Annotated in this window: 55 protein-coding genes, 2 pseudogenes and 1 other annotated feature (1 of these 58 running past the window's edge); of the genes and pseudogenes, 47 read left to right on the top strand and 10 right to left on the bottom strand. The window is 34.3% G+C overall.

Going from position 1 to position 57671, the window contains the following annotated elements; all coding sequences use genetic code 11:
* The 7 genes from KBI38_00750 to KBI38_00720 all read left to right on the top strand — a co-directional run.
* Window positions 1-759: the 3' portion of an ArsB/NhaD family transporter gene (locus KBI38_00750; GenBank protein ID MBP8628596.1), read on the top strand. 528 nt of this gene lie to the left of the window's left edge; 759 of the gene's 1287 nt are visible here — the last part of the coding sequence; the start codon falls outside the window, past its left edge; the stop codon is at window positions 757-759.
* 18 nt (window positions 760-777) lie between these two features.
* Window positions 778-1110, top strand: coding sequence for an alkylphosphonate utilization protein (locus KBI38_00745; protein ID MBP8628595.1), 333 nt, complete (start codon window positions 778-780; stop codon window positions 1108-1110).
* A gap of 128 nt (window positions 1111-1238) precedes the next feature.
* Entirely contained in the window at window positions 1239-1841 is a 603-nt protein-coding gene (locus KBI38_00740; GenBank protein ID MBP8628594.1) for a DedA family protein, read from the top strand.
* A gap of 66 nt (window positions 1842-1907) precedes the next feature.
* Window positions 1908-4472 (top strand): ATP-dependent chaperone ClpB, encoded by a 2565-nt coding sequence (clpB, locus tag KBI38_00735; protein ID MBP8628593.1) that lies wholly within the window; start codon window positions 1908-1910, stop codon window positions 4470-4472.
* Window positions 4473-4634: 162 nt separating this feature from the next.
* On the top strand, window positions 4635-5915 hold the full coding sequence (locus KBI38_00730) for an S-layer homology domain-containing protein (GenBank protein ID MBP8628592.1): 1281 nt from the start codon (window positions 4635-4637) through the stop codon (window positions 5913-5915).
* A gap of 282 nt (window positions 5916-6197) precedes the next feature.
* Entirely contained in the window at window positions 6198-7349 is a 1152-nt protein-coding gene (locus KBI38_00725) for a glycerophosphodiester phosphodiesterase (GenBank protein ID MBP8628591.1), read from the top strand.
* Between the two features lie 23 nt (window positions 7350-7372).
* Entirely contained in the window at window positions 7373-8752 is a 1380-nt protein-coding gene (locus KBI38_00720) for an MFS transporter (GenBank protein ID MBP8628590.1), read from the top strand.
* 76 nt (window positions 8753-8828) lie between these two features.
* On the opposite strand, the gene KBI38_00715 is transcribed toward KBI38_00720, so the two are convergent.
* From KBI38_00715 to phnD, 3 genes are read right to left on the bottom strand one after another with little or no spacing between them, the layout of a single operon-like run.
* On the bottom strand, window positions 8829-9482 hold the full coding sequence (locus tag KBI38_00715) for a response regulator transcription factor (protein MBP8628589.1): 654 nt from the start codon (window positions 9480-9482) through the stop codon (window positions 8829-8831).
* Window position 9483: 1 nt separating this feature from the next.
* Window positions 9484-10905 (bottom strand): HAMP domain-containing protein, encoded by a 1422-nt coding sequence (locus KBI38_00710; GenBank protein MBP8628588.1) that lies wholly within the window; start codon window positions 10903-10905, stop codon window positions 9484-9486.
* Window positions 10902-11819, bottom strand: a complete 918-nt coding sequence (gene phnD / locus KBI38_00705; protein ID MBP8628587.1) for a phosphate/phosphite/phosphonate ABC transporter substrate-binding protein — start codon at window positions 11817-11819, stop codon at window positions 10902-10904. The genes KBI38_00710 and phnD overlap by 4 nt, the downstream gene beginning before the upstream one ends.
* A 194-nt stretch (window positions 11820-12013) precedes the next feature.
* Window positions 12014-12270 (top strand) — a binding site (T-box leader).
* A gap of 131 nt (window positions 12271-12401) precedes the next feature.
* On the opposite strand from phnD, the gene trpD reads away from it, so the two are divergent.
* The 8 genes from trpD (at window position 12402) to KBI38_00665 (ending at window position 20572) form a co-directional block, all read left to right on the top strand.
* Complete coding sequence (gene trpD, locus KBI38_00700; protein ID MBP8628586.1) at window positions 12402-13403, top strand: anthranilate phosphoribosyltransferase; 1002 nt, start codon at window positions 12402-12404, stop codon at window positions 13401-13403.
* A gap of 15 nt (window positions 13404-13418) precedes the next feature.
* Window positions 13419-14033 carry a phosphoribosylanthranilate isomerase gene (locus KBI38_00695; GenBank protein MBP8628585.1) on the top strand — a complete coding sequence of 205 codons (615 nt, stop codon included), beginning with the start codon at window positions 13419-13421 and terminating at the stop codon, window positions 14031-14033.
* A gap of 4 nt (window positions 14034-14037) precedes the next feature.
* The gene (gene trpC, locus KBI38_00690; protein ID MBP8628584.1) at window positions 14038-14799 is read left to right on the top strand and encodes an indole-3-glycerol phosphate synthase TrpC; all 762 of its coding nucleotides are present in this window, start codon (window positions 14038-14040) and stop codon (window positions 14797-14799) included.
* 22 nt (window positions 14800-14821) lie between these two features.
* A complete protein-coding gene (gene trpB, locus KBI38_00685) occupies window positions 14822-16006 on the top strand; it encodes a tryptophan synthase subunit beta (GenBank protein MBP8628583.1) in 1185 nt (394 codons plus the stop codon).
* Window positions 16006-16800 carry a tryptophan synthase subunit alpha gene (gene trpA / locus KBI38_00680; protein MBP8628582.1) on the top strand — a complete coding sequence of 265 codons (795 nt, stop codon included), beginning with the start codon at window positions 16006-16008 and terminating at the stop codon, window positions 16798-16800. The genes trpB and trpA overlap by 1 nt, the downstream gene beginning before the upstream one ends.
* The gene (trpE, locus tag KBI38_00675) at window positions 16800-18290 is read left to right on the top strand and encodes an anthranilate synthase component I (GenBank protein MBP8628581.1); all 1491 of its coding nucleotides are present in this window, start codon (window positions 16800-16802) and stop codon (window positions 18288-18290) included. The genes trpA and trpE overlap by 1 nt, the downstream gene beginning before the upstream one ends.
* Entirely contained in the window at window positions 18274-18843 is a 570-nt protein-coding gene (locus tag KBI38_00670) for an aminodeoxychorismate/anthranilate synthase component II (GenBank protein ID MBP8628580.1), read from the top strand. The genes trpE and KBI38_00670 overlap by 17 nt, the downstream gene beginning before the upstream one ends.
* A gap of 121 nt (window positions 18844-18964) precedes the next feature.
* Window positions 18965-20572 (top strand): peptide chain release factor 3, encoded by a 1608-nt coding sequence (locus tag KBI38_00665; protein ID MBP8628579.1) that lies wholly within the window; start codon window positions 18965-18967, stop codon window positions 20570-20572.
* A 28-nt stretch (window positions 20573-20600) separates the two neighbouring features.
* On the opposite strand, the gene KBI38_00660 is transcribed toward KBI38_00665, so the two are convergent.
* Window positions 20601-21359 carry a DUF4931 domain-containing protein gene (locus KBI38_00660; protein ID MBP8628578.1) on the bottom strand — a complete coding sequence of 253 codons (759 nt, stop codon included), beginning with the start codon at window positions 21357-21359 and terminating at the stop codon, window positions 20601-20603.
* Between the two features lie 135 nt (window positions 21360-21494).
* Here KBI38_00660 and KBI38_00655 point away from each other — a divergent pair, with 135 nt between their 5' ends.
* Together KBI38_00655 and KBI38_00650 are read left to right on the top strand one after the other, a co-directional pair.
* On the top strand, window positions 21495-23126 hold the full coding sequence (locus tag KBI38_00655) for a polysaccharide biosynthesis protein (protein ID MBP8628577.1): 1632 nt from the start codon (window positions 21495-21497) through the stop codon (window positions 23124-23126).
* 9 nt (window positions 23127-23135) lie between these two features.
* Complete coding sequence (locus tag KBI38_00650) at window positions 23136-24020, top strand: YegS/Rv2252/BmrU family lipid kinase (GenBank protein ID MBP8628576.1); 885 nt, start codon at window positions 23136-23138, stop codon at window positions 24018-24020.
* Between the two features lie 45 nt (window positions 24021-24065).
* Here KBI38_00650 and KBI38_00645 read toward each other — a convergent pair whose 3' ends face one another.
* A complete protein-coding gene (locus KBI38_00645; protein MBP8628575.1) occupies window positions 24066-25286 on the bottom strand; it encodes an ATP-binding protein in 1221 nt (406 codons plus the stop codon).
* A gap of 65 nt (window positions 25287-25351) precedes the next feature.
* Between KBI38_00645 and KBI38_00640 the strand changes: the two genes are divergently transcribed.
* Window positions 25352-26053, top strand: a complete 702-nt coding sequence (locus KBI38_00640) for an ATP-binding cassette domain-containing protein (GenBank protein ID MBP8628574.1) — start codon at window positions 25352-25354, stop codon at window positions 26051-26053.
* The gene (fetB, locus tag KBI38_00635) at window positions 26050-26799 is read left to right on the top strand and encodes an iron export ABC transporter permease subunit FetB (protein ID MBP8628573.1); all 750 of its coding nucleotides are present in this window, start codon (window positions 26050-26052) and stop codon (window positions 26797-26799) included. The genes KBI38_00640 and fetB overlap by 4 nt, the downstream gene beginning before the upstream one ends.
* 37 nt (window positions 26800-26836) lie before the next feature.
* On the opposite strand, the gene KBI38_00630 is transcribed toward fetB, so the two are convergent.
* Entirely contained in the window at window positions 26837-28069 is a 1233-nt protein-coding gene (locus KBI38_00630; protein ID MBP8628572.1) for an LL-diaminopimelate aminotransferase, read from the bottom strand.
* A gap of 263 nt (window positions 28070-28332) precedes the next feature.
* Here KBI38_00630 and KBI38_00625 point away from each other — a divergent pair, with 263 nt between their 5' ends.
* From KBI38_00625 to glpK, 3 genes are all read left to right on the top strand, one after another.
* On the top strand, window positions 28333-28905 hold the full coding sequence (locus KBI38_00625; GenBank protein MBP8628571.1) for a glycerol-3-phosphate responsive antiterminator: 573 nt from the start codon (window positions 28333-28335) through the stop codon (window positions 28903-28905).
* A 577-nt stretch (window positions 28906-29482) separates the two neighbouring features.
* Window positions 29483-30211 carry an aquaporin family protein gene (locus KBI38_00620; GenBank protein MBP8628570.1) on the top strand — a complete coding sequence of 243 codons (729 nt, stop codon included), beginning with the start codon at window positions 29483-29485 and terminating at the stop codon, window positions 30209-30211.
* 128 nt (window positions 30212-30339) lie between these two features.
* Complete coding sequence (gene glpK / locus KBI38_00615; GenBank protein MBP8628569.1) at window positions 30340-31836, top strand: glycerol kinase GlpK; 1497 nt, start codon at window positions 30340-30342, stop codon at window positions 31834-31836.
* 136 nt (window positions 31837-31972) lie between these two features.
* On the opposite strand, the gene KBI38_00610 is transcribed toward glpK, so the two are convergent.
* The gene (locus KBI38_00610) at window positions 31973-33196 is read right to left on the bottom strand and encodes an ISL3 family transposase (protein MBP8628568.1); all 1224 of its coding nucleotides are present in this window, start codon (window positions 33194-33196) and stop codon (window positions 31973-31975) included.
* A gap of 412 nt (window positions 33197-33608) precedes the next feature.
* Between KBI38_00610 and KBI38_00605 the strand changes: the two genes are divergently transcribed.
* Together KBI38_00605 and KBI38_00600 are read left to right on the top strand one after the other, a co-directional pair.
* Window positions 33609-34454 (top strand): sensor domain-containing diguanylate cyclase, encoded by an 846-nt coding sequence (locus tag KBI38_00605; GenBank protein ID MBP8628567.1) that lies wholly within the window; start codon window positions 33609-33611, stop codon window positions 34452-34454.
* Window positions 34455-34549: 95 nt separating this feature from the next.
* Complete coding sequence (locus KBI38_00600) at window positions 34550-35545, top strand: DUF3089 domain-containing protein (protein MBP8628566.1); 996 nt, start codon at window positions 34550-34552, stop codon at window positions 35543-35545.
* A gap of 135 nt (window positions 35546-35680) precedes the next feature.
* Here the strand turns inward: KBI38_00600 and KBI38_00595 are convergent.
* Window positions 35681-36976 (bottom strand): annotated as a pseudogene (locus KBI38_00595) (ammonium transporter).
* 179 nt (window positions 36977-37155) lie between these two features.
* Window positions 37156-37521 (bottom strand): annotated as a pseudogene (locus tag KBI38_00590) (P-II family nitrogen regulator).
* A gap of 242 nt (window positions 37522-37763) precedes the next feature.
* On the opposite strand from KBI38_00590, the gene KBI38_00585 reads away from it, so the two are divergent.
* The 4 genes from KBI38_00585 to KBI38_00570 all read left to right on the top strand — a co-directional run bounded on the left by KBI38_00585 (window position 37764) and on the right by KBI38_00570 (window position 40493).
* Entirely contained in the window at window positions 37764-38603 is an 840-nt protein-coding gene (locus tag KBI38_00585) for a pirin family protein (protein MBP8628565.1), read from the top strand.
* Between the two features lie 84 nt (window positions 38604-38687).
* Window positions 38688-38837, top strand: a complete 150-nt coding sequence (locus KBI38_00580) for a hypothetical protein (protein MBP8628564.1) — start codon at window positions 38688-38690, stop codon at window positions 38835-38837.
* Window positions 38838-39067: 230 nt separating this feature from the next.
* Entirely contained in the window at window positions 39068-39232 is a 165-nt protein-coding gene (locus KBI38_00575) for a hypothetical protein (GenBank protein ID MBP8628563.1), read from the top strand.
* Window positions 39219-40493, top strand: a complete 1275-nt coding sequence (locus KBI38_00570) for a DNA polymerase (GenBank protein ID MBP8628562.1) — start codon at window positions 39219-39221, stop codon at window positions 40491-40493. Before KBI38_00575 ends, KBI38_00570 begins: the two co-directional genes overlap by 14 nt.
* 1 nt (window position 40494) lies before the next feature.
* Here KBI38_00570 and KBI38_00565 read toward each other — a convergent pair whose 3' ends face one another.
* On the bottom strand, window positions 40495-40827 hold the full coding sequence (locus tag KBI38_00565) for a helix-turn-helix transcriptional regulator (GenBank protein ID MBP8628561.1): 333 nt from the start codon (window positions 40825-40827) through the stop codon (window positions 40495-40497).
* A 114-nt stretch (window positions 40828-40941) separates the two neighbouring features.
* Here KBI38_00565 and KBI38_00560 point away from each other — a divergent pair, with 114 nt between their 5' ends.
* The 19 genes from KBI38_00560 to KBI38_00470 form a co-directional block, all read left to right on the top strand.
* Complete coding sequence (locus KBI38_00560; GenBank protein MBP8628560.1) at window positions 40942-41448, top strand: nitroreductase family protein; 507 nt, start codon at window positions 40942-40944, stop codon at window positions 41446-41448.
* Window positions 41449-41689: 241 nt separating this feature from the next.
* The gene (locus KBI38_00555) at window positions 41690-42655 is read left to right on the top strand and encodes a DUF1858 domain-containing protein (GenBank protein MBP8628559.1); all 966 of its coding nucleotides are present in this window, start codon (window positions 41690-41692) and stop codon (window positions 42653-42655) included.
* Entirely contained in the window at window positions 42655-43311 is a 657-nt protein-coding gene (locus KBI38_00550) for a hypothetical protein (protein ID MBP8628558.1), read from the top strand. Before KBI38_00555 ends, KBI38_00550 begins: the two co-directional genes overlap by 1 nt.
* A gap of 31 nt (window positions 43312-43342) precedes the next feature.
* Window positions 43343-43690 carry a CGGC domain-containing protein gene (locus KBI38_00545; GenBank protein MBP8628557.1) on the top strand — a complete coding sequence of 116 codons (348 nt, stop codon included), beginning with the start codon at window positions 43343-43345 and terminating at the stop codon, window positions 43688-43690.
* A 185-nt stretch (window positions 43691-43875) separates the two neighbouring features.
* A complete protein-coding gene (locus KBI38_00540) occupies window positions 43876-44439 on the top strand; it encodes a hypothetical protein (GenBank protein ID MBP8628556.1) in 564 nt (187 codons plus the stop codon).
* 165 nt (window positions 44440-44604) lie between these two features.
* The gene (locus KBI38_00535; protein ID MBP8628555.1) at window positions 44605-46215 is read left to right on the top strand and encodes a mechanosensitive ion channel family protein; all 1611 of its coding nucleotides are present in this window, start codon (window positions 44605-44607) and stop codon (window positions 46213-46215) included.
* Between the two features lie 226 nt (window positions 46216-46441).
* Window positions 46442-46675 carry a ferrous iron transport protein A gene (locus KBI38_00530; protein MBP8628554.1) on the top strand — a complete coding sequence of 78 codons (234 nt, stop codon included), beginning with the start codon at window positions 46442-46444 and terminating at the stop codon, window positions 46673-46675.
* Between the two features lie 22 nt (window positions 46676-46697).
* A complete protein-coding gene (gene feoB / locus KBI38_00525) occupies window positions 46698-49034 on the top strand; it encodes a ferrous iron transport protein B (GenBank protein MBP8628553.1) in 2337 nt (778 codons plus the stop codon).
* A 21-nt stretch (window positions 49035-49055) separates the two neighbouring features.
* Window positions 49056-50105, top strand: coding sequence for a diguanylate cyclase (locus KBI38_00520; GenBank protein MBP8628552.1), 1050 nt, complete (start codon window positions 49056-49058; stop codon window positions 50103-50105).
* A 131-nt stretch (window positions 50106-50236) separates the two neighbouring features.
* Window positions 50237-50392 (top strand): hypothetical protein, encoded by a 156-nt coding sequence (locus KBI38_00515; GenBank protein MBP8628551.1) that lies wholly within the window; start codon window positions 50237-50239, stop codon window positions 50390-50392.
* 5 nt (window positions 50393-50397) lie between these two features.
* Window positions 50398-50640, top strand: a complete 243-nt coding sequence (locus KBI38_00510) for a hypothetical protein (protein ID MBP8628550.1) — start codon at window positions 50398-50400, stop codon at window positions 50638-50640.
* A gap of 37 nt (window positions 50641-50677) precedes the next feature.
* Window positions 50678-51271: a TetR/AcrR family transcriptional regulator gene (locus KBI38_00505; GenBank protein MBP8628549.1), complete on the top strand. Its 594-nt coding sequence runs from the start codon at window positions 50678-50680 to the stop codon at window positions 51269-51271.
* 51 nt (window positions 51272-51322) lie between these two features.
* Window positions 51323-52162 (top strand): nitroreductase family protein, encoded by an 840-nt coding sequence (locus tag KBI38_00500; protein MBP8628548.1) that lies wholly within the window; start codon window positions 51323-51325, stop codon window positions 52160-52162.
* An 18-nt stretch (window positions 52163-52180) separates the two neighbouring features.
* Window positions 52181-52654 (top strand): glutathione peroxidase, encoded by a 474-nt coding sequence (locus KBI38_00495; GenBank protein MBP8628547.1) that lies wholly within the window; start codon window positions 52181-52183, stop codon window positions 52652-52654.
* Window positions 52655-52741: 87 nt separating this feature from the next.
* Window positions 52742-54073 carry an MATE family efflux transporter gene (locus tag KBI38_00490; GenBank protein ID MBP8628546.1) on the top strand — a complete coding sequence of 444 codons (1332 nt, stop codon included), beginning with the start codon at window positions 52742-52744 and terminating at the stop codon, window positions 54071-54073.
* A 10-nt stretch (window positions 54074-54083) separates the two neighbouring features.
* Window positions 54084-54395 (top strand): N-acetyltransferase, encoded by a 312-nt coding sequence (locus tag KBI38_00485; GenBank protein ID MBP8628545.1) that lies wholly within the window; start codon window positions 54084-54086, stop codon window positions 54393-54395.
* Window positions 54379-55305 carry a cysteine synthase A gene (gene cysK / locus KBI38_00480; protein ID MBP8628544.1) on the top strand — a complete coding sequence of 309 codons (927 nt, stop codon included), beginning with the start codon at window positions 54379-54381 and terminating at the stop codon, window positions 55303-55305. The genes KBI38_00485 and cysK overlap by 17 nt, the downstream gene beginning before the upstream one ends.
* A 301-nt stretch (window positions 55306-55606) precedes the next feature.
* Entirely contained in the window at window positions 55607-57154 is a 1548-nt protein-coding gene (locus tag KBI38_00475) for a type I restriction-modification system subunit M (GenBank protein MBP8628543.1), read from the top strand.
* Window positions 57151-57671 (top strand): restriction endonuclease subunit S (locus KBI38_00470; GenBank protein ID MBP8628542.1); only part of this gene is annotated, 521 nt, incomplete at its 3' end. The genes KBI38_00475 and KBI38_00470, both read left to right, overlap by 4 nt.

The following is a 57671-nucleotide window of genomic DNA, read 5'->3' as shown; positions in this document are numbered from 1 at the left end:
TTAGGGCTTGTTTGTGCCGTAATTTTACTGGTAACTTTATTGATAATAGCCTTTATTTACCGTAAAAAATTGGTTACTAGACCTGAACTAAAATATGAAATAATGTTGATGGATGAACAAGCTGAATTAAAAGATACGGGCTTGCTAAAAAAATCATTGTCAGTATTGGCGATAACAATATCATTCTTTGTTTTGCATAGCCAGTTGCACTTGGAGTCAGCAACAGTAGCACTAACAGGAGCTTGTTTATTGTTAATGTTAACTTTTCACAGTAATGAAAAAATGTTAGAAAAAATGTTTAGTAAAGTAGAATGGTTAGCAATTTTCTTTTTTGTTGGATTATTTATTTTAGTTGGAGCGTTAGTTGATACCGGCGTTATTGAACAACTGGCGACAACAGCCATGAGTTTAACACAAGGAAATTTGGCGGCTAGTTCAATGCTTGTTTTGTGGCTTAGTGCCATTGCTTCGGCCTTTATTGATAATATTCCGTTTGTTGCTACGATGATTCCGTTGATAAAGGAAATGGGGCAACTAGGAATGACTAATTTAGAGCCGCTATGGTGGAGTTTATCGTTAGGAGCATGCTTGGGTGGTAATGGTACTTTGGTGGGAGCTAGTGCGAATGTGGTAGTTGCCAGTTTGGCAGCACAGCAGGGGCATAAATTATCCTTCTTAAAATTTATGTATATCGCTTTTCCGCTAATGATTTTATCAATTATTATTTCGAGTATGTTTATATATTTAAAATTTTTATGATAAAAGGTGGAAAATTTAATGGAGAAATTACCTAATTGTCCGAAATGTAATTCGGAATACACTTATGAAGATAGAGGCTTATTGATTTGCCCGGAATGTGCTCATGAGTGGAAAGAGGGCGAGGCCTCTGAGGATGTAAAAGTTTTTAAAGATTCTAATGGCAATATTTTAAATGATGGTGATTCAGTTACTGTTATCAAGGATTTAAAAGTAAAAGGAAGTTCTAACCCGATAAAAATGGGAACTAAAGTTAAAAACATCAGATTAGTAGATGGCGATCATGATATTGATTGCAATATTGATGGATTTGGTGCAATGAAACTTAAATCGGAGTTTGTTAAAAAAATATAATGAGTAACAGAGAGTGAATACTTATTTTGCTCTCTGTTTATTTATTGATAATAAGGTTGACATGATATGCTAAAAAGGTTTATTATCAGTTAATAGTAGATGTTATAAATGACTGAAAGGTGGACGTTATGGATCAAATAATTCAGCTATTAGAAAGTTGGGGCTTAATCGGTCTAATAGTTGCTAGTTTTGCAGAATCTATTTTTTCGCCGATATTACCGGATTTTCTGTTAATACCAATGGCGCTAGCTAATCCGAAGAATGCAATATTTTATGGACTAGTAGCAACTGTCACTTCCGTAGTCGGTGGTATTTTAGGCTATTGGTTAGGGATTAAATATGGCTTGCCGTTAGTTAAAAAGATGGTACCGCAAAAATACTTAAAAATTATTGATGACTTTACGCAACATAATGCAGGGTGGGCGGTATTTTTAGCAGCAATGTCACCAATTCCTTATAAATTTGTTAGCATTACTTCCGGGGCATTAAGAATTCCCTTAGGGATATTTTTATTCGCATCATTTTGTGGCAGAGCTAAAAGATTCTTATTAGAAGGTATTTTAATATATTATTTTGGTGAAGCGGCAAAAGGGATGATCAAGAGTATGATGGATAATCTTTTGATTGGCTCGGGAATCTTAGTAGTGTTAATTGTTATTGGTTATTGGTTTTATCATCAAAAAAAAAGCAAAGAAAAATTATGCGCAAAAGAAATTGAACAGGCTGAATAAGCCTGTTTTTCTTTTTTCCAAAAAGAGTTATAATATTAGTGTAAGCTGAATTTAGGAGGGATTGTTATGTCAGAAGAAAAATATACGCAAAAAGCGAGAGAAGCACTACAAAATGCACAGCAAATTACAGCTTTAAATTATCAACAAGAGATAAATACAGCGCATTTATTATTAGCGTTAGCCAAAGAACCGGAAGGTATTTTGGAGATTATTTTTCAAGATTTAAACACTGACCTTAATTTGCTAAAAATAAAATTGGAACAAATAATTAAAAGACAACCGGCAGTGACGGGATATGATAGCCAATTTAGGATGAGTACAGCATTATATCGAGTACTGGCTCTGGCAGAAAATATAGCTAAAGAAATGAATGATCAATATATCAGTACTGAGCATTTATTAATGGCGATTGTGGAAGATGGCGATGTTGAGGTATTGAAATTATGTCAAGAATTTAATTTCAGTAAAAATAAAATCAGACAAATTATTAATGAGAAGCGCAAAGGAAATGTGAAAACCGCTAATCCGGAAGAAGATTTAGTGGCCTTAGAAAAATATGGACGAGACTTAACGCAGCAAGCTCAAAAGGGAAAGCTGGATCCGGTAATTGGACGTGATGAGGAAATCAGACGAACTATTGAGATTCTAAGTCGTCGGACTAAAAACAATCCGGTGTTGATTGGTGAACCTGGAGTTGGAAAAACTGCAATCGTAGAGGGGATTGCTCGTCGTATTGTTGCCGGCGATGTACCGGAATCACTGAAAAATAAAACGTTATATTCCTTAGATTTAGGTTCAATGATTGCCGGTGCTAAATATCGCGGTGAGTTTGAAGAACGCTTAAAGAATGTATTAAATGAGATTGCAAAATCAGAAGGGCAGATACTACTATTTATTGATGAACTTCACACAGTAGTAGGGGCCGGAGCGGCAGAGGGAGCGATGGATGCCGGTAATATTTTAAAGCCTATGCTAGCTCGTGGTGAGTTAAGATGTATTGGGGCGACAACCCTTAATGAATATCGAAAACATATTGAAAAAGACACCGCTTTAGAGCGTAGATTTCAACCGGTATTGGTGAAGCAACCGACGGTAGAAGACACTATTTCTATTTTACGGGGCTTAAAAGAACGTTATGAAATTCACCATGGCGTTAGAATTAGAGATTCAGCATTAGTATCAGCGGCGGTGCTGTCAGATCGCTATATTGCGGATCGGTTTTTACCTGATAAGGCGATTGACTTAGTGGATGAAGCAGCAGCTAAGCTTAGAACTGAAATAGAATCAATGCCGAGCAGTTTAGATGAAGTATCGCGTAAAATTATGCAATTAGAAATAGAAGAACAAGCTTTGAAAAAAGAAACTGATAAATTATCACAAGAAAAATTAGTGAATATAGTTCAACAACTAACCAAGTTAAGAGAGCAATATAAAGTTTTACAGGATAAGTGGGAAAGTGAAAAACAAGGAGTTTTAAGACTTAGAGGGCTGAAAAAAGAAATTGATGCAGTGAAAAGTGAAATGGAAGTTGCCGAACGTAACTATGATTTATCGAAGTTAGCCGAATTGAAATATGGCAAATTATTGGAGCTAGAGAAACAATTGGCGCATGAAGAAGAAGTAATTGCTAGTAAAGAGTCGCAAATGCTAAAGGAAGAAGTCGGAGAAGAAGATATTGCAAAAGTAGTTAGTCGTTGGACTGGTATTCCGGTTAGCAAAATGATGGAAGGTGAACGGGAAAAACTATTAAAATTAGCAGAAATTTTACATAACAGAGTAGTCGGACAAGATAAAGCCGTAAAGGTTGTTAGTGAGGCTATTATTAGAGCTAGAGCCGGCATTAAGGATCCGAATAAACCAATTGGTTCATTTATCTTTTTAGGACCGACCGGTGTTGGAAAAACTGAATTAGCGAAAGCCTTGGCAGAAATATTATTTGACGATGAGCGTAATATTGTTCGACTAGATATGAGTGAGTATATGGAAAAACATTCAGTAGCTAGATTAATTGGCGCTCCCCCTGGCTATGTAGGTTATGACGAAGGTGGGCAATTAACCGAAGCGGTTAGGCGCAGACCATATAGTGTAGTTTTGCTGGATGAAATTGAAAAAGCACATCATGATATTTTTAATATTTTGCTCCAAATCTTAGATGACGGACACTTAACAGACAGTAAAGGTCATAAAGTTAACTTTAAAAATTGTATTATTATTATGACTTCTAATTTAGGCTCAAGTGAAATCTTGCAAAAGGATTTTGTAACAGCTGAAAAAGAAGTTTTACATATACTAAAAGCTTACTTTAGACCGGAATTTTTAAATCGTATTGATGATATTATTGTCTTTAATGCTTTGGAACCAGAACAAGTTAAAAATATCGCGAAATTGTTATTAGAGAAGTTTAATAAAAGATTACAACAACAAGTTAACTTAACGATAACTTGGTCGGAGGAAGTGCTAGATTTCTTAAGTGTACAGGGCTATGATGCCGCTTACGGAGCAAGACCTTTAAAACGTCTGATGACTAATCTTTTGGAAACGGAACTAAGTAAAAAAATAATTGCCGGTGAGGCACAGCCGGGTAGTATTATTGAATTTGCGGTTAAAAACGATAAAATCATCATAAAATAAACTATAAGACAGTGATAATTTAGTAGCTAAAACTACTGAAATATCACTGTCTTATTAACGTAAAATTAATATTTGATAACCAAATCATAACATTGCCTTAACAAAAATATTTCACCATTATGGTAAATTTTAAATATAACTAAACATAATGGAGGATTAAGTATGAGCAAGAAACTTACAGGGGTCATAACAGCAGCATTAATAGTAGGGGCAATGGGAACAACTTTTGCGGCGAGTAACCCTTTTAGTGATGTACCTAGTGGACATTGGTCTTATCAGGCAGTGACAAAGCTGGCGCAAGCAGGGGTTATTGAGGGCTATGGTGATGGAACTTTTAAAGGTGATAAAAGCATCACTAGATATGAAATGGCACAAATGGTAGCAAAAGCGATGGCTAAAACTAATCTTAACAGTGCTGATAAATCAACCATTGATCAACTGGCCATAGAATATAAGACAGAACTAAATAATCTGGGGGTTAGAGTAGCAGACCTCGAAAGCAAAGTGGATAATGTAAAATGGGGCGGTAAAGCTAGGCTGAGATTAGATCAAGAAGATCATAACTATCATAGCGTTAGCAAGACTGATACAAGCGTCAGTACCAGTTATTCTTACTTAGATTTATGGGCTACTGCTAAAATTAATGATAATTGGGTGGCAAAAGCTGAATTTGAAAGTGAGTTTAAATTAAAAGAAGATAGTGGAGACACTAAGCAAGGTAATACAAGTAAGGTCTATGTGGAAGGCCCGTTGGGGCAGGTTAAAACTAAAGTCGGTAAATTTGGTGCACTATCAAAAGGTGGTTTTATTATTGATCGTGAGGTCTCAGGGGCACAATTTAAATTCGGTAAAGTTCTAGAAACAACACTTACTACCGGCAGAATGTATAATTTAGATAGATGGGGTAGTGGGTTTAGCGATAAAACATTTGATTATAATGGAATTGAAGCCAAATATAAGTATGATAAAAATACAACGGCTAATATTGGTTATCACAATTTAAAAGGAGAAAAGTTCCAATCAATATTTAATAATAATGCTGATAATTTAAGTATTTTTGAGGTTGGAGTATTAAGTAAGTTGAATAATGATTGGACGTTAGATTTAAATTACTTTAAAGCCAATCAAGATAAAATCAGCGGTATAGCAGTTAAAGATACTGGTTACTTTACTCAATTGACATATAAAGGCGCTGATATAAAGAAAGAAGGTAGTTATGATATCTTCATAAATTATCGTCAAATGCCAAAAGTAACGCAAATCAGAAATACCTTTGGGGGTTATGCTACTGATACTAAAGGCTGGGGCATTGGTTTTGATTATATTCCATCAAAAAATATTAAATGGCAGACTTTTTACTTTGATGGTAAAGATTTAGATACTAATGCTACTAGTGGTCAAAAAACTAAATTTTTAAGAACTCAAGTGGAAATGTTTTTCTAATAAATAATAATAAAAGTAAGTAGCGTTGTAAGATTTTTATAAAGTGTAAGTTGAGTTTAACTTAATATAAAACCTACAATGTTTAATGAAAACTAATAAAAGGTGGAGTTTTAGGGATGAATTGTCCTTAAAATTCCACCTTTTATTGCTGTAAGAATAAAATAAAAGAATTTATTCTTACATTAAAATAAGAATTCATCTGATTTTTTTTAAGTCATACTGATGTGATAATAATGGTAATTACAAATTAAAATTGAAATTAGAGAAGAGGAGATTTTAGTGATGATTAGTAAAAAAATGATTTTAAAAAAATTGGTTTTAGCTGGGTTAACTGCAGCGGTAATTGGTACAGGTTTTAATTATGTAACCATGCCGGAAGCAGCAGCGAAAGTAAAAATGGATAGCTTTGATTTCCAGTCTCATCGTGGTGGACGCGATGCCAGACCGGAAAATACATTGTATTCTTATGCTTATGCGATGGAAATTGGTGCAACCACAATCGAATGTGATATGCAAATGACAAAAGATGGCGTTATTGTAATGAGTCATAATCCGATTTTAAACCCTGATATTACTAAAGATAGTAAGGGTAATTATGTTGAAGGCAAAAAATATGATATTAGATTAATGAACTATAGCGAATTGCAAGAATTTACAGTTGGTAGCATTAAGCCGGGAACAGAATATTATGAAGGTCATGGTAAAACGCAGCTAACTTATGCTGATGCTAAGATTCCGACTTTAGAAGAAGTATTTCAGTTAATAAAAGAATATGGTAATGATAAAGTTATCGTTAATGCAGAAACAAAATCTTATGTTGATCCTATTGATAAACAAGGTTTTGCCAATAATGTTGATCCGGTAAAATTTGTTACTGAGTTTAATAGATTGGTGAAAAAATATAATATGCAAGATCGCGTGACCTTACAATCGTTTGATTGGAGAACTATCACGTCAATCAAAAAAATCAACCCTGAAATAACAACGGTAGCATTATGGTGTCAACAACCTTCATGGGGACGTGATTCTGAATGTTTACAACCTTATGAAAAAGGAAAATCACCATGGTTAGGTGGACTAGATATTGATGATTACAAAGGAAATCCGGTGCAAGCTGCGAAGGCAATAGGAGCAGATGTTATTTCACCTTATTTCCCTGAACTTAGCAAAGAAATGATTGAAGAAGCACATTCTTTAGGAATGAAGGTTGTGCCATGGACTGTTAATACAGAAAGTGATATGGAAATGTTAATAGATATGGGTGTTGACGGTATTATTACCGATAAACCATGGATTTTACGTCCGGCACTTGAAAAACGTGGCATCAAGTTGCCAGAACCAACAGTTAATATTAACAGTAAATATCATACTGGTATTGCTTTTAATAATGTTAAAACAGAAAAATTAGCTGGTGGTATGGATGCTGCTTATTAATACTAAGGTATGGGAGGATTATTATGTTTAAGGCAATTGCAAACTTTTTCAAACGTGGTGAGGATAAAGCGTTAATCTCAGCTGATGAAAATGTTGTAAAAAAAGAATTTAAAAAACATCGTTGGTCGGTGTTTATGTCAATCACGTTAGGTTACGCTTTCTTTTATGTTTGTCGTTTGAATTTTTCCGTCGTAAAAAAACCATTATTGAATGATGGAATTTTAAATGCTCAACAATTAGGTGATATGGGGGCGTTGTTCTTTATCACTTATGCTGTTGGTAAATTTGTTAATAGTTTTATTGCGGATAGGGTTAACAATAAGAGATTTTTATCCATGGGCTTATTTTTATCAGCTATCTGTACTTTTGCCATGGGCTTTACAAAAGAATTTATTGTATTATTTGCCTTATGGGGGCTAAATGGTTGGTTCCAATCTTATGGAGCAGGTCCTTGTATTGTTTCTTTAAATCAGTGGTTTTCTGGTAAGGAACGTGGAACGTATTATGGTGTTTGGTTTACTAGTCATAATATCGGTGCAGCGATAACTTATATGGTAACTGCAGCGCTAGTTATGAAATATAGCTGGCAAATGGGCTTTATTGTTCCAGGGGCAATATGTTTAGTAGCATCGGGCTTTATGTACTACTTTATGCACGATCGTCCGCAAGCTTGTGGTTTGCCGACGCCGGAAGAATATGATGGTTTGAAAGTTCAACCGAAAGAAGATAAAAATGTTAATAAAGCACAATGGGGCGTTATTAAGAAACCGGTAGTATGGATTTTAGGATTATCAAGTGCTTGTTGTTATGTTACTCGTTATGCGATTGAAAGTTGGGGCGTTGTATTCTTAACTGAAGCCAAAGCTTACTCGACGATGGATGCAGCCCTTTTATTATCAGTAATGCAAGGTGCAGGTATCTTTGGAGCGTTATTATGTGGTCTTATTTCTGATAAATTTTTTAATCATAGACGTAATGTTCCAGCTTTAATTTTCGGAGTATTATTTGCCTTATCAACAGCGGCAATTGTTTGGACTGGTCCGGGCATGAGAACGCTTGATTATGGCGCGATGGCTGTTTATGGCTTTACAATGGGAGCACTAGTATGTTACCTTGGCGGCTTGATGGCAGTAGATCTTTGTCCGAAAAATGCTACAGGTGCAGCAATGGGTATGATTGGAATGTTTAGTTATATCGGTGCAGCTTTGCAAGAACGTGTTAGTGGTTATTTCATTAATGCGCATAAAATGGTTGTTGATGGTAAAACAGTATATGACTTTGCTGCAGCCAGTGATTTCTGGGTAGGTGCCGCAGTATTATCTTGCGTATTAGCATTACTAGTATGGAATGCTAAACCGGATGATGTCGGTTGTGTTGGCGAAGAATGTAATATTACAAAATAAAAACCCTATTAAATATAGTTAGATATAAAAAAAGATTAATTAGGCTGATAGCAACTAGGCCTAATTAATCTTTTTTTTATTTGCTTGTTTTTAAGATGCCGTTTTGTAGAGCGTAATCCACCAGTTCATTTTTTTTAGAGATATTAAGTTTAGTGAAGATTCTGGTTTTGTAGGTATCAATTGTTTTTAAACTCAAACAAAGCTGTTGCCCTATTTCAGAGAGTGAATAACCGTGAACCATTAATTTCATTACCTCTAATTCTCTGTTGGAAAAGAGGGCGTAAGGGTCGTTAGTTTCAGTGGTGTTAAGTAATGAATTTACCATTAATAAGGCGTTTTTGCTGTTTAAATAAATATTACCTTGAGCGACGGTATTAATGGCAGTTAGTAGTTCGGTATCTAACGCGCTTTTTTCAACATAGCCACTGGCACCGGCGGACATTGCTGATTTTATATATTGCTCTTCAGAGTGCATTGTAAAAACTAAAATTTTGAAATTAACATTACTATCTTTTAATTCTTTAATTATTTCCAAACCATGTTTATCGGGAATTGATAAATCAAGTAATAAAATATCGGTAGGTGTTTGTTGCAAAATGGTTTTCAATTCGCTGTAACTACTCGCTTCCCCGACAATAGAGATGTTTTGTTCACTTTCTAATAATAGCTTTAAACCGTTTCTTAAGACAATATGATCATCAACTAAGATTATTTTAATGTTTTTCATAATATTAGCACTCCATTTTCAAAGGTATTGATATTTTTATAATTGTTCCCTGACCGATTGTGGATTCGATTTCAAAAGAACCGTTTAATAATTCCACTCGCTCTTGCATACCGTATAAGCCTAAATGATTGGCATCGCGGGCATTGGCTAAGGTGGTTTTGGAAAAACCACAGCCATTATCACTAATGATCAATATGAGGTTTTCAATACCGATATCAACTGAAATATTAATACTAGTGGCGTGGGCATGCTTTAAGATGTTGGTAGTGGCTTCTTGTAAAATGCGATATAATGCCAGCGAAATATTATCAGACAGTAGATATTTTCGTTTTGGGTAGTCAAAACTGATTTCGATATTATGATGTTCTGCTAGCGAGGTTAAATGTTTTTCAATAGTAGTGAAGACTCCAAAGCGATCTAGCGCTGGCGGTCTTAGGTTAACGGCTAATTGGCGTAGTTCCTCTAGCACATTGACAATAACTTCGCGGACGGCGGTTACTAATTTTAATTGGCTATCATCAGTTAACTTAGCTGATAGTACACGAAGGTAGGCGAGAATTGATGTTATTGATTGACCGGCACCGTCGTGTAGTTCCCGAGAAATTGCTTTACGCTCATCTTCTTGGGCGGTAAAGAGCTTGTTAATTAGAACGTTTCTATTTACTTCTTTTAAGCGTAGGGCTTTTAAGAGTCTATTATTATCTTCTTTGTTTTCTTGCAATTTTTGCGCCATTTCATTAAAACTTTTAGCGAGTTTCCCTATTTCATCTTCTCCAACATAATTTGATTTAACGATATAATTATTATTCTTAATTTCCGAAGCAATTATTGCTAATTCTTTAATCGGCTTAATGAGATATGCTGTTAAAAAGCTGATAATAACAACAGCGATAATACAAATTAATATAGCTAAGGAGGTGAAATCGGACATAGTGTTAGATAACATATTATACATAATGTTATTGGACATACCGACTCTAACAATGCCGATATTGCCATTTTCAATTGGTGTGTTTATTTCGTAAATTGAACCTTCATTACTATTAAAATGAGTGATACTATAGTTTTTGACGGCACTATTATCAATATTTGGACTTAAGCCTAATGGAAAATCGTTATTAAAGGTATGTAAGATTATTTGACCGGCGTAATCGCAGATTATAATATAGCGAACATCTTCATTTTTTTCTTTGATTTTATTAATATTTTCTAAAATTTTATAATAATTGTCTTGAATAATATCATCAGCAGTTAAAGTGGCAATATAGCTACCAATTTCGGAGCCCCGTAACTCTACTTGTCTAATCATAATATCTCGAATTAGCCCTTGAAATAAAAAAGCCATAATTGATATTAAAACGATAATGGTTGTAATAACAAAAATATTTAACTTATTACCTAAACTTAAATGTTGCCACCAATTCATATATTATCACCAACTTGCTGGTAATTTTTTATTAAAGGCAGATAAGCTTCGGGGTTTGGCTCAATAAAGCGATCTATTAGCAGTCCGTTTAATGTTTCCATATTAGCACTATCTTCATGCATATTAAGCAAGCTTGTTTTTAAAGAAGTCTTAATTTCCGGTGGTAAACTTTTCCTAATAACCACCGGTCCGGTAGGATAAGGTCCAATACTACTAATAACTTTGATGTTTGCAGTAATCCAAGGGGTATATTTTTGGGAATGTTCTAAAATCATACTGTCAATACTGGCTGCATCCACTACTTTATTGGCAACAGCCCAAATTGACTTGTCATGACCGTAAGTATAGATGTAGCGACTAAAAAATGTTTCCGGTTTATTGTGGCTTTGATGTAATTCGTTTAAAATCGCAATATGTCCGGAGTAACTAAGGGGGTCGGTAAAGGCGAAAGTTTTACCTTGCAAATCAGCTAAAGTTGAAATGCTACTATCTTTGTGAACGATTACTTGGGAAAAATAAGTAGCTGTTTTTTTGTAAGCAACCATTGCCAATAATTCTATTTCATTTAAACCACGATAAGAGGAATAAGCACCAGTTGACATAAAGGCGATATCAGCCTCGCCGTTTGACATTAGGATATTTAATTCTTCATAAGTTTTGCGTTGGATTAAGAGGGTAGGACGATTGGTTTTTTCGGAGATGTATTTTGCAATGTTGCGATAATTGCTGATTGTTACATTAGGTGATAAGACAGTAGCAACGGCTATTTTTAAGGGTTTGGTATCGTTATTATTGGTGGTGTTTTTGGTAATAGGTGTTGTTTTAGAAAAATCAATAAAGGAAATTGGTGGATTGTTTTGACAACCGGTACAAAACAATAAAAATATGAAACTTAAAAATATTATTTTTTTCAAGTTATAACTCCTTTTATTTGCATGATTTATAGTTAAAAGATAATATCTTTTAAAGTATTAAAAAATATATTATTAATATTTTAACATTATAATGATAATAATTACATTATCTTGGCAAAAAAATCAATAAAAAAAGATTGACATTACATTTTTTAACGCTATAATAAATATTAATTAACAAATTAATAACAACTTACAAAACTGTGAGCAGGAAAAGTACATATGTATACTTTTAGACAGCGAGTCGGTGACTGGTTTACCAGAGGTGTGATGACCGATTAAAAGAATGTATGGAATGGTCCTGTGAGTGCTTACCGAAAGTGTTAACAAGTAGGCTAAGACGGTTGCCACCGTTATTGGGCTAGGGTATCGGATTATGTCCCGTACCTGAAGAGAGAAAAGGCATATGCTTTTTAAAGTAGGGTGGTAACACGAACATTTCGTCCCTTGGTGGGGTGAAGTGTTTTTTTATTTTAAAAAGGATTGTTCTTAAACTAGGGTGGTACAGCGAGTCATTTCGCCCCTTTCATTGGGGTGAAATGACTCTTTTTATTGCTTGATTATATTGAGGAGGAAAAAACAATGCTAAAAAAGTATCTTCATAAAATTATTGCAGGTGAAAATCTTAATAAAGCCGAGGCGGTCGAGGCGATGACAATTATTATGTCCGGTGAAGCGACAACGGCACAGATTGGTTCTTTTTTAACAGCTTTAAAATTAAAAGGCGAAGCTAACGAGGAAATTGTTGGGTTCGTTGAAGTAATGCGTAGTAATGCTAAAAAAGTTCAACATAATAAAGATATTATTATTGACACTTGTGGTACGGGTGGAGATACAAAAGGAACCTTCAACGTTTCGACTACGGTTGCATTTGTATTGGCCGCCGCGGGATTAGCAGTTGCCAAACATGGTAATCGTAGTGTTTCTAGTGCTTGTGGTAGTGCAGACGTGCTTAGTGCGCTTGGCGTTAATGTTAGTATGACACCGGAAAAGGTATCTGAAGCTATTGATAAAATCAACATTGGTTTTTTATTTGCTCCGGAATATAATCAGGCTATGAAACATGTGGCAGTGCCACGACGTGAATTAGGATTTAGAACTATTTTTAATTTATTAGGTCCACTGGCTAATCCGGCAGGGGTTAAATATCAGATGATTGGCATATATGATATTAGTTTAACAGAAAAAATAGGTAGAGTTTTAGCTGATTTAGGAGTAAACAGAGCAATGGTCTTTCATAGCTATGATGGACTTGATGAAATATCTTCTATTGCTCCAACGAAAATTACCGAAGTAATTGACGGTGAAATTAATACGTTCTTATTTGATCCAAAAGAATATGGTTTTGGTGAAGGTGAGGAAAAAGAGTATGTTGGTGGTGGCGCGACTGAAAATGCTACAATTTTAGAAAATATTCTTAAAGGTGAAACTGGTGCAAAACGTGATATCGTTATTATCAATGCTGGGGTGGCTTTTTATATCACAGGTTTTGCCAAAACTATACAAGATGGAATTAAGTTAGCAACAGAAACTATTGATAAAGGGTTAGCCTTTGAGAAATTAAATGAACTTAGAAATTTCTAAGAGGGGGATAAGCTTATTTTAGTAAAAATTTGTGGAGTTAAAAATTTAGAAATAGCACAAAGCGTAGTTAATAGTGGCGCTGATATGATTGGTTATATTTTTGCTAACAGTAAGCGCTATGTTGAACCGAAAATTGTCGCTGACATAAATAAAAATATTACAGGCATTGCCAAAGTAGGAGTGTTTGTTAATGAAAAAATAACAGTAGTTAATGAGATTGCAGAATTGTGCAAATTGGATTATGTTCAGCTACATGGTAGTGAGGATGTAGCGTATTGTAAAGCAATAAATTGTAAAATTATTAAAGCTTTTCGTTATAATGAAGAATTTTCGGTGGAACTTGTTAATAAATATCAAAAGGCAGAGTACATTTTAGTGGATAGTTATCAAGAAGGTGCTCATGGTGGAACCGGAAAAAGTTTTTATTGGCAAGAAGCTAAAAATACATTAGAACAAATAAAAAAGCCACTATTAATAGCGGGGGGGCTTAATATCAATAATGTTAGTAAATGTATTGAGGTGTTAAAGCCTGCTGGGGTTGATCTATCAGGCGGAGTTGAAACTGATGGACATAAAGATAGTGCGAAAATAAAAGATATATTAAGTTTAATTAAGGCGATAAAGGAGTAGTGCGATGTTAAATAGTATTGTTGAAAAGAAAAAAGCTGTTATTGCCAAAGATAAACAACAAGAAAGTTTAGAACAATTACAGCAACAACTAACAAAAGGTGATTTTTCGTTCAGTAAAGCCCTGAAAGAAAACGAGTGGTCCTTAATTGCCGAGTGTAAGTTGGCATCGCCATCTAAAGGCATATTATGTGATAACTATACAACAGCTGAACTGGCAAAAATTTATGCAGAAAATGGTGCTACTGTCTTATCGGTACATACTGATAATCATTTTAAAGGCGAGTTAAAAGATTTAAGGACTATTAGCAGTTTGGTTAGTATTCCGGTATTACGGAAAGAATTTATTATTGATGAATATCAAATTTATCAAGCGAGGGCTTATGGAGCGGCGGCTATTTTATTAATAGCAGCAATTCTTACAAAAGAACAATTACAGCATTTTTTAGATATAGCAAAATCATTAGGACTAGATTGTTTGGTAGAAGTACATGATGAAGCTGAATTGGAAATGGTATTACAAACAAATGCTGAAATTATTGGTATCAATAATCGCAACTTAAAAATATTTAAAACAGATATTAATAATACTGTGACCTTAATGAAAAAATGCCCGCCTGATAAGATTGTTATCAGTGAGAGTGGTCTTAATAATAGAAATGATATTGAAAAAGTTAAAGCTTGTGGGGTAAGAGGAGTTTTAATTGGTGAAGGTTTAGTTAAAGCTACTGATATCCCTAGTGCAGTGAAAGAATTTTTATTACAATAAATTATAATTGGAGGAAAAAATAATGCCTGATAAAAATGGACGTTTTGGAGATTTTGGTGGGAGATTTGTACCGGAAACTGTTATGCCGGTGTTGTTTGAATTAGAAGAAAGTTATGAAAAATTTAAAAATGACCCTGAATTTATCGCAGAAGTGAAAAAATATCTAAAAGAATACGCCGGTAGACCAACTAAACTATATTATGCGGAAAGATTAACAAAGCATTATGGTAAAGGTAAAATTTATTTAAAACGTGAAGATTTATTGCATACTGGTGCGCATAAAATAAATAATGCTTTGGCGCAAGCTATTTTAGCAATGAAAATGGGTAAAAAGCGTGTAGTAGCAGAAACAGGAGCGGGTCAGCATGGTGTTGCTTGTGCTACGGTAGCAGCCTTATTTGGCTTAGAGTGTCACGTGTTTATGGGAGAAGAAGATGTTAGACGTCAAGCGTTAAACGTCTTTAGAATGAGATTATTAGGAGCGAAAGTTATTCCTGTTACCAGTGGAACTGCGACATTAAAAGATGCTACCAGTGAAGCGATTAGATACTGGGCTGCGAACATTACTGACACTTACTATATTATTGGTTCAGTCGTAGGGCCACATCCTTATCCGATGATAGTGCGTGATTTCCAAAGAATTATAGGTGATGAATTAAAAGAGCAAGCTAAAGAAATTGGCACTGCTAAATTAAGTCATATTGTTGCTTGCCTAGGTGGTGGCAGTAATGCGATGGGGATATTTTACCCGTTTAAAGATGATGCTGATGTTATTAAAATCGGCATAGAAGCAGCTGGAAGAGGTAATTTACCGGGTGATAATGCGGAATCTTTAACAAAAGGCCGACCGGGAGTATTACATGGTGCTTATAGCTATTTATTACAAGATGATGATGGTCAAATTATAGAAGCTTACTCAATTTCAGCCGGGCTTGATTATCCAGGCGTTGGGCCGGAACATGCTTACTTTAAAGATAGTGGTAAGGTTCTTTATCATTCCATCAATGACCAAGAAGCTTTAGCGGCATTTCAGCTGCTAGCTAAATTAGAAGGTATTATTCCGGCAGTAGAAAGTTCACATGCTTTGGCATACTTGGAAAAATTAATGCCACAGACCAATGAAGATCAAGCTGTTGTTGTTTGCTTATCAGGTCGTGGCGATAAAGACGTGCAAATGGTATCAGAAACATTAAAGGAGAATTTATAATGAATAGATTACAAAGTAAATTAACAGAGCTTAAAAATACCAATAAAAAAGGTTTATTTATTTATCTGACGGCCGGTGTTAATGACTTTGCGATGACGCTAGAGGCTATTAAAATTGCGGAAAAAGAAGGCGTTGATGTTATTGAAATAGGCATTCCTTTCTCCGATCCGATTGCTGATGGGCCGGTTATTCAGCAAGCAGCACAAATTGCAATCAAAAACGGTGCTAGTATCACTAATGTGTTGGAGTTTGTTAAAAAAGTTAGAACTGTAACTCAAATACCATTAGTTTGTATGGGGTATATTAATAATGTCCTTACTTATGGAGTGGAGAAATTTGTACTAGCTGCGAAAAGTGCAGGCTTAGATGGTGCTATTATTCCTGATTTACCATATGAAGAAGCTAGCAATATGTTGGCGATTTGTAAAAAAAATGATTTTTCTTTAATTAATTTTGTGACACCTAATACTACGGCGCAGCGAATAAATGAAACGTGTAAAAATGCGGATGGCTTTATATATTGCGTATCTGTAAATGGTGTGACCGGAGTTAGGGAAATTGATTATACGCCGATTAATGAAGTTGTAAAAATTGTTAAACAACAAACACAAACTCCGGTAGCAATTGGGTTTGGGATTGGAACACCGGCAGCGGCTAAAGCAGCCAGCAGTGTAGCTGATAATATTATTGTTGGTAGTGCCGTAATGCAAAAACTGATGGCTGAAGGGTTAACTGCTTATGGTGAATTGATAAAAACTATTCGTCAAGCTTTGGATGAGGGGAGCCAAGTTTAATGAAAATACAAACTAGCCTGCAAGAATTTTGCCAATATGCAACAGAAGCTAATATTATTGCTGTGGTAGCGGAGTTTTCCAGTGATATGGATACTCCGGTCTCGCTTTATTATAAATTAGTCGGTGATGATTTAGGCTTTATCTTAGAGAGTGCCGATAAAAATAAATATTTTGGAAGATATTCTTTTTTAGGAACTAAACCTTTGGCTAGTGCAACAGCTTTTAAAAGCTATGTAGAAGTAACCGAACAGAATAATAGTTTTAAAATTGTTGGAAATCCTGTTAATGCGATGAAAGAATATATCAGCAAGTTTAAAACAGTTAATATGCCGGAATTACCGCCATTGATGAGTGGTGGAGTTATTGGTTACTTTGCTTATGATTCTATTGGTACATGGGAAAGAGTAAGAGGTTTTGATATTCCGGAAGATTTAGTATTAGGACAGTTTTTACTGTGCAAAATCTTGGTAGTGGTAGACCATTTAAAGCATACTTCTAAATTGGTTTGTTTGGCGCAAATACAAGATGGTGTTGATGTAACGGCTACCTATAATGAAGCCGTGGCAGAAATAAATAATGTTTATGAACTTTTAAAACAAGATTTTGTAAAAAGTAAAAATGCTAAACAGGCTAATAATGAAGATTTATTTATAAATGAAATTACCCAATCCAAAGATGAGTATCTTAAAAATGTGGAAATTGCCAAAGAACATATTGCTGCCGGTGATATTTTCCAAGTGGTATTGGCGAAACAATTTAGATGCAAAATAAGTAAAGAACCATTTGCTTTTTATCGTCGGTTGCGTCAAGTTAATCCATCGCCATATATGTTTTATATTAACTTTGGCAAACGTAAACTAGTGGGGGCATCACCGGAAATGTTAGTTAAAATTGCTGATGATACAGTTTACACTTATCCGATTGCCGGAACTAGACCAAGAGGTGCTAATGATGCTGAAGATGCTGATTTAACTAAAGACTTATTAAATGATCCAAAAGAGTGTGCAGAACATGCAATGTTGGTAGATTTAGGGCGTAATGATGTCGGTAAAATCAGTGTGCCGGGTAGTGTTAGAGTTACTAAACTGATGGATATAGAGTTATTTTCACATGTTATTCATATGGTTTCAGAAGTTGCTGGTAAAATTAATCCCACTTATCAGCCCTTAGATGTTTTGGCATCGTGCTTTCCGGCGGGAACTTTAAGTGGAGCACCGAAAGTCAGAGCGATGGAAATAATAAATAATTTAGAAGGTGTTCATCGCGGTCCGTATGGCGGAGCCGTAGGTTATTTTGATTTTTGCGGTAATATGGATATGTGTATTACGATTAGAACGATAACGATTGATGAAGATGTAGCCATTGTTCAAACCGGTGCCGGCATTGTGGCAGATTCGGTGCCGGAGAATGAATATAATGAAGTGTTACAAAAAGCGAAAGTGATGTTCCAAGTTATAAAGGAGGTAGAAGCGGATGATTTTACTAATTGATAATTATGATTCTTTTACCTACAATGTCTTTCAGCTTATTGCCAATTTAGGTAAAGAAGTTAAAGTAGTACGCAATGATTGCATTACAATTGAAGAAATTGATCAAGGCAATTATGGGGCGATTATAATTTCGCCGGGGCCGGGAACACCGGATGAATCGGGTATTTGCAAAGAGGTCGTAAAAAGATATGCCGGTCAAATACCGATTTTTGGTATTTGTTTAGGACATCAGACGATCGGGGAGGTTTTTGGTGGTAAGGTTATTAGAGCACCTTATCCGATCCATGGCAAAAAAGAACTTGTGACACATTATCATAGCGCTAGTTATAAGAATGTAAAGACGCAATTTGTCGCCGGTCGTTATCATTCTTTGATTGTCGAAGAGGAAAGTTTACCAGATTGTTTGGAAATAACAGCTAGATCGAGTGATAATTTAATTATGGGACTTAGGCATAAAGACTATAAAATTGAAGGGGTACAATTTCATCCCGAATCTATTTTAACGCCGGAAGGTGCAGAAATATTAAAAGAATTTTTAAAAGATATTAATTAAAAGTAACAGGTAGCGAAAAATATTTTTTGCTACCTGTTTTTAAATAAATATGCTTTTACATTACAATATTCTTTGTGCTAAAATAAAAAGGTTATGAATAGAAGTATTTTGGAGGAAGTCAATGTCGGAAGAATTAAAAAATGCGATAGAAAAAAGACGAACTTTTGCAATTATATCTCATCCGGATGCCGGTAAAACTACCTTAACGGAGAAATTGCTGTTATATGGTGGAGCGATTCATTTAGCAGGATCGGTAAAATCCAGAAAAACACAAAAGCATGCAGTATCAGACTGGATGGAAATTGAAAAACAAAGAGGTATCTCGGTAACATCGAGTGTACTGCAATTTGATTATGATGGTTTTAGAATAAATATATTGGATACACCTGGACATCAGGACTTTAGTGAAGATACTTATCGCACCTTAATGGCTGTTGATAGTGCGGTAATGATTATTGACGTTGCTAAAGGGGTTGAAGCGCAGACTAAGAAATTGTTCAAAGTTTGTAAACAACGTGGTATTCCTATTTTTACGTTTGTTAATAAATTAGATCGTTATGGTAAAAATCCAATTGATTTAATGGAAGAAATCGAAAAAGTATTAGAAATAGACGCTTATCCAATGAACTGGCCAATTGGTGTTGATGGTAACTATCAAGGCGTGTACAATCGCAATAAAGGACAAATTGAGCTATTTAATGAAGATGGTTCACATGGACAAAATATTTTGTCATCAGTAGTGGGCAGTGTTGATGACCCGGCTTTTGCTGAGATGTTAGGACAAGAAGTTCATCAGGCTTTATGTGAAGATATTGAACTCTTAGATATGGCTGGAGAAAGTTTTGATTTGGAAAAGGTCGCTAAGGGTGAATTAACGCCAATGTTTTTTGGTAGTGCGATGACCAATTTTGGAGTGCAAAACTTCTTGGAAGAATATTTGAGATTGGCGCCGCCACCGGCACCGCGTAAGGCTTCGACCGGGATTATAAATCCTGCTGATGAAAACTTTTCAGCGTTTGTGTTTAAAATTCAAGCCAATATGAATCCGGCACATCGTGATCGTCTAGCGTTTATTAGAATTTGTTCTGGTAAATTTACTAGAGGAATGATGGTAAATCATAATAAATCGGATAAGCCTATTAAATTGGCACAACCGCAACAATTTTTAGCGCAAGATCGAACAATTATTGATGAAGCGTTTCCAGGTGATATTGTAGGGTTATTTGATCCGGGGATTTTTGGTATTGGTGATACTTTATGTGCAACTGGGCAAAAATTTGATTTTGCTGATTTTCCGGTATTTCCACCGGAACAGTTTGCCAGAGTGCAAGCCAAAGACACGATGAAACGAAAACAATTTGTTAAAGGTATTACTGAGCTTACGCAAGAAGGGGCAGTGCAATTATTTCAACAAGCTGGAGCTGGAACGGAGGCTTATATTGTCGGAACCGTTGGTAGCTTGCAGTTTGAAGTGTTGGAATACCGTTTGAAAAATGAATATGGTGTTGATATTTTAATGCAAATGCAACCATATGAAGTAGCAAGGTGGTTGGTTGGTGATAACATAACGCCGGAAACTTTAAAAGGTGCTGAACGTGGAATGTTTGTGTATGATGTTAAAGAGCGTCCGGTCTTATTAGTAACAAATGAGTGGGCGTTAGGTTGGATTGCTGATAATAACCCTGATATTAAAATGTTAGTAGTACCGGAAGGTCTAAGCGAGAAATAAAAAAAGTCAGCTCATGAGCTGACTTTTTTTATAAATATAAAGAACGAAAGGTACTTATTAATTCTTCAACATGATTTGAAACCTGTGGAATGGAATAACCAATATATAGTGGTGAAGTAGGAAAACGAGGCATAATCTTAACATGAATAAGGTCATTAATAAGATAAAAAAACATATTATAACTATCGCAGCGTTTACCAAAATTATTTAAGATAAAATCACTAACATTTTGAGCATAATCGGCAATTTTTTCAATTTTATTATTATCATCGGTAATGATGTTAAATTCGGAAAATCCTACGCGGGGTTTAGTTGAAATGTTTAATTCAACACCATTATTTTTATCAATGAGAACTCCGGTAAAGTGCTCTTCAAAAATTAAGGTATGATAATCAATTTCTTCTAAGCCGATTATTTGCATATGCGGATGACGAATCGTTCCTCCTGATAACTTACCGTGGTTCTTAAAAAAAATAACCGACTTGAATTTATTGGATTCTATTAATTGAAACCAGTTTTTAATGCCAAACCGAAATAATTTATATAAATGTTCTTTGGGATACATTGACAATTCGGAGTGGCATTCTGTCGTTTCAATCAATACGGTTTGGAATGTATTTTTCAAAACAGGATATTTATTTTTTATTAGCAATAAATCACCATCTGCGTCAATAATATTAGTTAATTTATCACGATCGCAAAATGGACACTTAGCAGAAGCATTAATAATACTTTCAGGTTTCTGTCTGCCGACATGAACATTAAATTCAATATGGGTAGCAGTCATAAAATCACCCTCTAAAATAAATAGTACTGGAAGTAAAGCTTTTTAAATGTTATAATTTTCTAGCTTATTAAAATAATTATACACTATAATAACGATATGTTCAAAAGATTCCTCAAGTAAGGCAGGTGTGTTAGTATTAGTAGTGAAGTTAAAACCGGCAATAAGGGTGACTCTTTTTTAAAGGGGACTTTTATTTTAGCGATTGCCGGAATTGTTGTAAAAGTTATTGGCTCATTAAACTGGATTTTTGTATCAAGAGTTTTAGGCGGTGAAGGCATTGGGTTATACCAAATGGCTTTTCCGATTTATTTATTAGCATTAAGTGTATCGACTGCCGGGGTGCCGGTGGCGATTTCTATTATTACGGCTGAAAAAGTTGCCCTTAAAGATTTTTGGGGTGCTAAAAGAGTTTTCAAAATTTCTTTAGTATTGATGGCTGTAACAGGCTTGTTTTTTAGCTTATTAACTTATTTTGGAGCAGGGTTTTTAATTGAATATAAATTTATTCGTGACCCTAGAGCTTACTATTCAGTAGCGGCTTTGGCGCCGGCAATATTTTTTGTAACCTTATTAGCAAGTTATCGGGGCTATTTACAAGGGTGGCAAAGAATGACGCCAACCGCAGTTTCGCAAATTGTTGAACAAATCTTTCGTGTTGTGACGATGATTTTATTTGCCAGCTTACTACTTCCTTATGGTCTAGAGTTTGCTTCAGCCGGTGCTAGTTTAGGTGCTTTTGCCGGTGCGGTTACTGGTTTAATTGTCTTGTTTTATTATTATTGGCAACTAGAACAAGATATGGGCGAAGAATTTAAAAAATCGCATCAAGTCGTAAAAAAAGATTCCAGCCTGAAAATAATAAAAAGAATTTTTATGTTAGCGTTACCGGTTTCGGCTTCGAGTGTAATGTTACCGGTTGTCGCTAATCTTGATTTAATGATTGTCCCGGCACGTTTAGAAGTTGCCGGTTATACGGTCGCTCAGGCGACGGAATTATTTGGTTATTTGACAGGGATGGCAGTGCCGTTAATAAATTTGGCAACGATTTTGACAGCATCGTTGGCAGTTAGCATTGTTCCGGCAATTTCCGAGGCTCAAACTTTAGGTGATCGGTTAAAAGTTTTTCAACAAACAAATATGGCTATGCGAATTACAATGTTGATAAGTTTACCGGCGTTTGCTATTGTTTTTGTGTTAGATTCACCGATATCAACAATGATTTATAATGCCACCGCCGCAGGACCGACAATTCGAGTATTGTCAACCAGCATTGTTCTTTTGGGTATTCATCAGGTTACTACCGGTGTTTTACAAGGTTTGGGTAAGACTGTTATTCCGGTTGTTAATATGGTGTTTGCAGCGATTATTAAAGTTGCTTTAAATTGGGTGTTAACGGCTAATCCGAGTTTAGGAATTGAAGGTTCAGCTTGGGCAACTGTAGCAGATATTGGGATAGCGGCAATTTTAAATTTATATTTTTTAAATCGCTATATTTCTTATAAAATTGATATACCGCAACTAAGTAGAACCGTTTTTTCAACGCTGTTAATGGCGATTGCTTTATATTTTTCGTATTTCGAGCTTATTAATTTAAAAGTTGGCAATACTATCGCAACTTTGGTTGCGACTATAATTGGTGCGGTATTATATATTATCAGTCTAATAATTGTTGGAGGTTTAAACCAACGAGATTTAACTAATGTACCGATGGTAGGTAATTTATTAATGAAACTATTAGTGAAAATGGGCGTTACTTTAAAAAAATAGAGGGTATCTATGAGAAAAATTGTATTAGTATATAATCCTGTATCAGGAGATGCTTTGTTTAAATATAAAATAGATTATATTATTGAAGTTTTTCAAAAAAACAAATGTATTATTATTCCTTACCGAACCGGCCCATCTAATAAAGAAAGTTTTATTAACTTTATTAGTGCAATACCGGAACTTTATGGCATGATAATTGCCGGTGGTGATGGAACTTTAAATGAATTTATCAATATCTTGTTGGCGGAGAATATTGATGTGCCTATTGGTATTTTACCAAGTGGTACTTCTAATGATTTTGCTAGTTTTTTAGGGATAAATAAGTCTATTGATAATTACTTGAGCACTATTATTGAAGGGAATATTCGTAGCATTGATGTTGGACAAATTGCCGATCGCTATTTTATTAATGTAGCTAGTGCAGGGGTGTTAACCTCAGTTGCCCATCGAGTTGATAAGGCTCTTAAAAATACTTTAGGGAAAATGGCATATTATATCAGAGGCTTAGGTGAAATACCTAATATTCAGCCACTAACAGCGAAATTTATTATTGATCATCAAGTGGTAGAAGAGAATATTTTCTTATTTTTAATAAGTAATAGTGCGACAGTAGGAAGTTTACCTAACGCTATGCCAGAGGCACAGATTGATGATGGCTTATTAGACTTAATGATTGTGAAGCAATGCAGTTTACCGGAGTTTACTTCGTTAGTAATTTCTTTACTAGCGGGTCGTGATATTAGAAGAAATCGGTATGTCCTGCATTATCAAGCGAAAGAAATAAATGTTGATATAAAGGAAGATGTTGAAACCGATTTAGATGGTGAATTAGGGCCTACTTTGCCGTTAACAGCTAAGGTGTTACATAAAAAATTAAGGGTTTTTCATGCATAATAAAAGGTTGCAGTTGAAAGTGACTTCAACTGCAACCTTTTATTATTAATTATGACCGAGGAGATTATCAATAAATTGCTTAGCAACTCTGCCGGAACGACCGGAATGACTCATTTCCCATTTCAAGGCTTCTTGACGTAAATCAGAAGTAACAATGTTATGTTTTTTTGCTAAAGCAAAAACGATATCAAGATATTCCTCTTGATTAGGTGACAGATAAGTCAAGGTTATGCCAAATCTATCAGATAAAGATATTTTTTCATTGATACTATCATTAGTGTGTATTTCATTATGCTCCGGTCGATCATCCCAAGTTTCTTTAATAAGATGGCGACGATTTGAGGTTGCATAAATTAACACATTATCAGGTTTAGCTTCAACGCCACCTTCAATGATTGATTTTAGATATTTGTACTCTACTTCATAATCCTCAAATGATAAATCATCTAAGAAGATAATAAACCTTTTATTGGTATTACGTAAATAATCCATAATCTCTGGTAATTGACAAAGCTGCGCTTTAGAAATTTCTAATAAACGCAAGCCTTCAGTGAAATATAAGTTAGCTAAGGCTTTTACGGAAGAAGATTTTCCGGTGCCACGAGAACCAATTAGGAGAACATTATTAGCAGGTTTTTTATTGACAAAGGCTAATGTGTTGGCAAGAAGAATATTTTTTTGTCGCTCATAACCTACTAAATCATTAAAAGTTATTTTGTCAAAATTTTTAATGCCTAGCAGGGTTTTTTCCTTATCCCAACGAAATGCCTTATAATTAGATAAATCACCAATGCCATAAGTTTGATAATGCTCTATTAATATTTGGCTTAAACTTTCAGGGGTTATTGTCGACAAGGAATTTTTAATGTTGTGATATAAACTGTTAAAAGCTTGGTTGTGATTGTTAACAGAAGGGGTGTAATCATCTAAGATCACTGAGTCTAAAAAAGAGGAAGGTAGCATCGTTAAAAGCTGCGTTAATATCACCATATCACTGAGTAAAGCTTGTTTTAAGCTAGTGCCAATAACATAATCCTGCATCACTAACTCTGCAATGATATTATGTTTTTGGGAGAGTAAATAAATCAGGTAACTACGTAAAAGGTTATCCTTTAAACTTAGCTTTTCTGCCACTATGATAAAATTATTGATTAAAGGAGCCTTAGCTGAGGCTAAAGGGGTATGCAGACAAGACAAACATTCTTTGATAAGATTATCTTGAGCGATGTTTTGAAAGACTACTAAGTTTTTAATGGTATTTAACATAATTAAAACCTCCTAAAATAATATTGTGAGTATAACTGATAAAGAAAATAAAGTAAACAGGTGTAATGATGAAAAATAATAAAGAAATATTAAAAATTGAAAATTTAAACTTGGAAATTGGCACTGTGAAAATCCTCAAAGATATAAGTTTTACGGTTCAAAAAAAAGAAATAATTGCTTTGCTTGGGCCTTCTGGTTCAGGAAAGTCGTCACTGCTAAAAAGTATTAATATGCTTAATACTCCAAGTTGCGGGCAAATAAAATATCATAATAATGATATTCAAGAAATAAGTCCGATGGCCTTGCGTAAGAAAATTGGGTACGTTTTACAAAAACCGACGCTGTTTGGTAATGATGTTATGGAGAACTTGAAATATCCTTGTGAACTACACCAAAAAGTTTTTGATATAAATTTGGTGGAGTTTTACTTAAAAAAGGTTAATTTAAAACCAGATATTTTAGAAAAAAAGCCCAATGAATTATCTGGGGGCGAGCAACAGCGAATTTCGCTAGTGCGGACATTATTGTTAGAACCGGAGATAATTTTGCTGGACGAGGTAACATCAGCGTTAGACGAAGATAATACGCTATTGATCGAAGAATTAATAAAATATGAAAATGAAAACAATGAACTGACTGTTATCTTTATCAGCCATAATAATGAACAAGCGAAAAGATTGGCACAAAAAGTTATTTATATGGAAGAGGGCGTTATAAAAGAGTTTACGACAGTGACAAACTTTTTTAAGGAAAGGATTATAAAATGAGCGAGTTATCATTGGTGCTGACCTATAGTTTAATAATAATTGCGATGATTCTTTCTTATAAAGGGAAGGTTGGCTTAGAAAAGGATTTATTGATTGGCAGTGTTAGGGCTGTAATACAATTATCGCTAATCGGGGTAGTGTTGAAATATGTTTTTGAAATTGATAATTATTTTTTAACGACGGTTATTTTAATTGGTATGGTTTATAATGCGACGATGGTAGCCGCGAAGCGAGGTGGTGGTTTAAAAAAAGCGAAAATAATTTCTTTTGTCGCTATTTTAAGCGGTCTTGTAGTCACTTTGGGGATATTATTATTGGTTCAGGCGATAAGTTATCAACCGGCCCAAGCTATACCAGTCAGTGGAATGGTGGTTGGTAACTCTATGGTGGCAATGAGTTTGCTACTGAAAAACTTACAAAGCAGTATTAAAAATTCTAAAGATGAAATTGAAACTAAATTGTGCTTAGGGGCTAGTCCGTATCAAGCGGTAAAGCCTATTATTAGTGATAGTATAAAAACCGCAATGCTACCAACGGTAGATTCTATGAAAACATTAGGAATTGTGCAGTTGCCGGGAATGATGACTGGACTCATTTTAGCTGGGATTGAACCGACTAATGCCATAAAATATCAGGTAATGGTAGCGTTTATGCTTAGTGGAGCGGTAACTATAACAGCGTTTATCGCTAGCTTTTGGGCATATCGGGTTTTCTTTACGGATAAGGCTCAACTAAAAAACATATAAAAAACGTTGGCGTGATTAGACGCCAACGTTTTTATTATTATAATGATAATCTTGTTTTAATTCGTTCAATTGCTTTTTCAGTGTTTTCTCTATTGCCGAAGGCTGTTAAACGGAAATAACCTTCACCGGCTGGACCGAAGCCTGTTCCCGGAGTTCCTACAATATGAGCTTCTTGTAATAATTTATCAAAGAAACTCCATGAATCTAAATTGTTAGGAGTTTTGAGCCAAATGTAAGGGGCATTTACGCCACCAAAAGCAGTAATGCCGGCCCTGATTAAGCCTTCGCGGATTATTTTAGCATTTGTCATATAATAACTAATCATTTCTTTAGTTTGTGCTAAACCTTCTGGAGAATAAACCGCACAAGCACCTTTTTGAATGATGTAAGGAGTTCCATTGAATTTAGTAGTGTGACGACGATTCCATAATTGATTTAATGGAATGTTTTCACCATTTTTAGTTTTTCCCATAACTGTTTTAGGAATGACAGTAAAGGCGCAACGCGTACCGGTAAAACCAGCAGTTTTAGAAAATGATTTAAATTCAATCGCGACCTCTTTAGCTCCTTCAATTTCAAAAATCGAACGAGGAACATCATCTTCAGTGATATAAGCTGAATAAGCAGCGTCAAATAAAATAATAGCAGAGTTAGCCTTAGCATAATCAACCCATTTTTTCAGTTCAGCTTTTGATAAGGTTGTACCAGTGGGATTGTTGGGACAACATAAATAAATAAGATCAACTTTTTCAGTAGGAAGCTCAGGGGTAAAGTTGTTTTCAGCATTGCAAGGAAGGTATTTAACCCCTTCAAAAACACCGTCTTTTAAAATTCCGGTTCTGCCAGCCATAACATTAGTATCTAAATATACAGGATAAACCGGATCAGTGATTGCTACAATATTATCTGTACCGAAGATTTCTTGGATATTTCCAACATCGCTTTTTGAACCATCGCTAACAAATACTTCATCCATAGCAATATCAACATTACGGGTAGTATACTCACATTCAATGATTTTTTGAATTAAGAATTCATAGCCTTGCTCAGGACCATAACCACGAAATGTTGCAGGGTTTGACATTTCATCAACTGCTTCATGCATTGCTTTAATACATGCTTCAGGAAGAGGTTTGGTAACATCACCAATTCCTAATCTGATAATGTCAGCGTCTGGATTTTCGTTTTTAAAAGTGTTAACGCGACGAGCAATCTCGGAAAAGAGATAACTGCCAGGTAGTTTTAAATAGTTTTCATTAATTAAAGCCATAAAAATAGTACCTCCTCAAAATAAATAAGATAATGATATATTATACAGGATTAGTAAATAAAAACCAACATTAATAAAATCTTTATTTATTTTTGAATTTATGGTTTGGAATTTTGTAGTTTTATGATAAAATAGTTTTGTGTTGAAACAAAAAACAGAAAAATATTAGTTCGTTAAAAATAAATACACCTAAATGAAGGAAATTAGACTATTTTGACGAAAGTTTATAGTTAGTCAATATTTATAATAAGAGAGTGAGTAAAATGGTACAAAAAAGTATATGTGATAAAATCTTTGAAGAAGGGGCAATAATCCCTGCTGTTAGAACTGTTGATGATTTTAAATATGCCATTAATAATACTAAATCAATCAGTATTATATTATTGTTTGGCGATATTATCGTATTGCCATCTATTATTCAAGAAGCGCAAAAACATAATAAGCGTATTTTGGTACATTTAGACTTATTAGGCGGTATTGGTAAAGATAAAGCTGGAATTCGCTATTTGGCACGATTGGGTGTAACAGGCGCGATTACCACTAAACCACAATTAGTTAAGTTTGCCCGCGAAGAAGGTATGATAGTAATTCAACGTTTCTTTGTAATGGATTCCGAGGCTTTGAAATCAGGAATTAACTTATTGAGAAGTTGCAAACCGGATGCGGTTGAAATTTTGCCGGCATCAGTGCCAAAAAGTATAATTGACGAATTATATCGTGAAACAAGTTTGCCGATATTAGCTGGTGGGCTGATGAATACAATGGAAGATGTACAGCATGCCTTAGATAACGGTATTCATGCTGTTAGTACCAGCAAAAAAGAGCTTTGGAGTTAATTAGACAAAAAATAAAAAAATAATTCAAATAAAAGAAGGATTTTGAAAGTTTTTGTCTAATTATATAATCATAAAGATAATGAAGAACTTTATAATTGCATCAAATTAAAAAATGATGCAATTATAAAAAAAAATATAAATATCGGCAGGAATTTTAAAAAAGATGTCGAATATGTATATTAACAAGAAAATGAGATATTGATTTGGGAGTAATAAAAGAGAGATTATTCCAAACAACTTACTACTAATAGTAAGTGTAGCATCAAAATCTCTTTGGTGTTTTTTTATAACCATAATTAGTAGAAAAATACTAAAAAAGTTTTTTTTGCTAAAAAATATATTTTATGGTATAATGTTTAAGGATTTAATTTTAAATTAATATATAGGCGGAACTAAAAGAGAGTAATGCTAAATTTTTGACCATCAAGCATCTCTTGGTGGTTTCTCTGTAAATACGCCGTATATTACAAAATTCATTGAGAGGGGTTGGTAGTAGCTGTTATAAAGTGACGGCAGTGCCGGGGAAGTTCAGGTTAGGAATTATTTTAAAATTATATTTATGATGGAGGGTTTTTTAATGTACGAAAATCTTTTAGGCGAGTTTTTAGGAACTGCGGTATTACTTATTTTCGGTTGTGGCGTTGTTGCTAACGTTCTTTTAACAAATTCAAAAGGTCAAAACAGTGGTTGGATTGTTATCACTACTGGATGGGCTTTTGCGGTATTATTAGGTGTATTCACAGCTATTGCTACTGGTGCTCCACAAGCTGACTTAAACCCAGCTGTTACTTTAGCAAAAACTATGATGGGTGTTTATAGTGCAAACCAAGCAGTTATGACTATGATTGCTGAACTTTGCGGTGGTATCGTTGGTGCGATCGTTTGTTGGTTAGTATACTTACCACATTGGGAAGCTACAGAAGATGCTGGTTTAAAATTAGCAGTATTCGCAACTGGTCCTGCAATTCGCAATACTGGTGCAAACCTTCTTTGTGAAATTATTGCAACTGCAATGCTAATTCTTATGATTTTTGCAATCTTCCATGCTAACAATGGTAAATTCCCTGCAGGTTTTGGTCCTTACTTAGTAGCTATGTTAATCTGGGCTCTAGGCTTAAGCTTAGGTGGTCCTACTGGTTATGCTTTAAACCCAGCTCGTGACCTTGGTCCTCGTATTGCGCATGCTATCCTTCCTATCGCTGGTAAAGGTAGCTCCGATTGGGGTTATGCAATGGTTCCTGTAGTTGGTCCTATGGTTGGTGCAGTTCTTGCATTCGTTGTTGGTAAAGCAGTAGGTTTATTCTAATCTGTTACCGATAACTTACAATTAAAAAGTTCAACTGTATTTTAAAGTGGGGATAAAGATAATATCTATATCCCCACTAAAAAATAAAAATTAAAAAAATAATATTTTTGAGGAGTTGCTGAGAGATTATGACTAAAAAGTATGTATTAGCTTTAGACCAAGGTACTACTAGCTCGAGATCAATTTTATTTGATGAAACTTCAAATATCGTTGCTGTTGCACAAAAAGAATTCACTCAAATTTTCCCTAAACCAGGTTGGGTTGAACATAATGCAAATGAAATTTGGTCAACTCAAATCGGAACAATGGCTGAAGTTATAGCTAACGCTGGTATTGACCCAAGCGAAATCGCTGCAATCGGTATCACTAACCAACGTGAAACTACTGTTGTTTGGGAAAAAGCTACAGGTAAACCAGTATACAACGCAATTGTATGGCAATCACGTCAAACAATGGCTATTTGTGATGATATCAAAGCTAAAGGATTAGCAGATAAATTCAGACAAAAAACTGGTCTTGTTGTTGATGCTTACTTCTCCGGAACAAAAGTTAAATGGATTTTAGACAATGTTGAAGGTGCTCGCGCTAAAGCTGAAGCTGGCGAGTTATTATTCGGAACAATTGACACTTGGTTAATTTGGAAATTATCCGGTGGTAAAGTTCATGTAACTGACTATTCAAATGCTTCTCGTACATTAATGTACAATATCCGTGATCTTAAATGGGATGACGAATTATTAGAAATTCTTACAGTTCCAAAATCAATGCTTCCAGAAGTTCGTCCTTCCAGTGAAGTTTATGGCTTAACTGCTCCTGCAGTATTCCAAGGTGCTGAGATTCCAATCGCTGGTGCTGCTGGTGACCAACAAGCTGCATTATTTGGACAAACTTGCTTCAGACCTGGTATGGCTAAAAACACTTATGGTACAGGTTGTTTCATGCTTATGAACACTGGTAGCGAATTATATACTTCCAAAAATGGTCTATTAACAACTATTGCTTGGGGTATTGAAGGCAAAGTTGAATACGCTTTAGAAGGTAGTATCTTCGTAGCTGGTTCTGCTGTACAATGGTTACGTGATGGCTTAAAAGCTATCGAAGCAGCACAAGATTCAGAGTACTATGCTGGTAAAGTTACTGATGCTGAAGGCGTATATGTAGTACCTGCATTCGTTGGCTTAGGAGCTCCTTACTGGGATATGAAAGCTCGTGGGGCAATCCTTGGTTTAACTCGTGGTACAACTAAAGGCCACATTATCCGTGCTACTCTTGATTCAATGGCTTACCAAACTAAAGACGTTTTAGGTGCAATGGAAGCTGATTCAGGAATCAAATTACAAGCATTAAAAGTTGATGGTGGCGCTGTTGCTAATAACTTATTAATGCAATTCCAAAGTGATATTTTAGGCGTTCCTGTAGATCGTCCAGTTGTTACTGAAACTACTGCATTAGGTGCTGCTTACTTAGCAGGTCTTGCAGTTGGTGTTTGGGCTAACAAAGAAGACTTAATCCAAAACTGGCAATTAAATAGACGTTTCGAGCCTACTATGGGTGCTGAAGAACGCGCTAAATTATATGCTGGTTGGCAAAAAGCTGTTAAACGTTCAATGGATTGGGAAGAATAATCTAAATCGTTTAGCTATAAATTAAATAATTATAAGGGTACATATCTAAGATATGTACCCTTATTTTTTACAAAAATATGGCTCTTTGTCAAATGTTGTGGTCTATACCGGACAGAAATATTTTCTGTCCGGTTTTTCATGCACAAAATCCTATAGAGTCTCGATGTTTTCGTTGGTTTTTACGGTCAGGGTTATTTAATAAAAATATAATTCGCCGTTTGAAATTTACAAAGCTTCTAAAACTATAGCAAATACGTTTTAAGTTTTTTATGGTCGTATTACATCCTTCAGTAAAACCATTATTATATCCAGTTGCTATTGCATGAATAATCTCACTCTTCCATCTTATTGTTGTCTTTAGTAATTTTTGAAATGGCTTTAATTCCTGCTTTTCTACTGCTAGCTGAAATTGTTTTAAGCATGCAGTAAATTCTTTACTATCTTTACTGTCCATAATATTAAAATAAGCTTCTTTTAATGCATAAGCAGCTGAAAGCTTGTCCGAATAGTTAAGCATTATCTGCAAAGCAGTTCTATCATTATCAGTTTTTAAATTTTTCTCACGACTTAGCAGTAAGTATTTAGACCGTTTGAAATATTTACGTTGCTCTTTTGGCAAAGTATTTTGTAACTCTTTACGAATAGTATCTAGTGCATCATTTGCCATGCGAACTGTATGAAATTTATCTGCCGCAATTTTAGCATTAGGGAAACATTCTTCCACCATCTTTTTAAAAGCTGGACTTAAATCAATACTTACATGACGAACTTTAAGACGTTCTGCCAAAGGATACTCTAAAATTTTAGCATATAAAATATCTGGCGAACGATCTTCAATAATATTTAGACAATTGTAATTTACTAAATCATTAATAACTACTTGAAACTTAGCGCCGGCATTACCTTTAAATTCATCAATAGATATAGCAGAAGAAAGCTTATTTGAATCAGGTACAATATGTTTGAATATACGTTGAACTGTAGTAGTAGATATATTAAAGCGTCTTGCGATGTCGGTTGAAGAAGAAAGAAAACCATGTTCATTAACAAGAGAAGTAATAGTGGCTTTTGACATACGCTGGTATCTAGAAATAAAATTATTTAATTCAGAAAAAGGCTTTAAACATTGATTACAAAAGTAACGACGTTTACGGTAAATAAGTGAGTAATTGGTTTTAAAAAGAAAAACAGATTTTACTGGTTGATTACGATAACTGTGAATCCTGGTAGTAGGTTTATTACAATGAGGACATTTGTGTAAAACAACAGGAAGTGTGAGAATAAAAGTATTATCCTTTATGAGGCGAAGACTACGTTCTGGTAAATGAAGAATAGATGTGATAAAATCTAATTTAAACATGACAACCCTCCTTAAAGTATTAGTTTGGCGATTAATATTTTATCAGGAATTTGTCATGTTTTTTAGTGCGCAAAAAAAATAAATGTTGTAGCCTTGATTTTCATCAAGACCACAACATTTATTATAGAGCCGTTTATTTCTTCAAGTTTTTCGGCAACTTCACTATTTTATTTGGGTATAAATGAGAGTATGTTTGGAGTGTAGTTTCTACTTTTCATCGAAGCTTTTCAGTTCCTGTAAATAATTATCTTGTATAATATAAAATAACAATGGACAAAGGGTTTTAATTTAAAATGGAGAATATTATACCAAAATCATATTGCTGTAATGGCAGTGCAAGAGTTTGGAATGAGGTGGAGCGATGGAACTGGATTTAAAGGAGTATAAACTTATTGTTGAATCGTCACCCAATATGATATGGCGGGCAGGAACAGATGGTAAATGTCATTATTTTAATCAAACTTGGCTGAAATTTACCAATAGAACACTAGAGCAGGAGTTTGGCAATGGGTGGACTGAAGGTGTGCATGCTGATGATCTGAATCGATGTATGAAAATTTATATGGATGCTTTTGCAAAGCGGGAGTCGTTTGAAATGGAATACCGTTTGCGTCGCTTTGATGGCGAGTACCGCTGGATTAATGATCGTGGTGTTCCCGTGTATGATGATGATAAAAATTTTGTTGGATATATTGGTAGTTGTATGGATGTTACCGAGAAGATTGAGGGGGTTATGCTGAGAGAACAGGCGCAAATTGATGGACTCTGTCAAATTTTTAATCGATATTATTTTGACCAATTACTACAGAGTGCCTGGAAACTTGCCCACCAGCAAGGGGGCAATCTGGCAGTAATTATGCTGGATATTGATGATTTCAAGAAGGTAAATGATCTTTATGGGCATATTGCCGGTGATCAAGTTTTGCGCAGGATTGCGAAAATCATCAAGGGCAGTATTAGGGAGCGCGATATTTGTGGGAGATATGGTGGAGAGGAATTTATTATCGCTGCACCTCATGGCGATACAGACGAAGCAATTGGTATAGCGGAGCGTATTCGTAGCGAAATTGCGGCCTTACAGATTTGCCTAGAGGCAGCTGGCGGAGCGGTAATTGCTGTAACGGTTAGTTGTGGAATCGGTTGCCTGAAGGAAGGCGATGATAATGTACTTGACCTTATTAAGCGGGCTGATCAGAGTCTTTATTTTGCTAAGCATTCAGGGAAAAATTGCGTAAAAGTGCTGGGTGAAGATTGTTAAGCAAACAAATGCGGGATAGGTTATGAAGCATTTTAAAGTATATTGATGTACTGCAAGCGAGGTAAAGTATATAAGCTTTGCTTAGGGGAGAGCTAATGAAAAAAATTAAAATATTTTTAGGGGTATGCTTGGTATGCCTCCTATTTGGTACTGTGGGATATGCCAAGGAAAAAAATATAAACTATGGAGATGGCAACAATTGGGCTTATGCACCGATTGAAAAATCTGCCTATGATGTTGATGTGTTTTTCATTGCGCCAACGGTGTGTTTGGGGAATGAGAACCAGCTTAACATGAATTTGGATGATAGCACTTTACGTCGTAATTTTATCGGGGCAATCAATATGGAAAAAGACATTTATGCTCAACAAGCAAATTTTTATGCCCCTTATTATCGACAGGTATCGCTTTTTGCTTATAAAGTTGCTCCGCTAACGGAGGCGCCATGCTTTGATTTAGCTTATCAAGATGTTAAGGCTGCGTTTTTATACTACTTGGAGCATTTTAATCAAGGAAGGCCGATTGTATTGGCCGGTTTTAGTCAAGGTGCTGATATGGTATTGCGATTGCTAAAAGATGTGTACCATGATAAAAGTCTACAAGACCGCTTAGTTGCCGCATATGCTATCGGCTGGAGAGTTACGCCAAAAGAGGTTAAGAATTATCCACAACTTAAAATGGCGCAGGGCGAACGAGATATAGGCGTTATTGTTTCATTTAACACTGAAGCTGAGGACATAAAAACATCATTATTAGTGCCGGATATGACATTAGGGATAAATCCGCTAAACTGGACTACTACTGATACTTACGCTGATAAATCCTTAAATAAAGGTGCTGTTTTTACCGACTATGACGGGAAAGTTATAAAAGCAGTTCCTGCTTTTACGGGTGCTTATTTAGATAAGAAGCGGGGAACTTTAAAAGTAATTAATGTTAATACAATAGATTATCCGCCGGTGTTGGATGTTTTTCAGCCAGGGGTTTTTCATATGTATGATTATCTTTTTTTCTACCAAAATTTAAAAGAAAATGTAAATCAAAGAATAGATGCCTTTATGGAAAGTCATAAGCTCAAACAAGCTTCTTGATTATGTTTACTAGACTATCGGTTGCTTTGTCTGAAGTGCTTACCTTGTAGTAAGCACTTTTTTATATAAAAAATGGCTGATAATAAAATTTTATTATCAGCCAAAGATGTAATAGCTTAATTATTAATTTGAAAATTATTTAAAATTGTTAGGTGTCATTTTACCGCCAAGGTTTTGAACTGTTGCAAAGGGATTGTATTCCATTTCATTGTAAGCAGCCATCCCATGTTCAGCTAAATCTAAGCCTTCAGTTTCTTCATCTAAAGTTACTCTAATACCAACAGTTTTCTTCATTGCATAGAATAAAGCATAAGTTGTGGCGAAACCCCATAGTGAAATTGCTAACACTCCAAGGGCTTGTACGCTAAGTAAGTGGAATCCACCGCCATATAAGAAACCGCCCTTTTCAGCGAAAATACCAACAGCAAGTGTTCCAAAGGTACCGCAAACACCATGTACTGCAATTGCACCAACAGGGTCATCTGCTTTCATACGATCAAAAAATGGTACAGCAATTACTATTAGCATACCGGCAATAGCCCCAATAATTAAAGAACTTATAGGCTCAACATAAGCGCACCCTGCGGTAATAGCGACAAGACCACCTAAAGATCCGTTGATGCCCATACTTGGATCGGCTTTGCCATAACGGAAAAGTGTGAATAAGGCCGCCGCGGTACCACCGGCAGCTGCTGCTAAGTTAGTATTTATAGCAATACGAGCAATATTTAAATCAAGACCGGACAAGGTACTTCCGGGATTAAAGCCAAACCAACCAAACCATAAGATAAAAGCCCCTAACGCTGCTAGTGGCAGATTATGACCGGGCATAACATTCATAGAACCATCACGATTATATTTACCACTACGTGGTCCAAGTACTAAAGCAGCAGCGAGAGCTCCCCAACCGCCTAAGGAATGTACAACTGCTGATCCCGCAAAATCTAACATCCCTATTTTATTTAACCAACCATCAGGACTCCAAACCCAATGACCGGCAAGTGGGTAGATAAACACCGTAGCAATTAATGAAAAGACTAAATAAGGAGAAAATTTCATGCGTTCAGCTACTGCTCCAGAAATTATTGTTGCCATCGCGATGGCAAAAGCAGCTTGGAATAATCAAAAGGCATAAATTGGTATTTTTAAACCGAGATGACTGAAATCACCTTGTAAAAAAAATCCGCTGGTACCAATCATCCCAAATTTGTCGGCACCATACATTAGAGCAAAACCAAAGAGAAAAAATCCAATAAGACCAACCGTACAATCCATAAGAACTTTCATCATAATATTTAATGAATTACGGCTATGAATTAAACCTGCCTCCAAAGCGGCAAAACCAGCTTCCATAAAAAATACTAAGGCAGCACAGAGTAATACCCATACTGTATCTAATCCGACTGCTAATGATTGAGTTGTAATTTCCATTGTTAATACCTCCAACTTTATAATGGTAAAATGTGCAAATTTATTAAAGACATAAAAAAAAAGCCAAACTTAGCAAATTTGTGATGTGACACAAATTTGCTAAGTTTGGCTTCGTTGCCTTAATTCAATGTATTATAGCATAGATGTTAAAATAAAAAGAAGAACTATTTATAACAAGTTTAACTGTCTTGTGGATCCATAATGGCACTAGGCCCTTCTTCACCAGTACGAATACGCACTGCATTTTCGAGATTATATACAAAAATTTTACCATCACCAATTTTACCGGTTCGCAACACTTTTTGCGCAGCCTTAAGAACTTTTTCTACGGGCACTTCACAGACTACTGTTTCAACTTTTACTTTTGGTTGTAAATTGATAGTGTACTCTTTACCGCGGTATATTTCGGTATGACCCTTAGTAAGACCATAGCCATAGACCTGACTTACAGTCATTCCTGTAACGCCAATTTCATTTAATGCTTCTTTCAAGTCTTAGAGTTTATTGGGACGAGTAATTATATCAATTTTGGTAATTTTATGCATTGTCATTTCTCCCTTGCAGTATAAGTTTTAACTTTTAAATAATTAATCACAACTATAATTTTAAACTAAGTATCATTGGCTGACAATATAGTAACAGTTTCTTTGTGAAAAATATTTTAAAATCATTCAATTCAAAAAAATGGTAATAACAGAAAAATAATGATAAAATATTTATATTAGAGTTATAGTAATAATGAGTTTTAAAGTTTCAGGTAATAGTGTAATAAAAGGAGGATAACCTTATGGAACGAAAAGTTAAGCAAAAGGTGACTGGTTTTAAAACACAAGATGGAGCAGGGGTTAATTTAGTAAGGGTATTAGGGCTTAGTACAGTTGAAACCTATGACCCTATTTTAATGTTAGACTCTTTTGATAGTATTAATCCTAGTGATTATACTGCAGGGTTTCCACTACATCCGCACCGAGGGATCGAAACTATTAGTTATGTATATCGCGGAAAAATGACGCACCGTGATAGTTTGGGAAATGAAGATACTATTACAGACGGAGAAGTGCAATGGATGACTGCTGGCTCAGGAATTTTACATGAAGAAAAATTACCGGCAAGTGAAAGGTTATTAGGGGTTCAGTTGTGGCTTAATCTTTCAGCGAAAAATAAAATGGTAGCACCGGAATATCGTAGTATTAAAAATAGTGAAATTGAAGAAATAATATTGGACAGTGGCAAACTTAGATTATTAGCGGGGGAATTTTCTAATAAACGAGGGTTTATGAGTAAATATCTACCACTTGATTATTATGATATCCACTTGAATGCTAACGCTAGCCTTATTATCAATACGGAAAGAGATAAAGCAGTGTTGTTATTTACCTTAAGTGGCGAAGTTTATGTTGGCGGGGAGTTAATAGCTGAAAAAACAGCAGTAAGGCTAACGACCGGAGTTTTTGTTGAGCTAAAGGCTACCGAGAAAAATTCTCAAGTTTTATTTGTCAGTTCAGAACAACTAAATGAGCCGGTGGCTTGGGGTGGGCCAATAGTAATGAATACTAAAGAAGAGTTAAATAATGCTTTTGCGGAACTTAAAAATGGAACTTTTTTAAAAGAAGGCATCGGTTATTAGCATTAAAATATCTTTTCAAGATAGAGGTATTTTTTAAAAAATAGCGAAATGTAATATATAGGAAAAATAAAGGAGGTTGTTCTGATGTACAATGGTGGGATGGCAGGATTTGGCTTTATTTTTATGTTGATTTATTTAGGAGTAATAGCATACTTTTTTTATTTATTTGCGAGTATTGCAAAATCATTAGAAAAAATAGCAGAAAAAATGGATAAATTTGAACCGAAAAGCTAAGTAATCCGTAGTTTGGACATTATTAATAAACAGATTATTATAAAACAAAATTAAAGTTGAAAATGGAAATACTTATAGAGAAATTTGGTTAGCAGTTACTGAAAAAGAATAATAAAAAAATTATAGCACCAACTTAAAATTTTATTTAAGCTGGTGCTATAATTTTTTTATTAGCTAAATATTTACAGAGAACATATGTTCTGATAATATAATTATAGAGGTGAATGAGATTGAATAATAATGATACTGTAGATTTACTACAGATTCCTCTTTATCAAGAAATGGTAAGAGTATTTTATGTTGATCGAGGAATGGTTAAGTGGGCAGGAATGTTATTATCAGAACATAGTGAACAACTAAAAGTGCAAGAAGGTTGTAATAATGGGGTTGGTTGATTTTTCGGCTTTTCCAAGGCGAAGTGTGTTATGGATTGATGTAAAATCATTTTTTGCTTCTGTCGAAGCGGTTAAACGAAAAATCGATCCACTGGAAGCCTATATTGCAGTAGTATCAGATCGCCACCGAACCGGTGCAGTTGTTTTGGCAAGTAGTCCTAAGGTTAAGACGGAATACAATATCAAAACTGGTAACAGATTGTTTGAAATACCAAAAAAATCGCCAATTATGATAGTAGAGCCTAATATGGCGCTATACCTTGACATTAATAAAAAAATACAAGAGATTTTTCGAAAGTTTGTGTCTAGTGAAGATTTGCAAGTCTATAGTATTGATGAAGCGATATTAGATGTTACTGCTTATCAAAAATTATTCGGATCAGCGGAAGAAATAGCACAGCGTATTTTAAAAACAGTAAAAAGTGAGCTAGGGTTAGTTGTTAGCATTGGCATTGGTGACAATCCGCTGCTAGCAAAATTAGCGTTAGATAATGACGCAAAAAAAAGACCACCTTGGATTGCCCGGTGGTCTTATGAAAGTATAGATCAAACAGTCTGGAAGATAAAACCAATGACTGCTTTTTGGGGGATTTCAAAAGGCTATGATAAAAAATTAAAGCAAATGGGGATTTATAGTATTGAAAATTTGGCACATTTTGATCCTAATAGACTTAAAAAACATTTAGGAATAATGGGCTTGCAACTTTATTATCATGCTTGGGGCTTAGATGCTAGTATTATTAGGGAGAAAGCCCCTGTTAAAAATAGATCATATAGTAAGAATCAGACTTTAATGCGAGATTACTTTAGCAAAGCTGAAATTTTGATAATCATTAAAGAAATGGTGGGCGATGTTTGTGAAAGGCTACGTAAACATCAAGAAAAGTGTAATGAAATATTTTTAGGTATTGGTTATGCTGATAGAAATTTAGCGGAAGAACTTACCATAAAGATTAAATTAAGTCGACCGGAAAATTCTACAGCGGTTATTAGTGAATTGGCTAGGCGAGAATTTAGCGAAAAGTGGCAAGGACAGCCGGTTCGCTCAGTTAATATTACTGCCAGCAAGATAGTTTCACTAAAGGTTGAACAAATGGAATTATTTTGTGGTGATATTAAAAAAAACGCCCTTGATCAAGTGGTGGATAGTTTGCGTGATAGATTTGGTAAAACATCAATATTTTATGCTGGTTCGCTGGCTGGAGGGACATTTTTAGAACGAGCACATTATGTTGGCGGACATAAAGGTAGCAGTGAGTAAGCTATACTGGTGGATGATTTTTTCTGCCCCATTCACACATTAAATTTAGTATTGGCAATAGCGTTTTTCCTTGCTCCGATAAGGAATACTCGACTTTAGGTGGAATTTGTTGATATTCTTTACGGTTGATGAGATTAGCGGCATCAAGCTCTTTGAGTTGTTGACTTAACATTTTATGCGTTATTCCTAATAACCGTTTTTTTAACTCTCCGTAGCGAAGAATATTATGTTCAAACAAAAGATAAATAATGAGCCATTTCCATTTGCCACCTAAAATTGATAAGGTATATGTTACTGGACATTCTAAAGTTAATGCTTCGTCATGTTTTTTCATAGTCACTCTCCTAAAGTATAGTATCTAACTAAAAAGTGCATACTTTTTTATTTAGAGAATAGCATATATAATTAGCTCAAACAATTAATATTTTATGGAAGGGTAGTGGTTATTGTGAATTCAATCTTTACCAGACGTAGTATCAGGAAGTATTTAAATAAAGAAGTTGATAATAGTATTATTGAACAATTATTAAAAGCAGCGATGCAAGCTCCTTCTGCCGGCAATCAACGGTCGTGGGAATTTATTGTAGTTAGGGAGAAAGAGCTGTTAAATCAGCTAGGGTTAGTTAGTCCATATACAGGACCGGTAAAAGAAAGTAATGTCGCAATTATCGTCTTAGGAAATTTAGCAAATGAAACCGTGAAATTTCCGGAATGTGTACAGCAAGACTTGGCAGCAGCAACTCAAAACATATTATTACAGGCTGCTGAACTTGATTTGGGAACAGTTTGGCTTGGGGTTGCACCAGTCGAAGAAAGAATGGAAAAGGTCAGAAGTTTATTTAACTTACCGCAATCAATTATGCCGTTTTCGATAGTTGCCATTGGATATTCTGATGTTAAGAATAACTACATTGATCGCTATGAACCTAATAAAGTTCATTATGAAAAATATTAAAATAAAAATCACCTAAGTTTAAAGATGAAGTGCACCCCAAATGTTAGACAACCAAGTCTAATATTTGGAGGTGCATTTTTTATTTTATGGTTGAATCTTTCAAAAAAAATAAAGATATGGTAAAATTATCAAAAATAACATTAAATAATACCTAAAAATGTGATAAATATCAAAGAAATTTAACTTAAAACCAGCTATTATATAAATCAAAGGACAAGATAAAATATGGGAGGGCTTAATGATGTTACCTACAGGGGCTAATTTACAAAAGATTCACAATGGCAATAAAACATATGCAATTACACCACATTTACCGGGCGGTTTTATAAAACCTGATATGTTAGAGAAATATGTTAATGTTGCAAGAAAATATCATGGAGTATTGAAATTAACTTCAGCACAACGAATTATGATTACAGGACTAAAAGCAGAAGATATTGATAGTATTTGGGATGAATTGGGGATGAATCCGGCCATTGGATTTGCTAATTGTGTTAGAAGCGTAAAAATTTGTCCAGGAATAGCGTTTTGTAAAAGAGCAAAGCAAGATAGTATTAAATTAGGTTTTGAGCTAGATCGACGCTATATCAAAAAAGAGATGCCGTCAAGGATGAAAATGGGCGTTTCTGGTTGTCCTAACTCTTGTTCGGAGGCTGTAATTAAAGATGTGGGGGTTATCGGTACGGACATAGGGTGGGATATTTATGTTGGTGGCAGTGCTGGAGCACATCCGCGATTAGGCGATAGATTAATAACAGGATTGAATTATGAAGATACTTTAAAGATTGTTGATATTATTGTGAGATACTATCAAAAAAATGCTGATATTGAAAGAGTTGGAGAATTTATTGATAGAATTGGCTTTGAAAAGTTTAAAACTGATGTTTTAGGTGAATTTGAAAATGATATTATCTCGCTAGAACAGGAAAAACCATACTCTCAAACAGAAGTATTACAGCCGATACCAGGAGGACTTACTGAAGGAACATTGGTGTTTGGTGATATGATAACTGCCCAAAGTATTATTGCCGATATTATTAGAGTTTATCCGCAGACTATTCCGGTATTGCGTTCTTTTGGAATGGGATGTTTAGGCTGTCCTTCGGCTACGGGTGAAGAATTACAAAAAGCAGCTGATATTCATGGTATTGAAGTTAATGAGCTGATAACAGCATTAAATGAAATTATTGTAAGAGGTGAAAACTAATGAGTGCATTTATTGGACCAATTCATTATTGGCTATATTCGAAAATTCAAATAGTTAATAACAGAGAAGATTTTATTTATCAAAAATTAAGTGCTGTTTGTGGTGATACAGTAGAAGAGTTAAGAGAGCAAGTTTGGCAAACTTATGGAAAACCACTGCCTAAAGTTGATTTAGCCGAATTAATCGAGCATGATAATATTCACGGCTGGCTACAACGCCAAATAAATTTAGCAGAATCTAGAGAAGCGGCCTTGATTAAAGAGACCCTAGCTTTTTGTGGAGCTACGGCGAAAGATTTAATAAAAGAAGCCTTTAAAGAACATGGTGCAATAATTGGTAACTCAGTACAAAACACTGAAAAATATGATGCTTTAACAGCTAAGGGGTTATATGTAATATTAAATGATTATTATCTAAATGGAATGCCCTGTGACCAAGCTGATATGGTTATACAGTCAGATGATGATAGCATCCTTTGGAGAATTGGCCATTGTTTGCAAGAACCTAACTGGAAGAGGGTTAATATCAGTCCAGCAATAATGTTGGAGCTTTATCAAAGTTGGTTGGAAGCATTTGTTGGTGCTCTTAATAATAATTTTTCGTTTAGAGTAATAGAAAGTGAAAATAGCTTAACTTATGAAATTTTTAAGAACTAAAAATATTATAAGCAAAGCTGAGAAGTAAAGTATGAAAATAGCAATTATAGTAAATGAAGAAACAATGATGCGGTGTAGTGGTGGTGGGTGCTTAAAAGCTTTTTTTACTAAAAGTGACTCATTTCAGCGGTATGTTGATAATGAATTAGAATTAGTAGCATTCACTCATAATGGTGGTGATATAACTAAAAAAATTGCAACACTACAAAGTAAAGGCGTTGATGTTGTACACTTATCATCATGTCTTAGAGCAAAATATGAAAACTATGAAGCTTTCGCGCAGCAACTAGCAGAAAACTTTGCAGTAGTAGGCTATACCCACGGTGGGGCAAGCGGGAAAACTAGAGATAGTATAATTTTAAATAAAGTTAGTAAATAAAAACTAGCTATTGACAGATAATTGTCGATAGCTAGTTTTACTGTGTAAAAATTTTTAATTTATCAGTAGGTTAAAATGGTAACTAAGGCCAGAAGTAATAATGAAAAAAAGGGAAATAAGCTTATTATGAAGAAGTAAATATTAAATAAAATATTTTTTAAATTATATTGAGCAGGAGGATTATTGTGAAAATAATCAAAATAGTCTTAACTTTACTAGTGATAGTTTTGATGGCTGATACAACAGTTTTTGCAGCAAGTGCAGCTAGTCAAAGAGCAGAGTTAAATCAAAAAACAAATTCTACGTTAGAACAGTTATATCAAAAACAGCCTAAAGCCCGCCAAGTTATTGCCAATTCTAAAGGTTATGCCGTATTTAATAATACCGGCTTTAAGCTTGGAATTTTAGGTAGTTCTCACGGCAGAGGGATGGCGGTAAACAATTTGACTGGTGAAAAAGTTTATATGAAAATGAAAGAATATCAAGCTGGATTGGGTCTTGGAATAAAAGAATATGCGATTATTTTTGTTTTCACCGATAGCGACTCATTAAATTCTTTTGTCCAAAAAGGCTGGTCGTTTGGGGCACAAGCAACGGCTGTTGCTGATGACGGAATCAGTGGCGGGGCATTAGAAGGTGCGATTCATGTTGACAATGGTGTTTGGATGTATCAAATGACAACAAAAGGCTTGGCTGCAGAATTAGCGGTAAAAGGAACAAATTATTATCGCGATAAAAACCTAAACTAATACTTAGTAATAGTTATAAAATTATGCTTAAATGGCATCATTTTTTTTGGCATTTTATAAATTTTTCCATAAAGATTTAAAGGGATTTAAAAAGATTTGTTTAACTAAAAGAGTATAATCAGCAGATACAATAGAGGTATACTTTAGCAAGGAGTGAGTGCGGTTATGAAAAAATTAATAATGATTGTTATGCTAATTTCGTTATGTTTTTTCAGTTTGGCTTTTGCGAATGATAGCAAGGAAATAATAGATCAATATAAGTATCCGGTGACACTTGATGGTACTACTTTGTTTGAAATTAAAGCGAAAATCGGCTCTTTTACACCGGAAGACAGGGCTAAAAGAATAAGTGAGAGATTGGTAAAAATAGGGCAAAACATCTCGTTGTCTTTAGATAATATAGATATAAAAGATAGTGAATATGAACAAAATATTGTTATTGGAAACAATATAATATTAACAATTACCAATGCTGATGCAGTATCTGAGCATCTCGAAATAAAGAAATTAGCACAAGAGCGTAAAGAACAGATAACATATGCTTTAAAAATATATCGTGAAGAACGGAAAATGCAAAACTTAGCAATTAATATTTTGAAAGCTATTTTGGCAACTGCTTTTGTAGTATTTTTGCTAAAAGCCATTAAAAATGTTTTACAGTATATATTAGATAAACTAAAACAATGGATAGTTTCTTTAGAAAAAAAAATAAAAGTGGTGTCAGAGCAACAACTCTTAAAATTTACTGAAAAATTGTTAAGATATGTTGGCTATATTATCAAAGTAATAGTTTTTTATCTTTATATTTATTATATTTTAAGTTTATTTCCTGATACCAGACAATACAGCAATCAATTGTTAAATTATATTGTAACTCCGTTACAGTTAGGGTTTACAAGCGTTGTAGCCTATTTACCAAATCTATTAATTATTTGTTTGATTTTATTATGTTGTAATTATATTTTAAAATTTTTCAAAATGATTTTCACTGGTATTGAGAAAGGTAAATTTAATTTTGAGGGTTTTTATCCGGAGTGGAGTTATCCAACATATCAAATTGTAAAATTTTTAATTTTTGCAATGACCTTAGTATTTATTTACCCTTATATGCCAGGCGCTAACTCACCAATTTTTCAAGGTGTTTCAGTGTTGGTTGGTTTGTTATTTTCTTTTGGGTCAACTTCAGCAATTGCCAATATTATTGCTGGAATATCATTGACTTATACTAGAGCTTTTGCTATTGGTGATAGAGTTAAAGTGGGGGACAATATTGGTGATGTATTGGAAAAAACTTTGCTTGTGACAAGAATTAGAACGATTAAAAATGTTGATATTTCTATTCCCAATTCGACAATTTTTAATTCTCCGATCATAAATTATAGTAGAGCAATGAAAGAAACAAACTTAATTTTGCACACAACAATCACAATCGGTTATGATGTACCTTGGCGAAAAGTTCATGAATTATTAATTGAGGCGGCACTAGCGACCGATGGTATATTAAAGGAACCAAAGCCCTTTGTTTTTCAAGAGAGCCTAGATGACTTTGCGGTTTCGTATCAAATTAATGCTTATACTGATAAGCCAAATGCCATGGCTAGTATTTATTCTTACCTTCACCAAAACATTCAAGATTATTTTAATGAGGCTGCAGTGGAAATAATGTCACCACATTATTCTGCACTGCGAGATGGAAATAAGCTAACTATGCCTCAAGACAGTATAACCACGGAGGCGGAAGTGGGGGCGTTTAATGTCAAGATAACTAACAAATGATAGTAATTTTATAATACAACAGTGCCAAGATACTAAACTAAAATGGTACTGTTGTATTATTTTTTATTATTTAACAATAATTTTTAATAATGAGTATTGACAATTATAAAGTATAAGAGTAATATAAATTTCGTCAGTTGAGAAAGATTATCATTATCGCAGAAATGCGATTTTTAAATTAAGTTCATTTGATAACGATTATCATTCTAAAGAGGAGAGTGTTGGTGTGGAAACAACATTAGATTTGATTAAAACAGGGCAGACCTGTAAAGTAGTAAAAATTTTAGGTAATGGAGCTATTAAAAGAAGAATTATTGATATGGGTATTGTTACCGGAACTGAAATAAAGGTTCAAAAATATGCACCATTAGGCGACCCAATTGAAATTAAAGTTAAAAATTTCAATTTGTCGTTACGCAAAAATGAAGCTTCCTTAATAGCAGTGGAAGAATTTAATTAATAACAGGGAGAAGATATTTATTATGGATAAAAACAATCTTAACGATAAAGGTAATTTGACAGTTGCATTAGCAGGTAATCCAAACTCTGGTAAAACTACTATTTTTAATAATATTACCGGAGCAAGACAGCATGCCGGTAATTATCCTGGCGTTACGGTAGAGCGTAGAGAAGGCTTTAAAAACTTTGCAGGTAAAGAGTTATTGATAATTGATTTACCGGGAACATACAGTTTAACAGCTCATTCGCTAGACGAACTAGTAGCACGAAATGTTGTTATTGATGAACGACCAGATGTGATTGTTAATATTCTGGATGCCTCAAATTTAGAGAGAAATCTTTATCTGGCAGTCCAAATGCTAGAAATGGAACGCCCGATGGTTGTCTGTTTAAATATGTTGGATGTAGCTGAAAAAATTGGTGAAAAAGTAAATGATAAATTATTAGCAGAAAAACTTGGTGTAGCAGTAGTTAAGTCAATCGGTAATAAAAATGAGGGCACTAATGACATCTTAGAAAAAGTTGTTGTGACAACAGCAAATCAAGAAATTAAACCGTTTAAAGTATTTTATGGTGCAGAAATTGAAGCTAAAATCAGTGAAGTTATAACATGTTTAGAAAATGTCGCTGGCATAAAATATCCGCTACGGTGGTTAGCAATTAAATTATTAGAAAATGATCAAGAAATAGTAACTGCAATCGAAAATAAAGTTGAAGGAAAAACTGTGGTAAGAGTTGTTGAAAAAGCTAGAATTGAGCTTAAAGATAAATTCAGTGAAGAAATTGAACTAGTTCTTGCCGAAAGAAGATATGCTTTTGCTAATGAAATTTACACTGAAGTTACGGAAAAACATTCGCATATGGATGAAAATTTTTCGGATAAAATCGACAATGTTTTAACTCATAAAATATGGGGATTACCAATATTCTTTGGGATTATGTGGTTGTTGTTTAATTTTGTTTTTACAGTGGGCGCCTATCCGCAAGAATGGATTGAAAATGGTATTACTATTTTAGGTGATTTTGTTGGACAAAATATGGCTAACGGTGATTTAAAATCACTAGTGGTTGATGGAATTATTGGTGGTGTTGGAGCGGTTTTATCGTTCTTACCAAATATCTTAATTTTATTTTTAGGAATTGCCTTATTAGAAGATACCGGTTATATGGCTAGAGCCGCTTTTGTTATGGATAGAGTGATGCGAGCAGTGGGCTTACATGGTAAATCCTTTATTCCGTTATTAGTTGGTTTTGGTTGTACTATTCCTTCAATTATGGGTACAAGAACGTTAGAAAATAATAAAGATCGAATGGTTACAATGCTGGTTGCTCCTTTAATGAGTTGTGGTGCTAGATTACCGGTTTATACTTTATTAATCGGGGCATTCTTTAGTGAAGAGATTGCCGGAACAATGCTGTTTTTAGTTTATTTTATTGGAATAATGTTAGCGGTATTAATGGCTTTTATTTTTAGAAAAACATTATTTAAAGGTAATACTGAGCCCTTTATTATGGAAATGCCGAAATATCACCTTCCAACATTGCGTAGTATTGTCACACATATGTGGGAACGTGGGGTATTGTATGTTAAAAAAGCCGGAACACTTATTTTAGCAGCGACAATTTTAATTTGGTTTTTAACAAACTATCCGACAAATGTTGAGTTTAGTAAAGATTATGAGGGCTTGATATCAGGTGCCGAAGAACAATTTAGTCAAAATGTTAATACAGAAGTATTGGCACCACTAGGATTGGAAAAATTAGAAGACAATACTGAACTAGTAACTATGGTTAATAATTTAAAAGAAGCTACTAATAGTGAAAATACTAATGCTGAAAACTTAGATAGTTTTGTAGCAGAAAATACCGCTTTAGTGGGGTTTGCAAAAAAGTATGTAATGCTAGAAAGTGAAAAAGATGAAAAAGTATCATTATTAGCTAATGAACAAGCCGGCGAAAGCTTGGCAGCAAGTTATTCCGGACAAATCGGCAGAGTAATTGAACCGGTTATTAAACCACTGGGCTTTGATTGGAAAATTGGTGTGGGCTTAGTTTCCGGAATGGCGGCGAAAGAAGTTTTAGTAAGTACATTGGGAACTATTTATAGTGTAGGTGAAGCCGATGAAGAAAGTACTCCATTAGCTGAAGCGATAAAAAATGATCCAATCTTTAGCCCATTAGTAGCTTTTTCGTTAATGATTTTTACACTGCTTTATTCGCCGTGTTTTGCAGCATTAGCAGTATTAAAAAGAGAAACAAACTCTTGGAAATGGACTGGTTTTACTTTTCTTTATTCTACAATATTAGCGTGGATCGCTAGTTTTGCGATTTATCAAATTGGAACATTATTAGGATATTAAGCCTGAAGGGAGGTGCTAGTTTTGATATTAAAATTTCGGTTAATATTAATGACTATTATATTAATTCCTCAATTCACTATGATTATATTAGCGCAGCAAAGTTCGTTAATGGTGCAAAAAGATTTTAATCAAGTCAGCGCGATAACCTTTGCAGTATCAATATTTCTAGCATTATCCCTACCTAGTTTAATTATAAAAATGTTGGTTGGTAATCCTTTGGGTAAAATCAAAACTTTTTCCAATAAAATTAAAGATGGATTTTATAATGAAAGATTGTCTGTGCCGAAAGATTCAGCCAATCAAGATGATGAAGATGATTTTAAATCAGTGATGCGAAATATGAACTGGATGGCTAGGAAAATAGCATTGCGTGAAACCGAGTTAAAAGAAACCATAAAGGAATTGGCGGAATCACGCCGCTATATTAATAAACAAAATGAAAAATTAATACTGGTTAATAAAAAACTAATTACAATGCAACAAGATTTAGAAAAACGCAGTAAGGACTTAGAAATTGCTTATCAACAAATGAAAAAAATGGCAATGACTGACCCTTTAACCGGAATTGCAAATCGGCGAAAATTTTTTAGTGAACTTGATAAAATTATTATTAATAAAAATGACTTTGAACATAATTTATCGATAGTGATGATTGATATTGATCATTTTAAAAAAGTTAACGATACCTATGGGCATGAAATTGGCGATAAAGTTTTAGCGGAGGTGGCTGAAATTTTAAAACAAAATACCAGAACTGATGATGTTGTGGCAAGAGTTGGTGGCGAAGAGTATGCCATAATGTTTCAAGATATAACATCAGAGCAGACTTTAGAGATTATCAAGAGAATAAAAAGTACTATTGAGAATAATAGTTTTATGATTGATAAAAAGAATTATTTAAATGTAACAATTTCCGCAGGTTTGTGTAGCTTACATCATTTGCCGGAAAAGATTGATAAAATATATGAATACGCTGATACAGCTTTATATTATTCCAAAAATAATGGTAGAAATATAATCTCGATTTTTAATCCTGTAACAGGAGAAGTTAATATAGCAAAATGTGCATAAAGAGAGGAGCATTATTATGTCGATAGTAGTTTTTGGTGGTGATTGTTTATGCGAAAAGATCATGGTCTTCGGTCGAAGAAAAATTAAAAGATGGTTCTTATCTTAAAAGTATATAAGAAGGTGAGTTTATAATGGAAAAATTGATTTTAGGTTTAATTGGTATTATAGCGGTAGGTTACTTGATACAGTTGGCAGTAAAAAGTTCTCAAGGAAAAGAAGTGTGTCAGTGTTCGTCCGCTAATTCATGTGCTGGAAAATGTTGTAGTCAAGCAACAAAGAAAGGGTAGTGGTTATGAAGATTAAAGTTGATGGTGATGACAATGAATTGCACTTACAAGTAAATGGTGATATTTACAAAGAACATGCTGAATGCCTTTGTGATATGGCGTTTGGTCATGCTCAACGAGGTGTTAAAAAAGTTGATATTCAAATTTGTAAATCATGTTATATCAATAGCAAAGGCCATAAATATCTTTGTGAAATGAAAACTTTTTTAGAAAAGCAAGGCGTGGAAGTAACAGTGCAAAAAAATTAGCATTGACAATTAATATGACCAGTTGTATATTAAAAACATGAGTAGAAAAAACAATAATGAAATAAAAAAGACAAAAGATAACATTTTAGCAAAAGGTTTAAGTTTATTTGAAGCAAAAGGCTACAATGCCACAGGCATTCAAGAAATTGCTGATGCCGCCGAGATTCCCAAAGGTTCTTTTTATAATTATTTTTCCAGTAAAGAGGATTTTGGGGTGGCAGTTATTAATTTTTACACTGAAAAACATCTTTTGGAATGGACAACACGCATTAATAGTAATAGTCAAGACAATGAGAAATTAATACAAGTTTTTCTTGATATTACCAAAGATTATGATTGTTCAGAGTCACAAAAAGGGTGCTTATTAGGTAATTTAGCTGCTGAAATCAGTGCTGCCAGTGATAAATGCCGAAACGCTTTAGCAGTGGCAATTAAGTCTTTTAAAGAAGTCTTAATTGAACGAATTATTATCGGACAAGCTAATGGTGAATTTACTACTGCTATAGCACCGGAAAGAATTGCTGATTTGATTTGGAATAATTGGCAAGGTAGTCTATTGGAATTGAAAGTAAAAAAATCAATAGAACCGTTGCAAAATAACTTACAAACTTTATTTAATTGTTTATCTTGATAAATATATGCTTCAAACTGCATATATTTATTTTTCAAAATTATTAGACGAATGGTCATTTTAAAAGGAGATGAGAATACAGTGGATTTTATCAATGTAAATTATGAGCAATGTACAAAATGTGGTATTTGCGTAGAGGTTTGCCCAAATGATACGCTAACAATGGCGGAAGTTGGTCCGGTGATTGCCAAAGATTCTTGTATGGAATGTGGACATTGTGTAGCGATTTGTCCAGTTGGCGTGCTTGATAATAAAAAAACGCCCAAACAAGAAACTGTTCCAGTAGCAATACCGGTAATAGATGCTGATACAGCCAGTGCCTTTTTAAGATCAAGACGTTCTATAAGATGTTATAAAGAAGATACAGTTGAGCGCAATAAAATAGTATCATTACTTGATGTTGCCAGAATGGCACCAACGGCGATTAATACTCAAGGCGTTAGTTATCATGTTATAGATGATAAAGATGTTTTAAAAAATATTATTGAAGTTGTTGTTACTTGGATGGAAACATTAATTACTGCTAAAAACCCCTTAGGTCTTTATTTTAAAGGTTATGTTGACAGATACCGTCAAGAAGGTAAGGATGGTATCTTAAGAGGGGCACCGGGCCTGATATTAGCAACGATTGATAAAGCTATGTTGCCAAGAGGGCGTGATAATGCTAGGTTTGCCTTAACTTATGCGGAATTATATGCAAATACAATAAATCTTGGAACTTGCTGGGCTGGTATTGTTGAAGCTTGTTTTGTAGCAGAATATAAACCTTTATTAGAGTTAGTGACGCTAGGTCATAATAAGGTTGTAGCAGGTGCATTGATGGTTGGTTATCCAAAATATAAATTTAAAAGAACAGTAAGTAGAAAAGCCTTGACCATAGCTTGGCAATAAAAATATGAGGTGATAGCAATGAGTTTATATGAAATAACAGTTCCATTAGCCCGAGGGGGCGAACAGTCTCTAGCAGAATACAAAGATAAGGTCTTATTAATTGTTAATACTGCCAGCAAATGTGGTTTTACCCCGCAATTTAAAGATTTAGAAGAAATTTATTTAAAGTATAAAGACAAAGGGTTGGTAATTTTAGGATTTCCGTGCGATCAATTTCTAAAGCAAGAATTTGATAATAATGAAGAGATTCAAAACTTTTGTCAAATCAATTATGGAGTTTCTTTCCCGATTTTTGCCAAAATTGATGTCAAAGGGAAAAATGCTCATCCTTTATTTAAACATCTAACAGAAAATTCTTCAGGATTTTTCAATAGCAGTATCAAGTGGAATTTTACTAAATTTTTAGTAAATAAAAATGGAGAGGTTGTCAATCGTTATGCTCCGACTACTAATCCACAAAGCATTGTTCCGGATATCGAAAAATTATTATAAAAAAGGCCGAAGGGCCTTTTTTTTATTTAACAGCAAAAATTATGATATAATAAAAAAAGTGTAACTTAAAAGAAGAGAATGATGTTTATGGAAAAAAATATGACTGTCGGTAATCCGGCAAAGCTAATTTTTATGTTTACTCTACCCTTGATTGCCGGTAATATTGTTCAACAATTTTATATTGTAGTTGATACCTTAATTGTTGGTAGAACCTTGGGAATAAATGCTCTGGCGGCGGTTGGTTCAACCGGAAGCTTGATGTTTTTAATGATAGGCTTTTTGATAGGACTAACCAGTGGTTTTTCGATTGTCACCGGACAAAGATTTGGCGCTAATGATATAAAAGGCGTCAAAAACAGTGTTGTAACTTGTATTATTTTGACTGTTTTATGTAGTATCGTTTTAACGTTGAGTGGAGTTTTATCGGCAAAATTTTTACTGGAAATAATGCAAACTCCGCCCGAAATTATTGAAGATGCTTATAACTTTTTAGTAATAATATATGGCGGAATTGGTGCCACAATGTTATTTAACATGATGGCAAACTTAATCAGGGCAATTGGTGACAGTAAATCGCCCCTATGGTTTTTAATTTTTGGTAGCTTTTTAAATATTGGGCTAGAGCTATTATTTATTATAGTTTTCAAAATGGGCATTCCCGGAGCGGCCTTAGCTACTGTTTTGGCACAGATTTTAGCAGGTGGACTTTGTTTTTTATATATTTTAAAAAAATTACCAATTTTAAGAATTACCAAAAGTGATTGGCAGATTGACTATAAGAGTATTATGCAACATCTAAGAATTGGTTTTCCGATGGCATTTCAAGCAATTTTGATAGCATTAGGAGCGATTATTGTTCAAGTTGCTTTAAATGGTTTAGGTTCAGAAGCTATTGCGGCGTTTGCTGCTGCTCAAAAAATTGATATGATTGCAATAATGCCGATGATGTCATTTGGGATGGCAATGGCTACTTATACTGCTCAAAACTATGGTGCACAAAATATTCTTAGAATAAAGCAAGGGGTCAATCAATGTATCTTGATGTCAGGGTTATTTAGCCTTGGTATTGGTATTGTTAATATTTTTTATGGTGGCTATATGGCGAGTTTCTTTGTCGGCCCCGGAGAAACTAAAGTTATATCCTTAGCACAAACTTATTTACATATTAGCGGACTATTTTACTGGATTTTGGCACTGTTATTTATCTATCGCTATACCTTGCAGGGATTAGGAAAAAGTTTAGTTCCAACCATTGCCGGCATTATGGAACTGTTTATGCGAATCTTTGCCGCTGTCTATATGGCAAACTATTTTGGCTTCACCGGCGTTTGTAGTGCTAGCCCGCTAGCGTGGATTGGTTCGGCAGTGCCACTGATAATTGCTTATTATTACACTATGAAATATCAATTTAAAACATAGGAGTTGTGTTATGATGGAGATAAAAAGAGACGGAACAATGTTTTACTGTGGTGATAGCAAAAATCCATTAGCTAAAATAACTTTTTATTATCAAGATAATTTAATAGTCGTTGATCATACTTATGTTTCACCAGCACTAAGAGGACAAAAAATTGGACAAAAGCTGTTAAGCGAGATTATTTTTTTGGCAAAAAGTGAAGGGAAAAGTATTGATCCTAAATGTAGTTTTGTCAAAAAAGAATTAAATAATGATAGTGAACATAAAACCTTAATTTATCAAGACAATACTAAGGAGGCAAAAAATAGTGAAAATAGCAAATAGTTTAACAGAATTAATCGGAAAGACGCCGTTATTAAGATTAAATAACTATGAAAAAAACAATAAAATTGAAGCAAATATTATTGCTAAAGTTGAATTTTTTAATCCTATGAGCAGTATTAAGGATCGGGTAGCCTTATCGATGATTGATGATGGTATGGCAAATGGTAAAATCAATAAAGATACAGTTATTATTGAGCCAACTAGTGGCAATACCGGTATTGGATTAGCGATGGTTACAGCAGCTAGAGGGCTTAAATTAATTTTAACAATGCCTGATACTATGAGTATTGAACGTCGATTGATTGTTTCAGCATTAGGCGCAGAAGTTGTCTTAACTCCTGGCGAAGAAGGCATGCAAGGCTCTATTAATGAAGCGAAAAGATTGGCAAAAAAATATGGCAATGCTTTTATCCCGCAACAATTTGAAAACTCCGCTAATCCGCTGGTCCACAAAGTAAAGACGGCACAAGAAATTTGGCAGGATACAGCCGGTAAAGTTGATATTTTTATTGCCGGAGTTGGTACCGGTGGGACTATTTCTGGTGTTGGTGAAGCACTAAAAGAAAAAAATCCTAATGTTAAGATTATTGCCGTTGAGCCTAAAGGTTCAGCAGTGTTAGCAGGAGGAAGTCCGGGAGTGCATAACTTACAAGGAATTGGCGCTGGATTTATTCCGGCAGTGATGAATATGGAAATAATTGATGAAGTTATTGGTGTCGAAGATGATGAAGCCTATATCGCAGCACGTGAAGTGGCGAAAACAGAAGGCTTATTAGTTGGTATTTCCTCCGGTGCAGTACTTCATGCTGCCACTGTAATAAGTGCTAGAAAAGAAAACAAAGGGAAAAACATCGTTGTCTTATTACCTGATTCTGGTGAAAGATATTTATCAACAGTACTATTTAAATAAAGATAATATTAAAGAGTCCTTAATAGCTTGAATTTTAAAATTCAGCTACTAAGGACTCTTTTTTATTGATAAAATAAGTTAATATCCGTAGTTTATAATCAATAAATGTTTAAAATACAATTAATTTTTTGAAACTCAACCAAAGCAATATACTTATATATTAATCTTTGTTAAAATATAGGAAGTGTTATTTTTTATTTTGGTTAAGAATTATTACTAAAGATTTTTTAAAGTGTGATGTTGAGAGAAATGTTCATACAATACTTATACTAGTGGAATTATAATAATTGGAGGTAGAACAATGTCGAGTGTGGTACAGCGTGCGGAGTTACAATCTCAAATCTGGAAGATTGCGAATGATGTTAGAGGTTCGGTCGATGGTTGGGATTTTAAACAATATGTTTTAGGAACGCTATTTTATCGTTTTATTAGTGAAAATTTTGCTAAACATTTTGAACAAGGTGACGATAGCATTAACTATGCAGAGTTTCCTGATGATGCTATTCCTGAAGAACTTAAAATTGATGCTATTAAAACAAAAGGATATTTTATCTATCCTAGTCAGTTATTTTGTAATATTGCAAAAGCAGCGAACAATAATGAAAATTTGAATACTGATCTGGCCAATATTTTTTCTGCTATTGAAAATTCTGCGAATGGTTATCCCTCGGAACTTGATATAAAAGGGCTATTTGCTGATTTTGATACTACTAGCAATAGGCTCGGTAATACGGTAAAGGATAAAAATACTACTTTGGCGGCGGTAATAAAAGGTGTTGAAGGGCTCAATTTTGGTGAATTTACTGATAATCAGATTGACTTATTTGGTGACGCTTATGAATTTTTGATTTCAAATTATGCTGCTAATGCCGGAAAATCTGGGGGAGAGTTTTTTACTCCTCAAAGTGTATCAAAACTTATCGCACAATTAGCGATTCATAATCAAACCAGCATTAATAAAATTTATGATCCGGCGGCCGGTTCCGGTTCATTGTTGCTACAAGCAAAAAAACAATTTGATGACCATATTATTGAAGATGGTTTTTATGGCCAAGAGATTAATCATACGACTTATAACTTGGCCCGAATGAATATGTTTTTACATAATATTAATTATGATAAATTCCAAATGGCGCTAGGTAATACGTTGTTAGAACCGCACTTTGCTGATGAAAAGCCATTTGACGCGATTGTTTCCAATCCGCCATATTCTGTAAAATGGATTGGTAGTGACGATCCGACCTTAATTAATGATGATAGATTTGCACCAGCAGGGGTATTAGCGCCAAAATCTAAAGCTGATTTTGCCTTTGTACTTCATGCCCTTAGCTATTTGTCGCCGAAAGGACGTGCGGCGATAGTTTGTTTCCCGGGGATTTTTTATCGTGGTGGGGCTGAACAAAAAATTAGGAAATATTTAGTTGATAATAACTTTGTAGAAACTGTTATTGCACTTGCTCCCAATCTTTTTTTTGGTACTTCAATTGCGGTTAATATTTTGGTGTTATCAAAACATAAAACTGATAATACTATTCAATTTATTGATGCCAGTGGTGAAGACTTTTATAAAAAAGAAACTAATAATAATATATTAAACAATGAACATATTAAAAAAATAATGACTATGTTTGATAACAAAGAAGAGGTTGCACATGTTGCGACTAGCGTACCTTATGATGAAATAGTAAAAAATGAATACAATCTGTCAGTAAGCTCTTACGTTGAGGCAAAAGACAACAGAGAAGTTATTGATATAATTGAGTTGAATGCTCAGATAAAAGATACTGTAACAAAAATTGATAAACTGCGTACTGAAATTGATAAAATCATTGAGGTGATTGAATCATGATAACGCCAAACTATTTGGAAAAGTTGCTTGAGGGGATTGAGTTGAAATGGAATCAACTCGATAAAGTTGCGGATTATGAACAACCAACAAAATATTTAGTAAAATCAAAAAATTATAGTGATGATTTTGATACACCAGTTTTAACAGCCGGTAAAACTTTTATACTCGGATATACAGATGAAATAGATGGTATCTATAAAGCATCAAAGAATCCTGTTATTATTTTTGATGACTTTACAACAGCAAATAAATGGGTTGATTTTGATTTTAAAGCTAAATCATCAGCAATGAAGATGATTACATCAAAAAATGAATCAGAAGTTTTATTAAAATATATTTTTTATTGGCTAAATACTTTACCTACTGAATTGGTTGATGGAGATCATAAACGTCAATGGATTAGTAATTTTGCTAATAAATTAATCCCAATCCCACCGCTTCATATCCAAGTCGAAATCGTTCGTATTTTGGATGCATTTACAGAGCTTACAGCAGAGCTTACAGCAGAGCTTACAGC

The sequence above is a fragment of the Negativicutes bacterium genome (genome assembly GCA_018052945.1).
GTDB lineage: Bacteria > Bacillota > Negativicutes > JAGPMH01 > JAGPMH01 > JAGPMH01.
The sequence above is the reverse complement of the archived record's forward strand: the minus strand, read 5'-3'. Positions and strand labels throughout refer to the sequence as shown.

Coding starts and splice junctions, on each gene's coding strand:
- KBI38_00745 (MBP8628595.1), top strand. CDS start 778: ATGGAGAAATTACCTAATTGTCCGAAATGTAATTCGGAATACACTTAT.
- KBI38_00740 (MBP8628594.1), top strand. CDS start 1,239: ATGGATCAAATAATTCAGCTATTAGAAAGTTGGGGCTTAATCGGTCTA.
- clpB (MBP8628593.1), top strand. CDS start 1,908: ATGTCAGAAGAAAAATATACGCAAAAAGCGAGAGAAGCACTACAAAAT.
- KBI38_00730 (MBP8628592.1), top strand. CDS start 4,635: ATGAGCAAGAAACTTACAGGGGTCATAACAGCAGCATTAATAGTAGGG.
- KBI38_00725 (MBP8628591.1), top strand. CDS start 6,198: ATGATTAGTAAAAAAATGATTTTAAAAAAATTGGTTTTAGCTGGGTTA.
- KBI38_00720 (MBP8628590.1), top strand. CDS start 7,373: ATGTTTAAGGCAATTGCAAACTTTTTCAAACGTGGTGAGGATAAAGCG.
- KBI38_00710 (MBP8628588.1), bottom strand. CDS start 10,905: ATGAATTGGTGGCAACATTTAAGTTTAGGTAATAAGTTAAATATTTTT.
- trpD (MBP8628586.1), top strand. CDS start 12,402: ATGCTAAAAAAGTATCTTCATAAAATTATTGCAGGTGAAAATCTTAAT.
- trpC (MBP8628584.1), top strand. CDS start 14,038: ATGTTAAATAGTATTGTTGAAAAGAAAAAAGCTGTTATTGCCAAAGAT.
- trpB (MBP8628583.1), top strand. CDS start 14,822: ATGCCTGATAAAAATGGACGTTTTGGAGATTTTGGTGGGAGATTTGTA.
- trpA (MBP8628582.1), top strand. CDS start 16,006: ATGAATAGATTACAAAGTAAATTAACAGAGCTTAAAAATACCAATAAA.
- trpE (MBP8628581.1), top strand. CDS start 16,800: ATGAAAATACAAACTAGCCTGCAAGAATTTTGCCAATATGCAACAGAA.
- KBI38_00670 (MBP8628580.1), top strand. CDS start 18,274: ATGATTTTACTAATTGATAATTATGATTCTTTTACCTACAATGTCTTT.
- KBI38_00665 (MBP8628579.1), top strand. CDS start 18,965: ATGTCGGAAGAATTAAAAAATGCGATAGAAAAAAGACGAACTTTTGCA.
- KBI38_00660 (MBP8628578.1), bottom strand. CDS start 21,359: ATGACTGCTACCCATATTGAATTTAATGTTCATGTCGGCAGACAGAAA.
- KBI38_00650 (MBP8628576.1), top strand. CDS start 23,136: ATGAGAAAAATTGTATTAGTATATAATCCTGTATCAGGAGATGCTTTG.
- KBI38_00645 (MBP8628575.1), bottom strand. CDS start 25,286: ATGTTAAATACCATTAAAAACTTAGTAGTCTTTCAAAACATCGCTCAA.
- KBI38_00640 (MBP8628574.1), top strand. CDS start 25,352: ATGATGAAAAATAATAAAGAAATATTAAAAATTGAAAATTTAAACTTG.
- fetB (MBP8628573.1), top strand. CDS start 26,050: ATGAGCGAGTTATCATTGGTGCTGACCTATAGTTTAATAATAATTGCG.
- KBI38_00630 (MBP8628572.1), bottom strand. CDS start 28,069: ATGGCTTTAATTAATGAAAACTATTTAAAACTACCTGGCAGTTATCTC.
- KBI38_00625 (MBP8628571.1), top strand. CDS start 28,333: ATGGTACAAAAAAGTATATGTGATAAAATCTTTGAAGAAGGGGCAATA.
- KBI38_00620 (MBP8628570.1), top strand. CDS start 29,483: ATGTACGAAAATCTTTTAGGCGAGTTTTTAGGAACTGCGGTATTACTT.
- glpK (MBP8628569.1), top strand. CDS start 30,340: ATGACTAAAAAGTATGTATTAGCTTTAGACCAAGGTACTACTAGCTCG.
- KBI38_00610 (MBP8628568.1), bottom strand. CDS start 33,196: ATGTTTAAATTAGATTTTATCACATCTATTCTTCATTTACCAGAACGT.
- KBI38_00605 (MBP8628567.1), top strand. CDS start 33,609: ATGATATGGCGGGCAGGAACAGATGGTAAATGTCATTATTTTAATCAA.
- KBI38_00600 (MBP8628566.1), top strand. CDS start 34,550: ATGAAAAAAATTAAAATATTTTTAGGGGTATGCTTGGTATGCCTCCTA.
- KBI38_00585 (MBP8628565.1), top strand. CDS start 37,764: ATGGAACGAAAAGTTAAGCAAAAGGTGACTGGTTTTAAAACACAAGAT.
- KBI38_00580 (MBP8628564.1), top strand. CDS start 38,688: ATGTACAATGGTGGGATGGCAGGATTTGGCTTTATTTTTATGTTGATT.
- KBI38_00570 (MBP8628562.1), top strand. CDS start 39,219: ATGGGGTTGGTTGATTTTTCGGCTTTTCCAAGGCGAAGTGTGTTATGG.
- KBI38_00565 (MBP8628561.1), bottom strand. CDS start 40,827: ATGAAAAAACATGACGAAGCATTAACTTTAGAATGTCCAGTAACATAT.
- KBI38_00555 (MBP8628559.1), top strand. CDS start 41,690: ATGTTACCTACAGGGGCTAATTTACAAAAGATTCACAATGGCAATAAA.
- KBI38_00550 (MBP8628558.1), top strand. CDS start 42,655: ATGAGTGCATTTATTGGACCAATTCATTATTGGCTATATTCGAAAATT.
- KBI38_00545 (MBP8628557.1), top strand. CDS start 43,343: ATGAAAATAGCAATTATAGTAAATGAAGAAACAATGATGCGGTGTAGT.
- KBI38_00535 (MBP8628555.1), top strand. CDS start 44,605: ATGAAAAAATTAATAATGATTGTTATGCTAATTTCGTTATGTTTTTTC.
- feoB (MBP8628553.1), top strand. CDS start 46,698: ATGGATAAAAACAATCTTAACGATAAAGGTAATTTGACAGTTGCATTA.
- KBI38_00515 (MBP8628551.1), top strand. CDS start 50,237: ATGGAAAAATTGATTTTAGGTTTAATTGGTATTATAGCGGTAGGTTAC.
- KBI38_00510 (MBP8628550.1), top strand. CDS start 50,398: ATGAAGATTAAAGTTGATGGTGATGACAATGAATTGCACTTACAAGTA.
- KBI38_00505 (MBP8628549.1), top strand. CDS start 50,678: ATGAGTAGAAAAAACAATAATGAAATAAAAAAGACAAAAGATAACATT.
- KBI38_00500 (MBP8628548.1), top strand. CDS start 51,323: ATGGTCATTTTAAAAGGAGATGAGAATACAGTGGATTTTATCAATGTA.
- KBI38_00495 (MBP8628547.1), top strand. CDS start 52,181: ATGAGTTTATATGAAATAACAGTTCCATTAGCCCGAGGGGGCGAACAG.
- KBI38_00490 (MBP8628546.1), top strand. CDS start 52,742: ATGGAAAAAAATATGACTGTCGGTAATCCGGCAAAGCTAATTTTTATG.
- KBI38_00485 (MBP8628545.1), top strand. CDS start 54,084: ATGATGGAGATAAAAAGAGACGGAACAATGTTTTACTGTGGTGATAGC.
- KBI38_00475 (MBP8628543.1), top strand. CDS start 55,607: ATGTCGAGTGTGGTACAGCGTGCGGAGTTACAATCTCAAATCTGGAAG.